Consider the following 57,390-nt stretch of genomic DNA (forward strand, 5'->3'; position numbering starts at 1 on the left):
TCGTCGCTCCACTCGGCTTCGACCACCGCGGTGGGCACGGCCAGGCCGATGCGCTGCGGGTGGCCGCTGTGAGTGGTGAGGGTGACGGCCACCTCGCCCTCGGCCTCCTCGACCCAGCGGACGAGGTCGGCCGGCGTCGGCTCGGCCGGTGCGGGGGCGGCCTGCCCGGGGGCGGACCGCTGCGCGGCCATCGCCTGGTCGATTCCCGCCGCCTCGAAGACACGGGGCAGCAGCGTGCGGAACTCGAGCTGGGCGAAGATCTCGCGCACGGCCTGCGCGTCGATCGGCTGCACCTCGAGCTGCTCGGGCGTGACCGGCAGCTCGACGTCGGTGAGCAGGCGGTTCAGGGTGCGGTTGCGGCGCACGTCGTCGATGTGCTCTCTGAGGTTGTTGCCCACGACGCCGGTCACCTTGTCGGCGTTCTCGAGCAGCGCCTCGAGCGAGCCGAACTGGTTCAGCCACTTGACGGCGGTCTTCTCCCCCACCTTCGGCACGCCGGGGAGGTTGTCGCTGGTCTCGCCGACCAGGGCGGCGATGTCGGGATACTGCTCCGGCTCCACGCCGTACCGCTCGCGCACGGCCGCCGCGTCGTAGCGCTTCAACTGCGAGACGCCCTGCACGTTCGGGTAGAGCAGCGTGACGCGGTCGTTGACGAGCTGAATGGTGTCGCGGTCGCCGGAGCAGACCAGCACGTCGTAGCCGGCCTCTGCACCCTGCGTCGCGAGAGTGGCGAGGATGTCGTCGGCCTCGAAGTCCTCCTTCGCCAGCACGTGGATGCTCATCGCCGCGAGGCAGTCCTTCAGGAGCGGGATCTGGCCCTGGAACTCCTTCGGCGTCTCCGAGCGGTTCGCCTTGTACTCCGTGTAGGCGCGCGTGCGGAACGACTGCCGCGACGTGTCGAAGGCGACCGCCATGTGCGTCGGCTTCTCGGCCTTGATGAGGTTGATCAGCATCGCGAGGAACCCGTAGATCCCGTTGGTGTGCTGCCCGTCCTTGGTGGAGAAGTTGTCGACCGGGAGGGCGTAGAACGCCCGGTAGGCCAGCGAGTGGCCGTCGACGACCAGAAGGGTAGGCTTCGAAGGATCCGTCACCGTCCCAGCCTAGCCAGCGGTGCCGACAGCGAATCCCGACGTCGAGAGCGACCTACGAGCGACCTATGAGCGACCAGCCCCCCGCCGACATGAACGGACTCGAGTGGGCGGCCCGTCGCGGCATGGGCACCCTCGCCGAGAAGATGGGCTTCCAGTGGGTGGAGTTCACCCTGGAGCGCTGCGTCGCCACCATGCCGGTCGAGGGGAACACCCAGCCGGTGGGGCTCCTGCACGGCGGTGCCTACGTCGTGCTGGGCGAATCGCTCGGCTCCATGGCGGCCAATCTGCACGCCGGCCCCGGGCGGCTCGCCGTGGGCGTGGACATCAACGCGACGCACACCCGGTCGGCGACGTCGGGCCTCGTGACGGGCGTGTGCACGCCGATCCACCTCGGGCGCAGCATGACGGTGCACGAGATCGTCTGTTCCGACGATCAGGGTCGCCGGTGCAGCACGATCCGCATCACGAACCTGATCAAGGACGCGCCCACGCGCTGACCGGATGCCGCGGCATCCGGTTCTCGAGAGGTGTCAGGCCTTCTTCGGAGCGAGCTGCTCGATGATCGCCTTGGCGACGTCCTGCATCGTGAGACGGCGGTCCATCGACGCCTTCTGGATCCAGCGGAAGGCCTCGGGCTCGCTCAGACCCATCTTCTCGTTGAGAAGGCCCTTGGCCCGATCGACGAGCTTGCGGGTCTCGAAGCGCTCGACCATGTCGGCGACCTCGGCCTCGAGCGTGATGATCTGCTCGTAGCGGGCCAGTGCGATCTCGATCGCGGGCAGGAGGTCATTCGGCGTGAAGGGCTTCACGACGTACGCCAGCGCGCCGGCCTCGCTCGCACGCTCCACGAGCTCCTTCTGGCTGAAGGCGGTGAGGAGCACGACGGGCGCGATGTGGTTCTTGCTGAGCTTCTCGGCCGCGGAGATGCCGTCGAGCTGAGGCATCTTGACGTCCATGATGACGAGGTCCGGGCGGAGCTCGGTGGCCAGCTGCACGGCGGTCTCGCCGTCACCGGCCTCCCCGACCACGTCGAAGCCGTTGTCGCGGAGGATCTCGACGATGTCGAGACGGATCAGCGATTCGTCCTCGGCCACCACCACGCGACGAGGGGCGGTGGAGGAGGATTCTGCCGTCGGCTGTTCGTCAGTCACGATTGAATCCTACGGCCACAGAGGCGCGACATCCCAACGGACCCTTCGGCGGTGCATCGCAGGGGCGGCGGAGCGGCGCAGCGGTACCCTCGACCGGTGACCGTGACGATCGTCGCCGAGCGGCCGTCCGGAGGCTGAACCCGGGGCGGCGCACGTCTCTGCGGTAGGGTCGTTCCGCGAGTGTGCGGGCCGGTGTGGCGGAATGGCAGACGCGACCGACTCAAAATCGGTTGTCCGTGAGGGCATGTGGGTTCGAGTCCCACCACCGGTACCACGCTGGCGGATGACCATCTTCTCCGCCCTGTCAATCCCTGCGGACGGTGTCCGGAGGCTCGATGAGACTGAGTGCTCATCGAGCGGAGGACGCGTTGGGCGCAGACAGGATCGACCGGGCGGCGAGCGAGCTGTTCGGGTGGGAATCGGTGCGGGACGGGCAGCGGCGCAGCGTCGAGGCGCTGCTGGAAGGCCGCGATGTCGTCGCGGTGATGCCGACCGGCGCCGGGAAGTCCGCGGTGTACCAGCTCGCCGGAGCGCTGCGCGACGGGCTGACGCTGGTCGTCTCGCCCCTCATCGCGCTGCAGACGGACCAGCTCGAGCAGCTGTCCGCGGCGCCGGCCGCCCCGCGGGGCGCGGCGGTCAACTCGTCGCTCGGCGCGCGGGCGATCGAGGATGCCTGGGCGCAGGCCGAGTCGGGCGGCATCAGGTTCCTCTTCCTCGCGCCCGAGCAGCTGGCGAAGGACGAGGTGCTCGACCGGCTCGCCGGCCTCGACGTGGGTCTGCTCGTCGTCGACGAGGCCCACTGCGTGGCCTCCTGGGGTCACGACTTCCGGCCCGACTACCTGCGGCTCGGCGACGCGCGCGAGCGGCTCGGCGGACCGCCGACCGTGGCGCTCACCGCGACGGCGGCCGAGCCGGTGCGCGAGGAGATCGTCCGGCGCCTGTCGCTCGAGGACCCGCTGCTCGTGGTGCAGGGCGTCGACCGCCCCCACATCGACCTCGAGGTGCGCCGGCACGCCGACGAGCCCGAGAAGCGGCAGCATCTGCTCGACCTCGTGGCGGTGCTCGACGGCTGCGGACTCGTCTACGCGGCCACGCGGCGCGATGCCGAGGAGTACGCCTCCGCGCTGGCCGAGCGCGGCATCCGCTCCCTCGCCTATCACGCCGGGCTTCCGGCGAAGGACCGTCGCACGGTGCAGGAGGCGTTCCACGTCGGTGACGTCGATGTGGTCGTCGCCACCAGCGCGTTCGGGATGGGCATCGACAAGCCCGACGTCCGCTTCGTCGTGCACGCCTCGGTCCCCGAGTCGCTCGACGCCTACTACCAGGAGGTCGGTCGCGCCGGACGCGACGGCGAGGCTGCGCGGGCCGTGCTGTTCTACCGCTCCGAAGACCTCGGCATCCGGAAGTACTTCACCTCCCGCACCGTCGACCAGGCCCGCCTGCGGGCCGCGTACAAGGCGGTCGTGGCCGCCGGTGCGCCGATCCGCGCCGCTGCGCTGGCCCTGGCGGTGCGGGTGTCGTCCCGAGCGATCACGGGGATCGTGAACCTCCTCGTCGAGGCGGGCGCGGTGCGCGTGACGCGGGCGGGCATCGAGGCGGTCGGCGCACTCACCACGCGTCAGGTCGTCGCGCGCTCCGTGGAGGCCTCCGATCGGCGGGAGCGCATCGAGGTGTCGCGGCTCGAGGTCATGCGCCGCTACGCCGAGACGCGGGACTGCCGGCGCCGCGTGCTGCTGTCGTATTTCGGTGACGAGCTCGACGAGCCCTGCGGGCGCTGCGACACGTGCCGGGCCGGCACCGCGTCGGTGCACGAGGAGGAGCTGGATGCCGCGACCGCCCCGTTCCCGTCGGGCTCGACGGTGCGCCACGCGGCGTGGGGCGAGGGCAGCGTCGTGGAGGTGGACCCCGACCGCCTGACCGTGTTCTTCCCGTCGGAGGGGTACAAGGTGCTCGCCCTGGACGTGGTGCAGGAGGGCGACCTGCTGCGACGAGTGGCGTGAGGACGGGCGACGGCCGCGTTCCCGGAGGAACGCGGCCGTCGCCGTCGCAGGGAGGCTGTGCCTACTGCTGCACCGCCTGGTAGATCGGCGCCTTGCCGTGCAGGGCGTCGCCGATCTTGTGGATGCGGATGTCGTTGGTCGAGCCGATGATTCCGGGAGGGGATCCGGAGATCACCACGACCTTGTCTCCGACCTTCGCCAGGTCGTTGGAGAGGAAGTAGTCGTCGACCTGGATGAACATGCGGTCGGTGTGCACGACGTGCTCCACCAGCGTCGACTTCACGCCCCAGGTCAGCGCCATGCGGCGGCGGATGGCCGGGTCGGGGGTGAACCCGATCATGGGGATGCGCGGCCGCAGGCGCGACATGCGACGCGCGGTGTCGCCCGACTCCGTGAAGATGCAGAGGAACTTGGCGTCGACGAAGTCGGCCACCTCGAGCGCGGCCAGCGTGATCGCGCCGCCCTGCGTGCGGGGCTTGGTGGTGAGGGGCTGGATGCGCTCCAGGCCGTGCTCCTCCGTCGAGTCCACGATGCGGGCCATGGTCTCGACCACGACGACCGGGTACTTGCCGACGCTGGTCTCGCCCGAGAGCATGACCGCGTCCGCGCCGTCGAGGACGGCGTTGGCGACGTCGCTGGTCTCGGCGCGGGTGGGCACCGGGTTCTCGATCATGGACTCGAGCATCTGTGTGGCGACGATGACGGGCTTGGCCATGCGGCGGCAGAGCTCCACGGCGCGCTTCTGCACGATGGGCACGGCCTCGAGGGGCAGCTCGACGCCGAGGTCGCCGCGGGCGACCATGATGCCGTCGAAGGCGTCGATGATCTGCTCGAGGTTGTCGACCGCCTGCGGCTTCTCGATCTTGGCGATGACCGGGACGTGACGCCCCTCCTCCGCCATGATGACGTGCACGCGCTGGACGTCTTTCGCGTCGCGCACGAACGACAGCGCGATGAGGTCCGCTCCGATGTTCAGGCCCCAGCGGAGGTCGTCCTCGTCCTTCTGGCTGAGCGCCGGGACGTTGACGGCCACGCCGGGGAGGTTGATGCCCTTGTTGTTGGACACCGGTCCGCCCACGATGACGCGGGTGGTGACGACCGTGCCGTCGGTCTCGACGACCTCCACGCGCACCTTGCCGTCGTCGATGAGGAGGAAGTCGCCGGGCTTCACGTCGTTCGGCAGGCCCTTGAAGGTCGTGCCGACGATCTCCTTCGTGCCGAGGATCTCCTCGGTGGTGATCTTGAAGATGTCGCCGGCGGCGAGGTCGTGCGGTCCGTTCTCGAACTTGCCGAGGCGGATCTTCGGACCCTGCAGGTCGACCAGGACGGCGACGGGGCGACCCGCGTCGTCGGCAGCCTTGCGGACGTTGGCGAAGTTGGCCTCGTGGACCGAGTAGTCGCCGTGGCTGAGGTTCAGGCGGGCGACGTCGACGCCGGCATCGATGATGGCTCGTACCTGGTCATATGACGAGGTGGCGGGCCCGAGCGTGGCGACGATCTTGGCGCGTCTCATCCGTATGTTCTCCGGGTTTCGGGAAGGGGGTGGGGGGGTGTCGATCGACGTGAGCCAGACTACGCGGGCAGCAGACCGATCGCGACATCGTGCGGACGCACGGGGGCGGGCAGGGCGGTCTCGCCCATGAGGTACTCGTCGACGCTCGCGGCGACCGCGCGGCCCTCGGCGATGGCCCATACGATGAGCGACTGTCCGCGGCCGGCGTCGCCGGCGACGAAGACGCCCGGCGACGAGGTCTGGTAGTCGTCCGCGCGGGCGATGTTGCCGCGGTCGGTGAACTGCGCCGACAGCTGCGCGGCGACCGACTCCTGCTCCGGGCCGGTGAAGCCCATCGCGATGAGGATCAGGTCGGCGGGGATCTCGCGCTCCGTGCCGCTGCGGGGCACGCGGCGGCCGTCGACGAACGCGGTCTCGGCCACGCGCAGCGCGCGGACCTCGCCGCCGTCGTTGCCGAGGAACTCGACGGTGGAGGCGAGGTAGGTGCGCTCCCCGCCCTCCTCGTGCGCGGACGCGACCTCGAACAGCGTCGGGGTCATCGGCCACGGCTGGTGCTCGGGGCGCTCCTCCGGCGGCTGCGTGCCGATGGCGAGGTTGGTGACGCTCAGCGCGCCCTGCCGGTGCGCGGTGCCGATGCAGTCCGCGCCGGTGTCGCCGCCGCCGATGACGACGACGTGCTTGCCCTCCGCGGTGATCTGGTTGGGCACGCGGTCGCCGGCGGTCGCCTTGTTCGACTCCGTCAGGTACTCCATGGCGAAGTGGATGCCCGCGAGGTCGCGCCCCGGGATGGGCAGTTCTCGCGGCACCGTGGCGCCCGTGGCCACCACGACGGCGTCGTAGCGGTTGCGCAGGTCGTCCCACGCGATGTCGACGCCGATCTCGACGCCCGCCCGGAAGCGGGTGCCCTCGTCGCGCATCTGCTTGAGCCGCAGCTCGAGCTGTCGCTTCTCCATCTTGAAGTCGGGGATGCCGTAGCGCATGAGGCCGCCGATGCGGTCGTCACGCTCGTAGACCGCGACCGTGTGGCCGGCGCGGGTCAGCTGCTGTGCGGCCGCGAGACCGGCGGGGCCCGACCCGACGACGGCGACCGTCTTGCCGGTCAGGCGCCCGGGGGGCTCCGCCTCGACCCAGCCGTTGGCGAAGGCCTCGTCGATGATCGAGACCTCGATCTGCTTGATCGTGACGGCGGGCTGGTTGATGCCGAGCACGCAGGAGCTCTCGCACGGCGCGGGGCACAGCCGCCCGGTGAACTCCGGGAAGTTGTTCGTCGCGTGCAGACGCTCGATGGCCGACCGGCCCTCGCCGCGCCACGTGAGGTCGTTCCACTCGGGGATGAGGTTCCCCAGCGGGCAGCCCTTGTGGCAGAACGGGATGCCGCAGTCCATGCAGCGCCCGGCCTGGCGGCGGATGACCGCGCCGTCGACGTTCTCGTACACCTCGCGCCAGTCCATGATGCGGACGGGAACGGGCCGACGGGGCGGGAGCTCGCGCTCCGTGGTCTTCAGGAAGCCTTTGGGATCAGCCACCGGTCACCTCCAGGATGCGGCTCCAGACGACGTCGCCGTCGGGGTCGAGCCCCTCGGCGAGCGCGGTCTGTCGGGTCTCCAGCACGGCCGCGTAGTCGCGCGGCAGCACTCGTGTGAACGACGCCAGCTGTGCGTCGAAGTCGCGGAGCAGCCCGGCGGCGAGCTCCGAGTCGGTCTCGGCGACGTGGCGCTCCAGCAGGTCGCGGAGGATCTCCGCGTCACCCGCGCCGAGCTCGCCGAGCACCAGTTCGCCGGCGGCGAGCGCCTCACGGTTCACCTTGGCGGGGTCGAGCCGGTACACGTAGGCGGTGCCGCCGGACATGCCGGCGCCGAGGTTGCGCCCGGTGTCGCCGAGGATGACCGCCAGGCCGCCCGTCATGTACTCGAGCGCGTGGTCGCCCACGCCCTCGACGACCGCGGTCGCGCCGGAGTTGCGGACGAAGAACCGCTCCCCCACGACGCCGCGCAGGAACATGGTGCCCTGCGTGGCACCGTAGCCGATGACGTTGCCCGCGATGACGTTCTGCGAGGCGTCGAAGGTGGCGGCACGCGGCGGGCGGACGACGATCTGACCGCCCGACAGGCCCTTGCCGACGTAGTCGTTCGAGTCGCCCTCGAGTCGCAGCGTGATGCCGGCGGGCATGAACGCGCCGAGCGACTGCCCGGCCGAGCCGGTGAGGTTGACCGTGATCGAGCCCGACGGCAGACCGTTCTGCCCGTGCGCCAGCGTCACGCGGTTGCCGAGCATGGTGCCCACGGCACGCTCGGTGTTGCGGATCGGCAGGTCGATGGTCACGGAGCCGCCGTGGTCGATGACGTGCTGCGCACGCTCGATGAGACCCACGTCGAAGTGCTCCTCCAGCTCGTGCAGCTGCCCGCGCAGATTGCGACGCGGGACGTCGTCGGCGAAGGCCGGGCCCTCGAGGATCGGACTCAGGTCGAGCCCGCTCGTCTTCCAGTGCTCCACGGCGCCGCCGATGTCGAGGAGCTCGTTGTGGCCGATCGCCTCGTCGAGGGAGCGGAAGCCGAGCGCGGCGAGGTACTCCCGCACCTCCTCGGCGATGTACTCCATGAAGGTCACGATGAACTCGGGCTTGCCGGTGAAGCGCTCGCGCAGCACGGGGTTCTGCGTCGCGACGCCCACCGGGCAGGTGTCGAGATGGCAGACGCGCATCATGATGCAGCCCGAGACGACGAGCGGTGCGGTGGCGAAGCCGAATTCCTCGGCGCCCAGCAGCGCGCCGATGATGACGTCGCGGCCCGTCTTGAGCTGGCCGTCGACCTGCACCACGACGCGGTCGCGCATGCCGTTGAGCATCAGGGTCTGCTGCGTCTCGGCCAGACCGAGCTCCCACGGCGTGCCCGCGTGCTTGAGCGAGTTCAGCGGGCTCGCGCCCGTTCCGCCGTCGTGGCCGGAGACGAGGATGACGTCGCTCAGCGCCTTCGCGACACCCGCCGCGACCGCGCCGATGCCCGACTGGCTCACCAGCTTGGTGTGCACGCGGGCCTTCGGGTTGGAGCGCTTGAGGTCGAAGATCAGCTGCTTGAGGTCTTCGATCGAGTAGATGTCGTGGTGCGGCGGGGGCGAGATCAGCCCGACGCCCGCGGTCGCGTGACGCGTGCGCGCCACCCACGGGTACACCTTGGTCGGTGGCAGCTGACCGCCCTCGCCGGGCTTGGCGCCCTGAGCGAGCTTGATCTGGATGTCGTCGGCCTGCGTGAGGTACAGGCTCGTGACGCCGAATCGGCCCGACGCGACCTGCTTGATCGCGCTGCGGCGCACCGGGTCGAGCAGGCGGTCGACGTCCTCGCCGCCCTCGCCGGTGTTCGACTTCGCGCCGATGGAGTTCATCGCCACGGCCAGCACCTCGTGGGCCTCCTGCGAGATGGAGCCGTAGCTCATCGCGCCGGTGGAGAAGCGCTTGACGATCGAGGCCACCGACTCGACCTCGTCGAGGGGCACCGGGTGGCGGCCGTCGGTGCGCAGGCGGAAGAGTCCGCGGAGGGTCTTCAGCTCGTTGGCCTGGTCGTCCACGAGCTTCGTGTACTCGCGGAAGATGTCGTAGCGGCGCGCGCGCGTGGAGTGCTGCAGCCGGAAGACGGTGTCGGGGTTGAAGAGGTGCGGCGATCCGTCGCGGCGCCATTGGTACTCGCCGCCGGTCCACAGTCGCTCGTGCGCCCTCGCCGCAGCATCCTCGGGATACGCGTACGCGTGGCGCGCGGCGTTCTCGGCGGCGATGACCTCGATGCCGACACCGCCGAGCTTGGACTCGGTGCCGGTGAAGTACGCGTCGATGAAGGCGTCGGACAGGCCCACGGCCTCGAACACCTGGGCGCCCGCGTACGAGGACACCGTGGAGATGCCCATCTTCGACATGATCTTCAGCACGCCCTTGCCGAGCGCGTAGATCAGGTTCTTGACGGCCTTCTCGGGGGTGATCCCGGTGATGTAACCGGCGCGCACGAGGTACTCGGCGGTCTCCATGGCCAGGTACGGGTTGACGGCGGAGGCGCCGTAGCCGATCAGCGTCGCGACGTGATGCACCTCGCGGACGTCGCCGGCCTCGACCACCAGACCGACCTTCATGCGGGTCTCGCGGCGGATGAGGTGGTGGTGCACGGCGGCCAGCATGAGCAGCGACGGGATGGGCGCGAGGTCCTTGTTGGAGTCGCGGTCGCTGAGCACGATGAACTCGGCGCCGTCCTCGATGGCCTGGTCGACCTCGTTGCACATCTGGGTGATGCGCTTCTGCATGCCCTTGTGGCCGGCTTCCACGCGGTAGAGGCCGCGGATGGTCACGGACGTGCGTCCGGGCAGCGCGGTGTCGATGTGCTGGATCTTGGCCAGCTCGTCGTTGTCGATCACCGGGAAGTCGAGCGTCACCGTGCGGGTGTGCTCCGGACCCCAGTCGAGCAGGTTGCGCTCCGGGCCGAGACCGAGCGCGAGCGAGGTGACGACCTCCTCGCGGATCGAGTCCAGGGGCGGGTTGGTGACCTGGGCGAACTGCTGGGTGAAGTAGTCGAACAGCAGGCGCGGGCGCTCGCTGAGCACCGCCACGGGCGTGTCGCTGCCCATCGCGCCGAGGGGCTCCGCGCCGTTCTGGCCCATCGGGGTCAGCAGCACGCGCACCTCCTCCTCGGTGTATCCGAAGGTGCGCTGACGGCGCGTGATGGAGGCGATGGGGTGCACGATGTGCTCGCGCTCGGGGAGGTCGGCGAGGCGCACGCGTCCCGTGTCGAGCCACTCCTGCCACGGATGCAGGTCGGCCAGCTGCTGCTTGATCTCGTCGTCTTCGATCAGGCGGCCCTGAGCGGTGTCGACGAGGAACATGCGGCCGGGGCGCAGGCGCCCGCGGCGCTTGATGCGCTCGGGGGCGATGTCGAGCACGCCGGTCTCGCTGCCGATGACGACGAGGCCGTCGGTGGTCTCGGTCCAGCGACCGGGGCGCAGCCCGTTGCGGTCGAGCGTCGCGCCGACCAGCGTGCCGTCCGTGAAGATGAGCGCTGCCGGGCCGTCCCAGGGCTCCATCTGCATGGAGTGGAACTCGTAGAACGCCCGCACCTTCGGGTCGATGTCGGGCTGCTTCTCGTAGGCCTCGGGCACCATCATCATCACCGCGTGCGGCAGGCTGCGGCCGGTGAGGGTGAGGAGCTCGAGCACCTCGTCGAACGACGCGGAGTCGCTGGCGCCGTCGGTGCAGATGGGCAGCAGCGGGCGGATGTCGCCGATGAGCTCGGACTCGAGCTGCGACTGCCGCGCGCGCATCCAGTTGCGGTTGCCGTTGACGGTGTTGATCTCGCCGTTGTGCGCGAGCATGCGCAGCGGCTGCGCGAGCGGCCACGACGGGAAGGTGTTGGTGGAGTAGCGCGAGTGCACGACGGCCAGCTCCGAGGCGAAGCGCTCGTCCTGCAGGTCGGGGTAGAACGGCTCGAGCTGCAGGGTCGTGACCATGCCCTTGTAGCCGAGGGTGCGCGAGGACAGCGAGACGAAGTAGGCGCCGAGCTCGGTGCGGCTGCGCTTGCGCAGGCGGAAGGTGCGGCGGTCCAGCTCGATGCCCGAGAGCGCGGGCGTCTGGTCGGTGGCCGGGCACGAGACGAACAGCTGCTCGAAGGCGGGGCGGGCGGCGTAGGCCAGCTTGCCGAGGTTGTCGGGCGCCGTGGGCACGTCGCGCCAGGCGAGGACCGTCAGACCCTCGGATGCTGCGATCCGCTCGATGCCGTCCTTCTGCGCGGCGCGCTCCTCGGCGTCGAGCGGCAGGAAGATCATGCCGGCGGCGTACTCGCCCACGGGGGGCAGCTCCGCCTCCACGACCGCGCGCAGGAACTCGTCGGGCATCTGCGTCAGGATGCCCGCGCCGTCGCCGGTGCCGGCGTCGGACCCGATGGCGCCGCGGTGCTCGAGGTTGCGCAGCGCGGTGAGCGCCAGGTCGATGATGTCGTGACCGGCCGTGCCGCGCAGCGTGGCGACCATCGCCAGGCCGCAGGCGTCCTTCTCGAAGGCGGGGTTGTACATCCCCTGCTTCGGCGGGAAGGCGTCGAAGCCGGCGGACGAGACGGGGAGACGGGGACTCGGTGCCATACCAGCCGTCCTCACATTCATGGTCAGGAGGGGACGACGTCGGCCCGGGGACTCGCGGAGGGAAGCGCTACTTCGTGGCGGCGGTGCTTGTGGCGGTGGCCTCACGGACTTCGGTCGTGGTTCCCTCGGAGACCGGGGGTGCGCTCACGTCGACGAAGTCTTCGGTGTCCTGCGATTGTACAGTCCCCTGCGGGGACCATTCGCGTCCGGGCACGTAGGGCGAGGGCTCGATGCCGGGGTGGCGCCGTCGCTGCACGAAGAAGATCGCCAGGCCGACGATGACGCCGACGATGGCGGCCCACACGTTCGTGCGCAGGCCGAAGTAGATCTCGCTGGGGTCGATGCGGATGGACTCCCACACGATGCGGCCCGCGCCGTACCAGACGAGGTACAGACCGAAGAGGCGTCCCCACTGCAGGCGGAAGCGGTGACCGGCCGCCAGGAGCATGCAGACGCCCATCGTGTTCCAGATGACCTCGTACAGGAACGTCGGGTGGAAGAGGGTGCCGGGGGCGAGGCCGACGGGCAGCGCGGGATTGCCCGGCGCGATCTCGAGGCCCCACGGCAGATCGGTCGGCAGGCCGTAGAGCTCCTGGTTGAACCAGTTGCCGAAGCGGCCGAAGGCCTGGGCGAGCAGGATGCCGGGGGCCAGGGCGTCGGCGAAGGTCCAGAACCGGATGCCGGTCCAGCGGCAGCCGAGCCACGCGCCGACGGCGCCGCCGAGCAGGGCGCCGAAGATGGCGATGCCGCCCTCCCAGATGGCCCACACCGAGCCGGGCTCGAACGGGTTCCACGGGTTCGAGCCCGCGCCGAAGTAGAACCCCGGGTGCGTGAGGACGTGGAAGATGCGCGCGCCGATGATGCCGAGCGGGACGGCCACCAGGGCGATGTCGATGACCACCCACGGCTCGGCGCCGCGCTTGGTGAGGCGGTGGTTCGTGAGCAGGACGGCGACGATGATCCCGGCGATGATGCACAGCGCGTAGTAGCGGATCGGGATCGGGCCGAGGAAGAACTCGTTGACCGGCGGGCTGGGGATGCTGGCGAGGACGCCGGAGGCCGCGTTCATCATGAGGGTGATCCTTGCTGGGAGTGCGGAGCGGGCTGTTGTGCGCCCGTGGAGGAGGTGGCGGCGGCCGCGTCGACGGTCTTGCCGGCGGTCAGGGCGCGCGCCGTCGCGGCGAGCTGCTCGAGCCCGCCGTCGCGGAGCGCCTTCACCAGGGCGGTGCCGACGATCGCGCCGTCGGCGTACTCGAGCACACCGGCGACCTGGTCGGCGCTGGAGATCCCGATGCCGACGCAGGCGTTCTCCGCGCCGCGCGCGCGGAGGCGGTCGACGAGGGTGCGGGCCGCAGCATCCAATTCGGCGCGCTCGCCCGTGATGCCCATCGTGGAGACGGTGTACACGAACCCGGTGGAGTTCTCCACGACGAGGTCGAGACGCTCGTCGCTGGAGGTGGGCGCGGCGAGGAAGATGCGGTCCAGGCCGGTGCGGCGGCTGGCGGCGATCCACTCGGCGGCCGATTCGGGCGTGATGTCGGGCGTGATGAGGCCCGCTCCCCCGGCGGCGAGCAGGTCGTCGGCGTAGCGGTCGACGCCGTACTGCAGCACCGGGTTCCAGTACGTCATCACGACGACCGGGATGTCGACGCGGGAGGTGATCTCGCGGATGGCGGGGAACATGTCGCGCAGCCGGAAGCCGCTCGCGAGCACCTGCTGGGTCGCCTCCTGGATGACCAGGCCGTCCATCACGGGGTCGGAGTACGGGGGCCCGAGCTCGAGCACGTCGGCGCCGTTCTCGGCGAGGGTCACGGCCGCCTCGATGCTCGTGGCGACGTCGGGGTAGCCGATGGGCAGGTAGGCGACGAAGGCCCCGCGCCCCTCCGCGCGGGCCGCGTCGATGGCCGCCGCGACGCGGGACGTCACAGCTCGGTCCCCTCGCCCTTGGCGGCGTCCTCGGCGGGCGGCGTGTCGACCGGGCTCTGCTGTGCGTCGTAGAGCTCGAAGTAGCGCGCGGCGGTGTCCATGTCCTTGTCGCCGCGACCGGACAGGCAGATCGCGATGATGGCGTCGGGTCCGAGCTCGCGGCCGATGCGCAGAGCGCCGGCGAGCGCGTGCGCGGTCTCGATCGCGGGGATGATGCCCTCGGTCTCGGACAGCAGGCGCAGGGCCTGCATCGCCTCGTCGTCGGTCGCGGGGATGTAGTCGGCGCGGCCGATGGAGGCGAGCCAGGAGTGCTCGGGTCCGACGCCGGGGTAGTCGAGACCGGCGGAGATCGAGTGCGACTCGATGGTCTGGCCGTCCTCGTCCTGCAGCACGTACGTCTTCGCGCCGTGTAGCACGCCGGGCCGGCCGCGCTCGATCGACGCGGCATGCCGCTCGGTGTCGACGCCGTCGCCGGCCGCCTCCACGCCGTAGAGCTTCACGCCCTCGTCGTCGAGGAACGCGTCGAACATGCCGATGGCGTTGGAGCCGCCGCCCACGCACGCGAACACCGCGTCGGGAAGCCGCCCGGCCTCTTCGAGCAGCTGCGCGCGGGCCTCCTCGCCGATGATCTTCTGGAAGTCGCGCACCATCGCGGGGAACGGGTGCGGACCCGCGGCCGTGCCGAAGATGTAGTTCGTGGTGTCGACGCTTGCGACCCAGTCGCGGTACGCCTCGTTGATCGCGTCCTTCAGGGTGCGGCTGCCGGTCGTGACCGGCACCACCTCGGCGCCCAGGAGGCGCATGCGCGCGACGTTGAGCGCCTGGCGCTCGGTGTCGACCTCGCCCATGTAGATGGTGCACTCGAAGCCGAAGAGGGCGGCCGCGGTGGCGGTGGCCACGCCGTGCTGGCCCGCGCCGGTCTCGGCGATGACCCGGGTCTTGCCGAGTCGCTGGGTCAGCAGCGCCTGGCCGAGCACGTTGTTGATCTTGTGCGAGCCGGTGTGGTTCAGGTCTTCGCGCTTGAGGAAGATGCGCCCGCCGCCGGCGTGGGCCGCGAAGCGCGGCACCTCGGTGATGGCGGACGGCCGGCCGGCGTAGCTGTGGAGGAGGTGCGCCAGCTCGGCCTGGAAGGCCGGGTCGATGATCGCCGCCTCGTAGACGGCGGTGAGCTCGTCGATGGCGGCGATGAGCGACTCGGGCATGAACCGCCCGCCGAACTCGCCGAAGAAGGGGCCTTTGGCCTCGCGCAGGAGGGTCATCTCGACTCCGATCGAAGGCTCGACGCCTCGGGGGAACGCTGTCCCAGGAAGCTCCGGAGCGTCGCCACGGGGTCGCCGGTGACCAGCGCCTCCCCGATGAGCACGACGTCGGCTCCGGCCGAGCGGTAGTGGGTGACGTCGGCGGGCGTGAGCACCGCCGACTCGGCGACCTTGACGACACCGGCGGGGATGCGCTCGGCGACGCGACCGAAGAGGTCGCGGTCGAGGTCGAACGTGGTGAGGTCGCGGGCGTTGACGCCGATCAGCCGGGCGCCGACGTCGACGGCCCGGTCGACCTCGTCGGCCGAGTGCGCCTCGACGAGCGCGGTCATGCCGAGCTGGCCGACGAGGCCGAACAGCTCGGCCAGCACGGGCTGGTCGAGGGCGGCGACGATGAGGAGCACGAGGTCGGCGCCGGACGCGCGGGCCTCCAGCACCTGGTACGACGTGGCGATGAAGTCCTTGCGCAGCACCGGCAGGGACACCGCCGCGCGCACGGCCTCGAGGTCGGCGAGGCTGCCCTTGAACTTGCGGCCCTCCGTGAGCACGGAGATGGCGGATGCGCCGCCCTCCTCGTACCGCAGCGCCTGGAGCGCGGGGTCGGGGATGTCGGCGAGGTCGCCGCGTGAGGGGCTCGCGCGCTTCACCTCGGCGATGATCTTCACGCGGTCGGCGGGAGCGAGGGCCGCCAGGGCGTCACGCGCGGACGGCTGCGCGAGCGCGGCTGCTTCGACCTCTGCGGTCGGGCGCGACGACGCCCGTGCCTCTGCGTCCTGCACCGCGCCGGCCGTGAGGTCGGCGAGCATGTCAGTGCTCTTTCGGAACGGTCTTGGAGCCCCCGGCGCCGTAGCCGGCGCGCTTCATGATCCAGCCGACGAGCAGACCCACGACGACGAGACCGGCGGAGGCCCAGACGACGGCCGGGATGTCCAGCACGAAGAACAGGGTGCCGATCGCGATGGCGACGAGCATGATGATCACGGCCGTCCAGGCGGCCGGGGAGTGTCCGTGGCCCGGGTCGGCGATGGAGTTGCTCATGGGTTTCCTCCGAGGGGGATCGTTGCCCGCGCGGCATGCCGCACGCCTGTTCAGTCTAGCGGTGTCATCCCGTCGGGTCCGTGCCGCGGGAGAGGTCGTCCCAGCTGTCCACGGCGTCCCGCGGCCGCGCCGGAGCGGACGCGGCATCCTCCGCCTCGTAGCGGCGTCCGCTCCCCCGCCACCGTCGCGCGGTGAGGAGGACGAACACCCCGACCACGAGCAGCAGCGCGGACAGCAGCACCGTCACGTACGGCCACGGAGAGGGGGCGATGGACTCCACGAGCTCCGCCACCGCGTCGGCGCCGGTGATGCCCGTGGCCGTGGTGACGGTCGAGGCGACCGCCGACGGCGGCAGCGTGAACGCGACCGGCACGGTCACGATCGCGAGCGCTGCGGCGATGAGCACCGTCAGCGCGCCGAAGACGTGCCGCAGCACCACCCCGACGATCGACAGCGCCCCGCCGAGCGCGAGCACCGCCAGGCACAGGGGCGCCAGCACCGGCACGGCTGCCGCGCCGGCCACGGGCAGCTGGTGCTCGGCCCCGTCGGCGAGGGTGACGGTGAGCCAGGTCTGCGTCGAGGAGATGACGCCCAGCGCGCCGACCAGCGCCGTGGCGACGACCGCGAGGAGCCGGGCGCGAGCGGTCACGGCTGCGGCCCCTCGACGGGCCGGAGGTCGTCGGCGTCGAAGCAGGTGCGGTCTCCGGTGTGGCACGCCGCGCCCACCTGGTCGACCTCGACGAGCACCGTGTCGCCGTCGCAGTCGAGGCGCGCGCCGCGCACCAGCTGGATGTGCCCGGACGTGTCGCCCTTGCGCCAGTACTCCTGGCGCGAGCGCGACCAGAAGGTCACGCGACCGCTGGTGAGGGTGCGACGGAGCGCCTCGGCGTCCATCCATCCGAGCATCAGCACCTCGCGCGTGTCCCACTGCTGGATGACGGCGGCGACGAGTCCGCGATCGTCGAAGGTGACGCGGGCGATGCGCTCGTCCACGGTGTCGCTCATGCGCGCACGTCCAGTCCGTCGGCGATCATGGCGGCCTTGACCTCGCCGATGGTGAGCTGGCCGGAATGGAAGACGGATGCCGCGAGCACGGCGTCCGCACCGGCCCGGATCGCGGGGGCGAAGTCCGTCGCGGCGCCCGCGCCGCCGGAGGCGATCACCGGTGCGTGCGAGATCTCGCGCATGAGGCCGACGAGCTCGAGGTCGAAGCCCTCCTTCGTGCCGTCGGCGTCGATGGAGTTGACCAGCAGCTCCCCCGCGCCGCGGTCGATGGCCTCCCGCGCCCAGGCGAGCGCGTCGAGGGTCGTCTCGGTGCGTCCGCCGTGCGTGGTGACGACGAAGCCTGAGGCGGTGGCGTCGGAGCGCGTGACGTCGAGCGACAGCACGAGCACCTGCGCGCCGAAGCGGTCGGCGATCTCGTCGATCAGCGCGGGGCGGGCGATCGCGGCGGAGTTCACACCGGCCTTGTCGGCGCCGACGGCCAGCAGCCGTGCGACGTCATCCGCCGTGCGCACGCCGCCGCCGACCGTGAGCGGGATGAAGACCTGCTCGGCGGTGCGCCGGACGACGTCGTACGTCGTGTCGCGCGCGTCGACCGTCGCGGTGACGTCGAGGAAGGTGAGCTCGTCGGCCCCCTGCTCGAAGTACAGGCGCGCGAGCTCGACGGGGTCGCCCATGTCGCGCAGATTCTGGAAGTTGACGCCCTTCACCACGCGACCGGCGGCGACGTCCAGACACGGGATGACGCGGCAGGCGAGGCTCATCGCTACAGCCTCGCGTTGTGGATCGCGGTGACCAGGATGGCCCGGGCGCCGAGCGCGTAGAGGGCGTCCATGACCTGGTTGACCTCGCCGCGGGCGACCATCACGCGCACGGCGACCCAGGCGGGGTCGCGCAGCGGCGAGATCGTGGGCGACTCGACGCCGCCGGCGATGGCGACCGCGGCGTCGACGAGGTCGGCGGGGAGGTCGTAGTCGACCATCACGTAGCGGCGCGCCACCATGATGCCGCGGAGGCGGCGGAGCAGCGTCTCGGCGCCCTCGGCGGGCGACGGGCCGGTGATGAGGACGGCCTCGGACTGCAGGATCACGGGACCGAAGATCTCCAGGCCCGCCTGGCGCAGGGTGGTGCCGGTGGAGACCACGTCGGCCACGGCGTCGGCCACGCCGAGCTGCACGGCCGATTCGACGGCGCCGTCCAGCGGCACGAGGTCGACCGCGACGCCGTGCGCGTCGAGGAAGGCGTCGACGAGCCCCGGGTAGGAGGTCGCCACGCGCACGCCGTCGAGGTCGGCGAGCTCGGAGAAGCGGCCGGGGCGGCCGGCGAAGCGGAACGTCGAGCCGCCGAAGCCGAGCGCCTCGATCTCCTGTGCCCCCGGCATCCGCGCGTCCTTCAGCAGGTCGCGTCCGGTGATGCCGACGTCCAGGGCGCCCGAGCCGACGTAGGTGGCGATGTCCTTGGGGCGCAGGTAGAAGAACTCGACCTCGTTGACCGGGTCGATGACGTGCAGGTCTTTCGGGTCGCGACGGCCGACGTAGCCGGCTTCGGCGAGCATCTCGGTCGCGGTCTCGGCGAGCGAGCCCTTGTTGGGCACGGCGATACGCAGCATGGGAGGGGCTTTCAGGGTCGTGGGCCGGGCGGTGGAGGCGCGCTCACAGATGTCGGTAGACATCCTCCAGCGACAGCCCCTTCGCGAGCATGAGCACCTGCAGGTGGTAGAGCAGCTGGGAGATCTCCTCCGCTGCGGCCTCATCGGGCTCGTACTCCGCGGCCATCCACACCTCGGCGGCCTCCTCGACGATCTTCTTGCCGATGGCGTGCACGCCGGCGTCGAGCTCGGCGATGGTCTTCGACCCCTCGGGTCGCTCGGCCGCCTTCGCGGTGAGCTCGGCGAACAGGGAGTCGAACGTCTTCACCCTGCCAGGGTACCGGGCATCGCCGTGCTCACGGTGACGGGCGGGTCAGCGGTGGGCGTGGGAGTGACGGTGCGCGAGGGCCCGCAGGGTGGCGATGGCCTCGTCGGGGTCGTCGGCGCCGAAGACGGCGGATCCTGCGACGAACGTGTCGGCGCCCGCCCGCGCGGCGTGCTCCAGCGTGGAGGCGCTCACTCCCCCGTCGACCTGCAGCCACACGCTGCTGCCGCGCCGGCGGGCCTCGGCCGACAGGGCTGAGATCTTCGGGACGGTGTCGTGGCGGAAGGACTGCCCGCCGAAGCCCGGCTCGACGGTCATGATGAGGATCTGGTCGAACTCGTTGAGCACCTCGAAGAGCGACTCGACGGGGGTGTCGGGCTTGATCGCGACACCCGCGCGCGCTCCGATCGACCGGAGGCGACGGGCGAGAGAGACCGGCTCGGTCGACGCTTCGAGATGGAAGGTGACGGATGCCGCGCCGAGCTCGGCGTAGCCGGGCGCCCAGCGCTCGGGGTCCTCGATCATCAGGTGCACGTCCAGCGGCACCGGGCTCGTGGCCTGGATGCGCTCGACCATCTGCGGACCGAACGTGAGGTTCGGCACGAAATGGTTGTCCATGACGTCGACGTGCACGAAGTCCGCGGAGGCGATGCGCGCCAGCTCGGCCTGCATGTTCACGAAGTCCGCCGCGAGGATGCTGGGATTGATGCGCATGTCGCTGGCGCCGGCCGCGTCGGAGGGGGTCACGGCTCCATTATGGTCGCGGCCGTCTCAGCGCCGGCGCAGGAGGGTGATCGACATCGCGTCGGTGCCGTGGCGATGCGGCCACAGCTGCGCGCGGCCCGAGGGGGCTGCGGTCTCCCCCGGCGCCCGGACGGGCTCCGGCAGGTCGATGTCGCGCTCGGCGACGCGGCGGAGCACCTCGCGGGTGTCGAGCTCCTCGAGCTGGTCGCCGAACGAGCGGCGCACCTCGGCGACCACGCCGGCCGTCTCGGCGAGGTGCGGCGAGCACGTCACGTACGCCACGATGCCGCCCGGCCGCAGGGCGACGACGGCGGACTCGAGCAGCTCCCGCTGCAGCTGCGTCAGCTCCGGCACGTCGGCGGGCGACTTGCGCCACCGCGCCTCCGGGCGGCGCCGCAGCGCTCCCAGACCTGTGCAGGGGGCGTCCACGAGGATGCGGTCGTAGCGGCCGGGGTTCTCCGACGCCAGCGCGCGACCGTCCTCCTCCCACACGTCCACCTCGGCGGGCACGCCGGCGATCGACCGGCGCACCAGTCCGGCGCGGGTCGGGGAGATCTCGTTGGCGTCGAGGTGCGCGCCGCCGGCGAGGGCCTCCGCGGCGAGGATCGCCGTCTTGCCGCCGGGGCCGGCGCACAGGTCGAGCCAGCGCTCGCCGTCGCGCACCGGCACGGCGCGGCTGAGGGCGAGGGCGGCGAGCTGGGAGCCCTCGTCCTGCACCCTCACGCGGCCCTGGGAGGCGACGATCGCGCCCTCCGGGTCGCCGCCGCCGAGCCGGAACCCGATGGGCGAGAACGGCGTCCGGCGGGCATCGGCCGGCGCCTCGGCGAGACCCGGTAGGGCCGCCATCGTCACGCTCGGCGACGCGTTGTCCGACTCCAGGAGAGCGGACAGCTCGTCGGCGCGACCCTCGGCTGCCAGCGCGCGACGGAAGGCGCGCACCACCCACACCGGGTGCGACGTCGTCAGTCCGAGGCGCTCGTCGTCCGAGCGCGCCTGCTGCTCGACGCGCGCCATCCACTCCTCCGGTGTGTCGCGGGACACGCGGCGGAGCACGGCGTTGACGAATCCGGCCGCGCCCCGGCCCGCGGCATCCCGAGCGAGCTGCACCGACTCGTTGACCGCCGCGTGCGAGGCGACGCGGGTCGAGAGCAGCTGATGCACGCCGAGGCGCAGGGCGTCGCGCACCGGCGGATCGATGTCGGCGGCGGCGCGGTCGGCGGCGACGGTGATGATCGCGTCGTAGGTGCCCTGGCGGCGCAGCGTGCCGTACGTCAGCTCCGTCGCGAGACCCGCGTCGGCGGTGTTCAGACCGGCGCGCTCGATCGCGCGCGGGAGCAGCAGGTTGGCGTATGCATCGGACTCGTGCACCGCACGCAGGGTCTCGTACGCGACGATGCGCGCCGGCTGCACGGCGCTCACGCGTCCGCCTCCAGCGATTCGGCGCGCTGGCCCCGCCACCAGTCCGCGGCCGACATCGTGCCCCGGCCGGCCGGCTGCACGGTCTCGAGCACCAGCGGATCGGTTCCGGTGCCGACGAGCACGTCGCCCCCCGGTGCGGCGAAGCGCCCGGGCGGGAGCACCTCCGCGACCTGCTGGCGTCGTGCCCGGTGCACCTTGAGGCGGGCGCCGTCGAGGATCGTCCACGCACCCGGCTCGGGGGTCACCCCGTGGATCCGCGCGAGCACGGCCTCGGCGTCGTCGGTCCAGGGGATGCGGCCGTCCTCCAGCACCAGCTTCGGCGCGAGACTCGGCTCGCCGCGCTGCGGCACGGCGGTGGCGGTGCCCGCCGCGATCGCGTCGACGACCTCCTCCAGCAGCGTCGCGCCGGACACGGACAGCGCGGCGAGGAGGTCGCCGGCCGTGGTGCCGTCGGCGATCGGATGCTGCAGCTCCCCGTACACGTCGCCCGCGTCCAGTTCGGGCACGAGCTGGAACACGCTCGCGCCGGTCACGCGGTCGCCGGCGATGAGCGCGCGCTGCACGGGTGCGGCGCCGCGCCAGGCCGGGAGCAGCGAGAAGTGCAGGTTGATCCAGCCGTGGTCGGGGGCTGACAGCAGCGGCTCGCGGACCAGCCCGCCGTAGGCGACGATGACGCCGAGCTCAGGCTCCAGGGCGGCGATCGCGGCGGTGGCCGCGGCATCCAGTCGGTCGGCCTTGATGACGGGCAGACCCAGCTCCTCCGCGGCCTGCGCGACCGGTGACGGGGTCAGGACGCGCTTGCGGCCGAGCGGCGCGTCGCCGCGTGTGACCACGCCGACCACCTCGTGCGCGGAGGCGGCGAGGGCACGCAGGGAGGGGACGGCTGCGTCGGGGGTGCCGGCGAAGACGAGGCGCATGACGGGGTTCCTCACAGGTCGAGGTCGGGCACGTCGACCCGGACTCTGAGTGTATTGCGGGGTCCGGGCGGGCGCCCTTTCACCGGGCGGCGCGAGCGGAGGGCCTCCGCGACGACGGAGGCGCGCAGGCTCGCGGTGACGGCGCCGCCGTGGGCGTAGTCGAAGCGGACGAAGGCGCGGGACGCGGGGCCGTCGGTCTCGGCGGGTCCCGTGAGCGGGCCGAGCACCGCCTCGTCGTCGAGGGCGGGCACGTCGCCGCGCAGCGTGGCGAGCGCGGTGTCGACCGCGGCGACCGTGCCCTCGACGGCGGCGACCCGCATCGACGGCGGCATCCGCAGCGGTGCGCGGTCGGCGAGCTCCGCACGGGCGTAGGCGGGCTGCGTCCAGGTCGCGAGGGCCCGGGCCACGCCGCCGGTGACGCCGACGAGGTGCACGGGCGCACCGGGCGCCGCGAGGGCGGCCGCGTTGGACCACCAGCGCAGGCACGCCTCGCCGATGCGCAGATCGTCGGCCATCAGCATCCGGTCGCCGTCCAGCAGCACCACGGCGCGGTAGCCGCCGACCGCGAGCGGCTCGGCGCCGCGCGTGGCGACGACCAGCGCCGGGCGCGCGTCGACCTGCGTGACCGGGTGCTGTCCGTCGGCGACGATGACCCGCACGCCGGGGAAGGCGCGGCCCAGCTCGTCGGCGGTGCGCTCGCTGCCGGAGGACGCCATGCGCACGCGCGTGGACTCGCAGTGGATGCAGTGCCACCCGACGGCGGCCCGACCGCACCAGCCGCACTCGGGGACCGCTCCCGGCCGCGTGGCGTGCAGCGGCCCGGCGCAGTGCAGGCAGCGCGCCGGCTTGCGGCACTCCGCGCAGACCAGCACCGGGGCGTAGCCGGGGCGCGACACCTGCACGAGCACGGGGCCGAGGGCGAGCGCCTCGCGGGCGGAGGCGAAGGCGGCGGAGGGCACACGGGCGGAGCGGGCCTCCCCCTCGCGCGTGGCGCTGAGCACGACCCGAGGCGACTCCCGTCGGGCGGAGGTCACCTCGTGCACCCAGCCGAGCCCGACCAGCCGCTCGACGTCGGCGGAGCGGGTGTGACCGGCGAACAGCAGCGCGCAGTCGTCGAGCTCCTGCCGGATGAGCGCGGCGTCGCGCGCGTGCACTCCGGGGCTGAGCGGCTCGGCGAGCAGCGCGTCGCCGTCATCCCACAGCGCGATGAGCCCGACCCGCGCGACGGGCGCGTAGACGGCCGAGCGGTTGCCGACGACGATGCAGGGCGCCGCGGCGAGGGTGCGCAGGAACGAGGCGTAGCGCTCCGGACCGCTGCGGCGCGCGTCGACGGCCACCGCGGCATCCGTCAGCCCGTGCGCGTCGATCACGTGCTGCACCTGCGCCTGATCGCGGTGGTCGGGCACGACGATGATGGCGCTGCGGCCGTCGGCGAGCGTCCGGGCGGCGGCCGCGACGAGCAGGTGCGCCCAGGCCCCGACCTCGACGGGTTCGTCGCCCTCGATCGCGCGACGCGAGGCCGGCTCGGTGTGCGGGGGCGCGTCGACCGCCACCCGCTCGCTCGCGGCGAGGGCCGAGGCGAGCCGCGGGTAGACGCCGAGCACCTCGTCGGCCCACGCCTGCGTGTCGGGCTGGATGACCGGGACAGCGGGCGGCGACGCCGCCGTCCACGTCTTCTCGGCGCGCACCATGCGCTTGGGGATGGCGAGGCGGAGGATGTCGGATGCCCCACCCGCCGCCCGATCGGCCGCGCGGCGTGCGAGGCGGTAGAGGTCGGGCGTCAGCACGGGCATCGGCGAGACGACGGTGTCGAGCTCCGACAGCGGCCGGTCGCTCGGCTCCTCGTCGGCCAGCTCGACGATGAAGCCGTCGACCGTGCGCCCGGCCGATCGCAGCGGGACCTTCACGCGGACGCCGGGCGCGGCATCCGCGTGCCACTGCGCGGGCACCGCGTAGTCGAACAGCCGGTCGAGCTGCGGCAGCGGGGAGTCCAGGAGCACGCGGGCGACCCGGCGGCGGCTTCCGGGGGGCGGCGCGGGGGTGTGCGGCGCTGCGGTAAGCGGGGTTGCAGCCGGCGCAGGGGCCGACGGCGCCGCGGCGTGCGGCGCTGCGGCCGCCGGGGTTGCAGCCGGCGCGGGGTCGGTCGCCGGGATGTCGGGGATCCGCCCGCCGTCCGTCGGCTCCGGCGGTGGGGTCACAGGCCGGCGGCGGCGCGCAGCTCGTCGACGCGGTCGAGTCGCTCCCAGGTGAACTCTTCGAGCTCGCGGCCGAAGTGCCCGTACGCCGCGGTCTTCGCGTAGATCGGGCGCAGCAGGTCGAGGCTGTCGATGATGGCCTTCGGGCGCAGGTCGAAGACGTCGCGGATCGCGGCGGTGATGACCTCGTCCGACACGGTGCCGGTGCCGAACGTCTCGACGTAGATGCCGACGGGCTTGGCCTTGCCGATCGCGTAGGCGACCTGCACCTCGATCCGGTCGGCGAGGCCGGCGGCGACGGCGTTCTTCGCGACCCAGCGCATGGCGTACGCGGCGGAGCGGTCGACCTTCGACGGGTCCTTGCCGCTGAACGCACCGCCGCCGTGACGCGCCGCGCCGCCGTAGGTGTCGATGATGATCTTGCGGCCGGTCAGGCCGGCGTCGCCCTTGGGCCCGCCGATGACGAAGGGTCCGGCGGGGTTGATGTAGAACTCGACGTCGCCGTGCGCGAGCCCGGTGGCTTCGAGGACGGGTTCGATGACCTCGGCACGCACGGCCGCGCGGAGGGCCTTCTGCGAGATGTCGGGCTGATGCTGGGTCGAGAGCACGACGGACTCGACGGTGCGCGGGATGGCGCCCTCGTACCCGAGGGTCACCTGCGTCTTGCCGTCGGGCCGCAGGAACGGCAGCTCGCCGCTGCGACGCACCTCCGCGAGGCGCTCGGCCATCCGGTGCGCGGTCCACGCGGCCATCGGCATGAGCTGCGGCGTCTCGGTGGTGGCGTAGCCGAACATGATGCCCTGGTCGCCGGCGCCCTGCTCGTCGCGGGGGTCGACCGAGCCGCCCTCGCGCCGCTCGAATGCGCGGTCGACGCCGGCGGCGATGTCGGAGGACTGCGCGCCGATCGATACGCTCACGCCGCACGAGTCGCCGTCGAAGCCGGTGTCGCTGGAGGTGTAGCCGATGCGGTTCACCACCGAGCGGACGATCGCCGGGATCTCGACGTACGCCGAGGTGGAGACCTCCCCCGCGACGTGCACGAGGCCGGTGGTGACGAGGGTCTCGACCGCGACGCGTCCGTCGGGATCCTCGGTCAGGATCGCATCGAGGATGCTGTCGGAGATCTGGTCGCAGATCTTGTCGGGATGCCCCTCGGTGACGGATTCAGAGGTGAACAGACGCAGCTCGGTCATCGGGTCTCCAGGTCGGAACGGGGGTGGGCACGAGTATGCCCCGGACAGCCGACAGCCGTCCGGGGCATCAGGACGGACCGAAACGGTCCGTCACAAAAGGGGTCGACTCACTCGGCGCTGCGCAGGCGCAGCTTGTCCTCGTGGATCTCGTGCATCGCGATGGTGAGGGGCTTGTCCTCGACGGTGGAGTCGACGAGCGGGCCCACGTTGTCGAAGAGGTTTCCCTCGTGCAGGTCGGAGTAGTAGTCGTTGATCTGACGCGCGCGCTTCGATGCGTAGATCACGAGCTGGTACTTGGAGTCGACCTTGTCGAGCAGGCTGTCGATGGGCGGGTCGATGATGCCCTGATTCGTTCCGGCCATGGGAACCTCCTGGTTCGGTGTCGATGAGCGCGCCGCGCGAGGCGCAGGCACGCAATTTCCCTATTCTAGCGCGTCCTCGTTGTGAGCTTCGCCTGGCGCGGGATGCGGTCATCGCCCCCGGTTCCCGCATCACGCGTCACCTGACACGTGCCGGGCACGCGTCAGCCCGCGAGCGACACGACCTCGGACGCGGCGCGGGCCACGTCGTCGTTCACCACGCGGTAGTCGAACTCCCCCTGGGCGGCGAGCTCCACCTTCGCGGTGCGCAGGCGCCGGGCGCGCTCCTCGGCATCCTCGGTCCCCCGTCCGACGAGGCGGTGGACGAGCTCGTCCCAGCTCGGCGGGAGGAGGAACACGAGGGTCGCGCTCGGCTCGGCCGCCAGCACCTGGCGGGCGCCCTGCAGGTCGATCTCCAGCAGCACCGTGCGTCCCTCGGCGAGCGCGGCGTCGATCGGACCCCGCGGTGTGCCGTAGCGGAACCGGTTGTGCACCGTGGCGTGCTCGAGCAGCTCGCCGTCGGCCACCATGCGGTCGAACTCGGCGTCGTCGACGAAGTAGTAGTGCTCGCCGTCGACCTCGCCGGGGCGTGCCGCGCGCGTCGTCGCCGACACCGACAGCAGGATCTCGGGGTGGTGCTCGCGGATGTGCGCGGCCACCGTCCCCTTGCCGACGGCCGTGGGACCGGCCAGCACCACGAGGTTGCTGCGGCCCTCGCGGGGGGCGGGCTGCGGCATCCTCTCGTCGAGGAAGTGCCGCAGGGCGTCGCGCTGACGGATGCCGAGGCCGCCGAGGCGCTTGACCGGCGAGATGCCCAGCTGGGCGAGGATGCGGTCGCGCTTGCCCTCGCCGATCGCGGGGATCGCGGTGAGGAACTCCGTGACGCGCATCGCTCCGGCGGGCGACTCCGGATGCTCGAGCGCCCGGTGCAGCAGCTCCTGCGGGGCGATGACGCGCATCGTGACGTCGCGCTTGAGTGCGGCGCGCTCCCGGCGGGCCGCGACGGCACGACGGGATGCCGCGGCACGGTCGACCTCGGGAGGCCGGGTGCTTGTGGCCGGTCGGGGCGTCTCGTCGTCAACCACGCAGGGCCTCCCGGTACAGCTCGGCGCGCTCCTGGATGCGTGCGGCGATCCGGTCGGGACCGACGGCGAGGATGCTGCGGCTCTCGTTGGCGACGACGCCCGAGGCGACGTACCCGAACAGGCGCTTCAGATCGCGCGGCTCGGCGCCCTGCGCCCCGAACCCCGGGGCGAGCACGGGCGTCCCGGCCAGCACGACGTCGCTCAGACCGTAGGAGCGGCGATCGACCGTGGCGCCGACGACCAGGCCGATCGAGCCCAGTGCCCCCGGCAGTCCGACGTTGTGCGAGCCGACGTCGCGCGCGACGCGCTCGGCGACCGACTCGCCGTCGCCCTCCGCCTCGGAGACGGTGGCGGACTGCAGGACTGATGCCTCGGGGTTGCTCGTCGCGGTGAGCACGAACGCGCCCTTCCGGTACCGGAGCGCCGCGGTCAGCGCTCCGTGCAGGGAGTCGGGGCCGAGGTAGGGCGAGAGCGTGACGGCGTCGGCCTCGAGCGGTGCGCCGGGCATGAGCCAGGCGGCCGTGTAGCCCTCCATCGTCGTGCCGATGTCGCCCCGCTTCGCGTCGGCGATCACGAGGAGTCCGGCCTCGCGGGCGGCCGTCTGGACGTCTTCGAGCGCCGCGAATCCGGCAGAGCCCCAGCGCTCGAAGAACGCAACCTGCGGCTTGACGATCCCGACCCGGCCGGCGGCGGCCTCGACCACGCGCAGCCCGAACTCCCGCACGCCGGCGGCCGAGGCATCCAGTCTCCAGGAGTCCAGCAGGCCCTGATGCGGGTCGATCCCGACGCAGAGCGGGCCGTGCTCGTCGAGCGCGGCGCTCAGGCGCTGTCCGAATGTCGTCATCCGCGCTCCGCCCGGTCCTGCGCGTACTCCTGGAGGCTGCGGACCGTGAAACCGTCGTGCATCGCGTCCATCGCGCTCACGGCCGCGCCGAGCACCGCCATCGTGGTGAACAGCGCCTTGTCGCCCGCCACGGCCGCCGCGCGGATCTCATAGCCGTCCGCGCGCGCCGAGCCGCCCGACGGGGTGTTCACGACGATGTCGATCTCACCCGCGTTGATCAGGTCGACGATGTTGCGCTCCCCGCTGTCCTGCGTCTCGCTGTACTTGCTGACCACCGTCACGTCGATGCCGTTGCGGCTGAGGATCTCCGCCGTGCCCTCGGTCGCGACCAGGGTGAACCCGAGCTGCTGCAGGCGGTGGGCGGGCAGGATGACGGCGCGCTTGTCGCTGTCGGCGACCGAGATGAACACGGTGCCCGACAGCGGCATGCCGCCGTACGCGGCCGACTGGCTCTTGGCGAACGCCGTCGGGAAGTCGCGGTCGATGCCCATGACCTCGCCGGTGGAGCGCATCTCCGGGCCGAGGACGGAGTCGACCGTGACGCCCTCGCGGGTGCGGAAGCGCTTGAAGGGCAGCACGGCCTCCTTGACGGCGACGGGTGCGCCCAGCGGCACGCGCGAGCCGTCGCGCTCGGGCAGCAGACCCTCGGCGATGAGCTCGGCGATGCGCGTGCCGGTCATGATGCGACTGGCGGCCTTGGCGAGCGGGATGCCCAGCGCCTTCGAGACGAAGGGCACGGTGCGGCTCGCGCGGGGGTTCGCCTCGATGACGTAGAGCACGCCGGCGCTGATGGCGAACTGCACGTTGAGGAGTCCGCGCACGCCCACGCCCGCGGCGATGAGCTCGGTGGCCGCGCGCACGCGGTCGATGTCGCTGCGTCCGAGGCTCACGGGCGGCAGGGTGCAGCTGGAGTCGCCGGAGTGGATGCCGGCCTCCTCGAGGTGCTCCATGACGCCGCCGATGTACAGCTGATCGCCGTCGTACAGCGCGTCGACGTCGATCTCGATCGCGTCGTCGAGGAAGCGGTCGACCAGGAGCGGCAGGCCGGGGCCGATGATCGCCTGGTCGGCGATGCGCACGAAATAGTCGCGCAGCGCCTCGGTCGAGTAGACGATCTCCATGCCGCGGCCGCCGAGCACGAAGCTCGGGCGCACGAGCACCGGGTACCCGATCTCGTCGGCCACCGCGACGGCGCCGTCCACATCGATCGCCGTGCCGTTGCGCGGGGCGACGAGTCCGGCGGTGTCGAGCAGGCGCGAGAACAGCTCGCGCTCCTCGGCGAGGTCGATGGCGGCGGGGCTGGTGCCGAGGATGCGGTAGCCCGCCTCCTCGATGCCCTTGGCGAGTCCGAGCGGCGTCTGGCCGCCGAGCTGGCAGATCACGCCGAGGATCTCCCCCGACTGCGACTCGGCGTGGAGCACCTCCAGCACGTCCTCCATGGTGAGCGGCTCGAAGTACAGCCGGTCGCTGGTGTCGTAGTCGGTCGAGACGGTCTCGGGGTTGCAGTTGACCATGACGGTCTCGTAGCCGGCATCCGACAGCGCGAACGAGGCGTGCACGCAGGAGTAGTCGAACTCGACGCCCTGGCCGATGCGGTTGGGGCCGGAGCCGATGATGACGACCTTCGAGCGGTCGGAGGGCGTCACCTCGGTCTCGAAGTCGTAGCTCGAGTAGTGGTACGGCGTGAGCGCGGGGAACTCCCCCGCGCACGTGTCGACCGTCTTGTAGACGGGGCGGAGCCGCATAGCCGCACGGATGCCGCGGACCTCGGTCTCGGGGATGCCCCGCAGCTGCCCGATCTGCACGTCGCTGAAGCCGTGCTCCTTGGCCAGCAAGAGCGTGTCGGCATCGAGCTCGTCGGCGGCGCGGACGGCGTCGGCGACCTCGTTGATGAGGACGATCTGGTCGATGAACCAGGGATCGATCTTCGTGGCCTCGAACGCCTGCTCCGGGGTGGCGCCGAAACGGAGGGCCTGCTGAAGCACCACGATGCGGCCGTCGGTCGGCACCGCGGCGACGCGCAGCAGCTCGTCGGCCGAGCGGTCCTCGTCGCCCCAGTGGAAGCTCGAGCCGCGCTTCTCGAGCGAGCGCAATGCCTTCTGCAGGGCGGTGGAGTAGTTGCGGCCGATGGCCATCGCCTCGCCGACCGACTTCATGGTGGTCGTGAGGGTCGTGTCGGCGGCCGGGAACTTCTCGAAGTTGAAGCGCGGCACCTTGACCACGACGTAGTCGAGCGTCGGCTCGAAACTCGCCGGGGTCACGCCCGTGATGTCGTTCGGGATCTCGTCGAGGCGGTAGCCGATGGCGAGCTTGGCGGCGATCTTCGCGATCGGGAAGCCGGTGGCCTTGGAGGCCAGCGCGGAGGACCGCGAGACGCGCGGGTTCATCTCGATGACGATGATGCGGCCGGTGGCGGGGTCGACGGCGAACTGGATGTTGCAGCCGCCGGTGTCCACGCCCACGGCGCGGATGATGTCGATGCCGATGTCGCGCAGCTTCTGGTACTCGCGGTCGGTCAGCGTGAGCGCCGGGGCGACGGTGATCGAGTCGCCGGTGTGCACGCCGACGGGGTCGACGTTCTCGATGGAGCAGACCACGACGGTGTTGTCGGCCGTGTCGCGCATGAGCTCGAGCTCGTACTCCTTCCACCCGAGGATGGACTCCTCGAGCAGCACCTCGTGCGTCGGCGAGTCGTGCAGGCCGGCGCCGCCGATGCGGCGGAGGTCGTCCTCGTCGTAGGCGAAGCCCGATCCGAGGCCGCCCATCGTGAACGAGGGGCGGACGACGAGGGGGTAGCCCAGCTTCTCGGCGCCCTCGATCAGCTCGGTCATGGAGTGGCAGATGACGGATGCCGCGACATCCGCCCCCGCGTCCAGCACGAGCTGCTTGAAGATCTGCCGGTCCTCGCCGCGGTTGATCGCCTCGAAATCGGCGCCGATGAGCTCGACGTCGTACTTCTCGAGGATCCCGTTCTTGTGGAGGTCGATCGCCGCGTTGAGCGCGGTCTGACCGCCCAGCGTCGGCAGGATCGCGTCGGGCTTCTCCTTGGCGATGATCGTCTCGATCACCTGCCAGTTGATGGGCTCGATGTAGGTCGCGTCGGCGAAGTCGGGGTCGGTCATGATCGTCGCCGGGTTCGAGTTGACGAGGATGACGCGCACGCCCTCCTCGCGCAGCACGCGGCACGCCTGGGTGCCGGAGTAGTCGAACTCGCAGGCCTGTCCGATGACGATCGGGCCGGAGCCGATGACCAGGACGGAGTGGATGTCGTCGCGCTTCGGCATTACTTCTTCTCCTCCAGGGTGGTCACGACGAGGTCGCGGAAGCGGTCGAAGAGGTAGTTGGCGTCATGGGGACCGGCCGCCGCCTCGGGGTGGTACTGCACCGAGAACGCCGGGATGTCCAGGGCGCGGAGACCCTCGACGACCTGGTCGTTGAGGCCGACGTGGCTGACCTCGACGGCGCCGTAGCCGTGGGGGCTCTGGAAGCTGCCCTCCAGGGGCGCCTCGACGGCGAAGCCGTGGTTATGGGCGGTGATCTCCACGCGACCGGTGGTCTTGTCCAGCACCGGCTGGTTGATGCCGCGGTGGCCGAAGGGCAGCTTGTAGGTGCCGAGGCCGAGGGCGCGTCCGAGCAGCTGGTTGCCGAAGCAGATCCCGAAGAAGGGCAGGCGGTCATCGAGCACGGCGCGCAGCAGCTCCACGTGATCGCCGGATGCCGCGGGGTCGCCCGGTCCGTTGGAGTAGAACACCGCGACGGGGTCGATCGCGCGGATGTCGTCGATCGTGACGTCCTGCGGGAGCACGTGCACGTCGAAGCCGCGGGCGGCGAGGTTGTCGATCGTCGCCTGCTTGACGCCCAGGTCGAGCACGGCGAGGTTGCCGATCCGCTCCGCCGTCGCCGGCGTCACCTGCACGGAGTCCACCGACACTTCGGCCGACAGGTTCTGCCCGGCCATCTGCGGCGCGTCGCGCACGATGCGCAGCTGCTCGTCGACGGGGAGGGCCGCGGCATCCCCCGAGAAGATCCCGCCCCGCATGCTGCCGGCGGAGCGGATGTGGCGCGTGATCGAGCGGGTGTCGATGCCGCTGATCCCGACGATGCCGTCGGTGACGAGGGCGTCGTCGAGCGACTGCTCCGCGCGCCAGTTCGACACGACGCGCGCGGGGTCGCGCACGATGTAGCCGGCCACCCAGATGCGGCGCGACTCGACGTCCTCGCCGTTCATGCCGGTGTTGCCGATGTGCGGGGCGGTCTGCAGCACGATCTGCCCGGCGTAGGACGGGTCGGTCAGGGTCTCCTGGTAGCCGGTCATGCCGGTGGAGAAGACCACCTCCCCGAGGGTCGTGCCGCGGGCGCCGTAGGCGCGTCCGAGGTGGCGGGTGCCGTCTTCGAGGACGAGGACGGCAGGGTCTTTCGTGATCAGGGCGGTCATGCGTCGCTTCCTGTGGGAGTCGAGGGAACCAGGGGGCGCACCGCGTCGACGATCGCGCGGGCGGAGTCGTTCTGGGGGCGGAAGTAGGTGTCGACGATGCGGTCGTCGTCGATGAGCCAGGACAGGCGGGCCAGGCCGTCGCGCTCGACCACGCGGTCGATCGCCACCGTGCTCTGGCCGACGCCGGTGAGGCGGTGGGCGGGGAGGAAGATCCGCGGCGAACCGGTGAGGTCGAGGGCGACGCCGGCGTCGGTCACGGTCAGATCGGCCTTCGAGCGGAAGCCGAGGCGGCGGATTGCGAGACGCTCGAGCGGGTCGTCGTGGACGGTCGTGGCCACGTACAGCCCGGCGAACTGCGCGAGCACCTGCGCGCCCGCGGGCGCCTCGCCGACGGGAGCGGTCAGGCCCGCGTCGCGTCGGGTGCGGCGCCGCCACGCCCAGGCGAGGACGCCCAGGATGGCGAGCGCGAACAGGATGGTGACGATCAAGGCGCCTTCGCGGCTCATGCGGACACCTCCGCGGCATCCTTCAGCACGCCGTCGGCGACCGTCGCGCGACCGCGGTGGATCGTCCAGCGCACCTCGCCGGGCAGCTCGCGACCCAGGTACGGCGAGTTCCGGCTTCTGCCGTGCAGGTCGTCGGCCGAGAAGGTGCGCACCGGGGCCGGGTCGTACAGCGTGACCGAAGCGGGCTGACCGGCCTCGAGCGGCGTGCCGTGGCCCTGGAGCCGTCCGATGCGGGCGGGCGTCCGCGACAGGACGCGCGCGACATCCGCCCACTGCAGCAGTCCGGTATCGACCATCGCGAGCTGCACGACGCGCAGGGCGCTCTCGAGCCCGACCATGCCGTTGGCGGCCGCCAGCCACTCGCACGCCTTCGCCTCGGCGGGGTGCGGGGCGTGGTCGGTGGCGACGATGTCGATCGTCCCGTCGGCGAGGCCCTCGCGCACCGCGAGCACGTCCTCCTCGCGCCGCAGCGGCGGGTTGACCTTGTAGCGCGCGTCGTAGCCGCGCGCCAGCTCGTCGGTGAGCAGCAGGTGGTGGGGCGTCACCTCGGCGGTGACGTTCACGCCGCGCTTCTTGGCCCAGCGGACGATGTCGACCGAGCCGGCGGTGGACAGGTGGCACACGTGCAGGCGCGAGCCGACGTGCTGCGCGAGGAGCACGTCGCGGGCGATGATCGACTCCTCGGCGACGGCGGGCCAGCCGGCGAGGCCGAGCTCGGCCGAGACGGCGCCCTCGTTGAGCTGAGCCCCCTCGGTGAGTCGCGGGTCCTGCGCGTGCTGGGCGACGACGCCGTCGAACGCCTTCACGTACTCCAGGGCGCGGCGCATGATCAGCGGGTCGAACACGCAGAACCCGTCGTCGCTGAACACCCGCACGCGGGCCCGCGACGACGCCATGGCGCCGAGCTCGGCGAGGCGCTCGCCCTTCTGGCCGACGGTGACGGCGCCGATGGGCTGCACGGTGACGTACCCGGCGGCCTCGCCGAGGGCGAGCTCCTGCTCGACCACGCCGGCGGTGTCGGCCACGGGCGAGGTGTTCGGCATCGCGAAGACGGCGGTGAAGCCGCCCGCCGCGGCGGCGCGGGATCCCGTGAGGATCGTCTCGGACGCCTCGTAGCCGGGTTCGCGGAGGTGCGTGTGCAGATCGACCAGACCGGGGAGCGCGACGAGGCCGTCGGCGTCGACGACCGTGGCGCCCGCGCGGCTGAGGCCGGAGCCCACCTCGGCGATCCGGCCGCCGTCGATGACGATGTCGGCCGCGTCGCCGCCCTCGAGGCGCGCGCCGCGGAGGAGGAGGACCGGGGACTCGGAAGCGGGGCTCATCGTGCGTCGTCCTTCGTCTCGCGGTGGTCGTCGCCGGTCCGCTCCCCCGCCAGAAGCAGGTAGAGCACGGCCATGCGCACCGAGACGCCGTTGGCGACCTGCTCGAGCACGGTCGATCGCGGGGAATCGGCGGCGTCGGCGGAGATCTCCAGCCCTCGGTTCATGGGTCCGGGGTGCATCACCATGCTACCGGGCGCGAGGGCCGCCAACCGTTCGGCGTCGAGACCCCAGCGCCGGGAATACTCCCGTTCAGTGGGGAAATACGCCGCGCTCATGCGCTCCAGCTGGATGCGGAGCACCATGAGCGCGTCCGGCTCGTGCGCGATGGCCTCGTCGAGGTCGTAGCGGATCGTCACCGGCCAGCCCGAGACGTCCTGCGGAACCAGCGTCGGCGGTGAGACGAGGGTGACGGATGCGCCCAGCGTCGTCAGCAGCCAGACGTTCGAGCGCGCGACGCGGGAGTGCAGCACATCGCCGACGATGGTGACGCGCAATCCGTCGAGGCCGCGGCCGCGGCTGTCGCCGCCGAACCGGCGCTTGCGGATCGTGAACGCGTCCAGCAGCGCCTGCGTCGGATGCTCGTGCGTGCCGTCGCCCGCGTTGACCACGCCCGCCGTGATCCACCCGCTGCTCGCCAGCGTCCGCGGGGCGCCCGAGGCCCCGTGGCGGATCACGACAGCATCCGCGCCCATGGCCTGAAGGGTCTGCGCGGTGTCCTGCAGCGATTCTCCCTTCGAGACGCTCGACCCCTTCGCCGAGAAGTTGATGACGTCGGCGCTCAGCCTTTTGGCCGCGGCCTCGAACGAGATGCGGGTGCGCGTGGAGTCCTCGAAGAAGAGGTTCACGACGGTCTTGCCGCGAAGGGTCGGGAGCTTCTTGATCTCGCGCTGCTGCGTGTCGGCCATGTCCTCGGCGACGTCGAGGATGCGGATCGCGTCGGCACGCGTGAGGGACGCGGTGTCCAGGAGGTTCCTCATGACTCGATCGTCACCTCCTCGGCGCCGTCGACTTCGGCGACGCGGACGTTGACCCGCTCGTCGCGGGAGCTCGGGAGGTTCTTGCCCACGAAGTCGGGACGGATCGGCAGCTCGCGGTGTCCGCGGTCGACGAGGATCGCGAGGCGCACCGCCGCCGGGCGGCCGATGTCCTGCAGGGCATCGAGGGCGGAGCGGATGCTGCGGCCCGAGAACAGCACATCGTCCACCAGCACGACGGTTCGCCCGTCGATGCCGCCCGGCGGGATCTGGGTCGGCCGCGGTGTGCGGGTGGGCTGTCGATGCAGGTCGTCGCGGTACATCGTCACGTCCAGCGCCCCGGTGGGCACGGGCGTGCCGGAGAACTGCGACAGCAGAGCCCCGATCCGTTCGGCCAGCGTGACGCCGCGCGTGGGGATGCCCAGGATGACGAGGCCGTCGGGGCCGCGGTTGGACTCGAGGATCTCGTGCGAGATCCGAGTCAGGGCCCGGGTGATGTCGGCGCCGGTCATGACGACGCGGGCGGCCCCGACATCGGGGACCGCAGAGGGCGTGCTCATCCGCCGCTCCCTTCTCCGCCTCACGGGACGGTGTTAAAGGTTGCTGTGGTGCTCGGTCCAGCCTACCGGAGCCGGAGGCCGCGGCATCCGCGTCGCCTCGGACGGATGCTGCGGCGACGCTGATGCGCGGATCAGGCGGCGGGTGCCTCGAGCGGCTCGTCGGCGCGCGCCGATTCGACGCGGCTGGAGCGCATCGGGTGACCGGTGGTGGTCAGGCAGCGGCCGGTCGCGAGGTCCCACTTCCAGTCGTGGAGGCTGCACGTGAGCACGCCGTCCTCGATCTTCCCGGTCTTGGTGAGGTCGGCGCGCAGGTGCGGGCAGCGGCGCTGGATGACCCAGTCCTCCAGCTGCACGTCCTCGGTCTGGTCGGACTGCTCGGCGTACCAGTTCTCGACGTACTCGATGCGGTCGCGCGAGAGGCACTTGAGGAAGGTCGTGAGGAACTCGTTGAACTTGCCGCTGCGACCGACCTCGAACTGCATCGACAGGAAGATCGAGTTCGACCAGTCGATCTCGTGGTCGCGGATGTTCGTCGAGACCAGATCGGCGGGGATGGTGTACCAGTAGATGCACTCCTCCCCCTCGAACGCCCGCACCTTGGCCTTCGGGAAGTCCACGACCATGTCGAGCTCGCCGATACGGAAGCGCACCGCGCCGCCGACGCCGTTGCGGATGGTGCGCGCGCGGCGCAGCAGCGGCTCCCACCACTCCTTGATCGCCGCGAGCATCTCCTCTGGCGCCAGCACGTCGGCGCGCGAGGCCTCCTCGGCGGCGATGGCGTCCTGACGGCTGTCGCGCTGCTCGGCCAGGTAGGTCCACTTGTCGCCGAAGACGTGCTCGATCTCGGCGTCGGTGTAGAGCGTCTGGGTGACCGTGACGTCCTGGTGGTCGACGTCGACCTGGGTCCCGGGGAGGAACAGGTAGCCCTTCTGATCGGGGCGCTGCTCGGCCATGTGCGCGAGGAACTCGCGCTGGTCGGTGAAGATCGAGTCGTTCTCGAGGCCCGTGCCGTTGTAGCGGAAGAGCTCCTCGCGCAGGAACATCGGCGGCCCCGCCATCGGGAACACGTGCTCCGCGTCGACCTTCTCGATGTAGTACATCGCACGCTTGTTCTGGGCCTCGCGCTTGAGGCGGGCGAAGTTCTGCTTCGAGTCCTGCGGCAGGTCGTAGACCATCGGCCACCAGATCGCGCCCGACACCTGCGTGAAGTACGCATCGGGCTTCGAGAACGCCATCAGCGCCTCGAGGTCGAGCGGGTGCGAGTCGTTCTGGTTCAGCACGCTGGCCGTGCCGTCGTCCACGCTCAGCGAGGAGTCGCCGATGGGTCCGTCGCTGGGCGCGCGCAGGGGCGTCACCATAAGTGTCAGATCGCCGAACTCCAGGGGCACGCCGGCCTGCGTGGCGATGATGTTCTCATAGCCGAGCGCCCGCAGGTCGGACTCGAGGTCGTCGGTCGGGTACTCCGGCAGCAGCACCCGAATGTCCTTGCGGACGTACCGCTCCAGCAGTGCCGGATCGAAGTGGTCGCGGTGCCGGTGGGAGATGTAGAGGAAGTCGGCGGCGCCGAAGCGCTCCCAGTCGAGCGCGCGGTTGTCGGGGAACGGGAACCACGATCCGAAGAAGCTCGGACCGATGACGGGGTCGCAGAGGATGCTGCCGCCGGTCGTCTCGATGAACATCCCGGCATGGCCGAGCCCTGTGATCCGCATGCGTTCTCCTTCCCGATCGAGTCTACGCGCCGCGTCTGCGGCGGCCCTGAGCCGCACCCGTGCGGGCGGGGGTCGCTGGGCTCAGGGACCGCCCATCCAGTGGTCGATGCGGTGGGTGTCGGGCGCGAACCCGTGCTGCGTGCCGTAGAGCACGGCCTGCGTCCGGCTGCCGGCGCCGATCTTGCGGTAGACGGAGCGGATGTAGGACTTGACGGTGTTGGGGCTCAGGTAGGTGAGCGTGGCGACCTCGGCGTTGCTCTTCCCCTGGGTGATGAGGGCGAGGATCTCCGACTCGCGGTCGGTGATGCCCTCGCGCTTCCCGGGCCAGTCCAGCCCCGGAGCGCTCGGCGCCCGCCGCTCCTGGGGGGTGAAGACGACATCCCCCGCATGCACCGCCTCGATCGCCTCGACGAGCTCGCGGGCGCTGAGGGTCTTGGAGAGGTAGCCGTGCACGCCGAGATCCCGGGCCGTCTCCACGAGCTGCGGCGCGAAGTTCCAGGTGTAGACGACCACGCGTCGCGCGCGCGGGTTCTTCACCAGCGCGGCGATCTCGACGTGGTCGGACTCGGGCTGCGCGAACGAGTCGTAGAGCACGACGTCGACCTCGTCGCTCATCTCCGCATTGGCGTCGATCTCCGCCACGATGACGCGGTCCCGGTACTCGTCGAACATGTGGGCGAGGCCCTTGAGCACCACGTCGTAATCGTCGACCAGACATACGGTGATGGGGCGCTCGTTTGCGGGCATGATTCAGCTTTACACCCCCAGGGGTGTGACGCCACACCCGCAGGGGTGGTTGTCTGGGGTCACTGCCCGTCGCAGCGCCCATCATCGGGCACCCCCATCCGGCGGGCGCACACCATAGGAGGACACCATGCTCGGTCTCATCATCAGTCTCATCGTCGTCGGTCTGATCGCCGGCTTCATCGCTCGTGCTGTCATCCCCGGCAAGCAGAGCATGAGCATCCTCATGACGATCGTCCTGGGGATCGTCGGCTCGTTCGTCGGCGGATTCCTCGGCTTCCTGATCTTCCAGCGCGACGCCGCCGAGGGCTTCTTCCAGCCCGCCGGCATCGTCGGCTCCATCATCGGCGCGATCGTCGTCCTCGGCATCTACGTGGCCGTGAACCGTCGTCGCGGAGTCGGACGCTCCTGATCACCTGCTGACGGGCGGGGTCATGCCCCGCCCGCGACAGCGGGACGGAAAGACGAAGGGCCGGCGGGGCATCCACCCCTCCGGCCCTTCGTCGTGCCGCTTCTAGGAGCGGGCCACGCGTGCGAGCACGCCGTGCACGAACGATCCGGAGTCGTCGGTGCTGAACTCCTTGGCGAGCTCGACGGCCTCGTCGATCGCGACGCCGGCGGGCACCTCGTCGTTGTAGAGCAGCTCCCACACGCCGATGCGCAGCAGGGCGCGGTCGACGGCGGGCATGCGCGCGAGCGACCAGTCCTTCGCGAACGTGGTGATCTGCTCGTCGATGGCGTCGCGGTTGTCGATGACGCCGTCGACGATCTCACGCGCGTACAGCCAGGAGGCCTCGCGGGCGGGCTCGCTGGCGGCGCGCTTGGCCTCGGCGGCCAGGATCGTCCGGGGCTCGTCGCCGCGGACGTCGGCCTGGAACAGGATGTCGAGCGCGCGTTTGCGCGCCTTCGTGCGGGCGCTCATCGGGGGCGCGTCAGTTGACGCGGCCGAGGTAGTCGCCCGTGCGGGTGTCGACCTTCACGCGGGTGCCCGTCTCGAGGAACAGCGGCACCTGGATCTCGTAGCCGGTCTCGACCGTCGCGGGCTTCGTGCCCGCCGACGAGCGGTCGCCCTGCAGTCCGGGCTCGGTGTAGGTGATCTCCAGGACGACGGATGCCGGGAGCTCGACGTACAGCGGGTTGTCGTTGTTCAGCGCGATCTGCACCTGCTGGTTCTCGAGCATGAAGTTCTTCGCGTCGCCGACGACGGCCGCGGGGACCTGGAGCTGGTCGTAGTCCGCGACGTCCATGAAGACGAACGAGTCGCCGTCGTTGTAGAGGTAGGTGAAGTCGCGGCGGTCGACGTTCTCGATGTCGATCTTCGCTCCGGCGTTGTACGTGCGGTCGACGACCTTGCCGGACACGACGTTCTTCAGCTTGGTGCGCACGAAGGCGCCGCCCTTGCCGGGCTTGACGTGCTGGAACTCGATGACGTTCCAGAGCTGACCGTCGATGCTGAGGACGACGCCGTTCTTGATGTCTGCGGTCGATGCCATGGGGGTGGGAAATCCGTTCGTGAGGGTTCGCCCGGTGAGGGCCGACCCTTCATCCTAAACGCGGCGGCGTGTTCAGCCGTCGGCGCGACCGGTGATGACCTGCAGCAGGCGCCTCGTGGCGGTCGCGTAGCCGGCGACGCCCTCGCCGATGACGTGCACCATGGCGACATCGGCGACGTAGGAGAAGTGCCGGAACTCCTCGCGCGCGCGCACGTCGGAGATGTGCACCTCGGCGACGGGCAGGGCGACGCCGCTGAGCGCGTCGCGCAGCACGACCGAGGTGTGGGTGAGCCCGCCGGGGTTGATCACGATGCCGGCGCAGTCGGTGCGGGCGCCGTGGATGGCGTCGATGAGCACGCCCTCGTGGTTGCTCTGCACGGCCCGCACGTCGAAGCCGGCCTCCGCCGCGGTGGCGCGGGTCAGCGACTCGACATCGGCGAGCGTCTGCGTGCCGTAGACCTCGGGCTCGCGGGTGCCGAGCAGGTTGAGGTTCGGCCCGTTGACGAGCAGGAGCCGACGCGGCGCGGTCACGCGCTCACCTGCGCCTCGTGCACGGTGTCGAGGATGCGGTCGGCCCGCGCGTAGATGTTCATCGTGTCGCCGCGGAGGAAGCCCACGAGGGTGATGCCCTGCTCCCCCGCCAGCTCGACGGCGAGCGACGACGGCGCCGACACGGCCGCCAGGAGCGGGATGCCGGCCATCGCCGCCTTCTGGACGAGTTCGAAGCTCGCGCGACCCGACACCTGAAGGGCGACGCCGCGCAGCGGCAGGCGGTCGTGCTGAGCCGCCCATCCGACGACCTTGTCGACGGCGTTGTGGCGCCCCACGTCCTCGCGCAGCACGAGCAGCTCGCCGGTGAGCATGTCGAAGAGCGCCGCGGCGTGGAGGCCGCCGGTCTTGTCGAAGACGGCCTGCTCGGCTCTGAGCCGGTCGGGGTAGGCGGCCAGCGCGGCGGCCTCGACCTGCACGTCGTCGGTGCTCGCGTCGTGCACCGACACGGTGCGCACCGCCTCGATCGAGGCCTTGCCGCACACGCCGCACGAGCTCGTCGTGTAGAAGTTGCGGGCGACCTCGGGGGCCGGCGGGGCGACGCCCGGGGCGAGCGTGACGTCGAGCACGTTGTAGGTGTTCTCCGCCCCGCCGGTGCCGGGACCGCCGCAGTGGATGGCGCCGAGAAGGTCGCCGCCCGCGGAGATGACGCCCTCCGACACGAGGAAGCCCGCCGCGAGCTCGACGTCGTGGCCGGGGGTGCGCATGGTGACGGCGAGGGGTGTGCCGGCGACACGGATCTCCAGGGGCTCCTCGACAGCGAGGGTGTCGGCGCGGCGGATGCTGCCCCCGCCCACGCGGAGCTTCACGATGGGTGCTCTCGCGGTGATGCGTCCCATCAGCGGATCCGGTCGGCGGTCGTCGGCATGCGACGAGCCTAGAGCCACCCCGCGCGCCTGTCGCCGCCCCCGCCGCGAGCAGCGCGGTTCACCTGTCGCGCGATGCGGCTGGGCGGCGTGCGTTCCCGTGTGGGGCGTCAGGTGGATCGGAGCCGGGTGCCGGTGGTTCGTTCACCTGACGCAAGGTGCGGCTGGGCGGCGTGCGTTCCCGCGTGCGGCGTCAGGTGGATCGGAGCCGGATGCCGGTGGTTCGTTCTCCTGACGCGAGGTGCGGGTGGGCGGCGCGCGTTCCTGTGTGGGGTGTCAGGTGGATCGGAGCCGGATGCCGGTGGTCGTTCACCCGTCGCGAGGTGCGGCTGGCGGCGGGCGTTCCCGCAGATCACGTCAGCTGAATGGCGCCGAGGCCGCACCCGCCCCTGCGAGGCGTGTCAGGCTGAGCGGATGACCCAGGGGCTCGGCGATCACACGGCGATCATCCTCGCCGGCGGCGCCGCGCGACGGCTCGGCGGGGTCGCGAAGCCGCTGCTCGAGGTGCGCGGACGCTCGCTGCTGCAGCGGGCCGTGGATGCCGCCCGCGGTGCCGGATGCGCCGACGTCGTGGTGGTCGGACCGCCCGCCTCCGGCGTCTCCGGTGTCCGCACCGTGCGGGAGGACCCCGCCTTCGGCGGGCCGGTCGCCGCCATCGCCGCGGCCCTGCCCGCGGTCGCGACGGACTGGGTGCTGGTGCTCGCCGCCGATCTCCCCCGCTCCGCCGACGCGGTCGCGCTGCTCGTCGGCGCCACGACCACCGCCGCCGACGGCACCGCCGCCGACGCGACCGCCACCGCCGGAACCACCGCCGACGGCACCGCCGCCGACGCGACCGCCACCGCCGGAACCACAGCCGACGCGACCGCCACCGCCGGAACCACCGCCGACGCGACCGCTGTCGACGGCGCATGCCTCGTCGACGCGGAGGGCCGCCGGCAGCCGCTGCTGGCCCGCTATCGCACGGCGGCTCTGCGCGCACGGCTGAGCGGCCTCGGAGACCCGACGGGCGCGTCGGTGAGGCAGCTCCTGCAGGGCCTCCGCATCACCGAGATCCGCGACGCCGCGGGCATGTCGCGCGATGTCGACACGTGGGAGGATGTCTGGATCGCGCGCCTGGCGCGCGATGACCGCGAAGGAGTCACCATGGCCGCCGCAGACGCTCCGCTTCCTCCCGAGGCTCTGGATGCCTGGACCGCCGCCCTCGCGGATCGCTTCGGTCTGGCGCCGGAGGACATCCCGATCGCGCTCGTGCTCGATCTCGCGCGGGACGTCGCGCACGGCGTCGCGCGCCCGGCCGCGCCCCTGAGTGCCTTCGTGGCCGGTTTCGTCGCGGGCCGCGCGGGCGGTACGCAGGCGGACGTCGAGGAGACCGTTGCCGCGGTCGTCGAACTGGCGCGCGGCTGGCGCGTCGACTGAACGAGCGTCGCCGGCCGGGCCGGCGGATCAGCGCCGCTTCTGCAGGCGGATGATCACCGACTTCGACGTGGGCGTGTTGCTCTCCGCCGCCGTCGAGTCCAGCGGCACCAGCACGTTCGTCTCCGGGTAGTACGCCGCCGCGTTGCCGCGGGGGGTGTCGTACGAGACGATGCGGAACTCCGTGGCCCAGCGCTCCTCGACACGGCCGTCCGGCGTCCGCCACTCCGAGACGAGGTCGACGACCTCCTCGTCGGCGAAGCCGAGCGCCTCGAGGTCGCACGCGTTGACGAACACCACGCGGCGGCCGCCGAACACCCCGCGGTAGCGGTCGTCCTTGCCGTAGATCGTGGTGTTGTACTGATCGTGCGAGCGCAGCGTCTGCAGCAGCAGCCGCCCCTCCGGGATCACGGGGTACTCCAGCGCGTTCCGCGTGAAGTGCGCGAGGCCGTCCGGGGTCGCGAACGACAGGTCGTCGCGGGGACCGTTGGGCAGCACGAACGTGCGCCCCTTGGCCACGCGGGCCTCGAAGTCCTCGAAGCCCGGCACGACCCGGGAGATGTGCGAGCGGATGAGCGTGTAGTCGCTCTCCAGCGCCTTCCAGTCCGCCCGCGGCACGGCGATCGAGTCGGGGCGGTCGCCGAAGACAAGGCCGCACAGCCGGGCGATGATCGCCGGCTCCGACATCATGTCCTCGCTCGGCGGGGCGAGACGGCCCCGTGACGCGTGGACGGCGCTCATCGAGTCCTCGACCGTCACCCGCTGGTCGACGCCGCGCCGCACATCACGGTCGGTGCGCCCGAGCGTCGGCAGGATGACGGCGCGGCGTCCGGTGACCGTGTGCGATCGGTTCAGCTTGGTCGAGACCTGCACGGTGAGGTCGACGTTGCGCACCGCGGCCTCGACGACCTCGGTGTCGGGCGTCGCACTGACGAAATTGCCGCCCATGGCCATGAAGACCCGGGTGCGCCCGTCGCGCATCGCGCGGATCGCCTCGACGACGTCGTAGCCGTGCTCCCGCGGCGCGAGGAAGTCGAACTCGCGGTCGAGGCTCTCCAGGAACCCCTCCTGCGGCTTCTCGTAGATTCCCATCGTGCGGTCGCCCTGGACGTTGGAGTGACCGCGCACCGGGCAGACCCCGGCGCCGGTCTTGCCGAGGTTGCCCTGGAGGAGAAGCACGTTCACGACGTCGCGGAGGGTGGGGACGGAATGCGGATGCTGCGTCAGCCCCATGGCCCAGCACACGATCGTCGCCTCAGACGTGCGGACGCGCTCGCCGACGCGACGGAGGTCGGCCTCCGACTGCCCGGTCGCGGCCTCCAGCTCCGACCACTCCACGGCGTCGAGCTGCGCGAGGTAGTCGTCGAGCCCGCTGGTGTGCCGGGCGATGAAGTCGTGGTCGAACACCGCGCCGTCGGCGCGCTCGCGCTCGAGCAGATGCTTGCCGATGGCCTGGAACAGCGCCTGATCTCCGCCGAGGCGGATCTGCACGAAGTCGTCGGCGATGCGGGTGCCCCCGAGGATGACGCCGCGGGGGGTCTGCGGGTTCTCGAATCGGATGAGCCCGGCCTCCGGCAGCGGGTTCACCGCGACGATGGTGGCGCCGTTCGCCTTCGCCTTCTCCAGCGCGCTGAGCATGCGCGGATGGTTCGTGCCGGGATTCTGACCCGCCACGATGATCAGCTCCGCCTGGTGCACGTCTTCGATGGAGACGGTGCCCTTGCCGATGCCGAGCGTCTCGACGAGCGCCGTGCCGCTGGACTCGTGGCACATGTTCGAGCAGTCGGGCAGGTTGTTCGTGCCGAGCCCGCGCACGAGCAGCTGGTAGAGGAACGCCGCCTCGTTGGAGGTGCGGCCGGACGTGTAGAACGTGGCCTCATCGGGGTCGTCGAGCGCTTTCAGCGCGTCGGCCACCGTCGTGAGCGCCTCGTCCCAGCTCGCCTCGCGGTAGTGCGTGGCGCCCTCGTCGAGGATCATCGGGCGCGTGAGCCGGCCCTGCTGACCCAGCCACCAGTCGTCGTGGCCGCCGAGCTCGGCCACGGAGTGCTGGGCGAAGAACGCCGCATCCACGCGGCGCACGGTCGCCTCCTCGGCCACCGCCTTCGCGCCGTTCTCGCAGAACTCCGCGATGTGGCGCTTGTCCTCCTCCGGCCACGCACAGCCGGGACAGTCGAAGCCGTCCTTCTGGTTGATGCGCGAGAGCGTGCGCACCGTGCGGGCGGCGCCCATCTGCGCCTCGGAGATCTGCAGCGCGTGCAGCACCGCCGGCACCCCCACCGCGACCTTCTTGGGGTGCGAGACGCGGACGTCCCGCTCGTCGATGTCCGTGCTCGGAGGCTTCCTCACCATGGTCCGATGCTAGGCGACCTCCGCGACGCGGGGGCGGAGCGGCGAGCCCGTCATCGGGAGGACGTCACGCGCCGACCTCCTGATAGGCGGCGAAGAGGAGCGACTCGTCGGGGGCCTGCAGCACCGTCGGACGCGCGATGTCGTCGAGCACGATGAAGCGCAGCATCCCGCCGCGGCTCTTCTTGTCGCGCTGCATCGTCGCCAGCAGCTGCGGCCAGGCGCCCGCGCGGTAGGAGGTGGGAAGCCCGAGTGTGTCGAGGATGTCGCGGTGACGCTGCGCCGCGGCATCCGGCAGCCGGCCCGCAAGTCGCGACAGCTCGGCGGCGAAGACCATCCCCACGGAGATGGCGGCGCCGTGCCGCCACCGGTAGCGCTCGGCGTGCTCGATCGCGTGACCGAGGGTGTGGCCGTAGTTGAGCACTTCGCGCAGGTTCGCCTCGCGCAGGTCCTCTCCGACGACACGCGCCTTCATGTCGATCGCCAGCTCGATGCAGCGGCGGAATGCGGCGCTCTGCGGGTCGGTGGCGGCGACGTGGTCGGCCTCGATGAGGTCGAGGATCTCCGGATGCCAGATGAGACCCGCCTTCACCACCTCGGCGAAGCCGGCGACGGTCTCGTTGCGCGAGAGGCTCTCGAGCAGGTCGAGGTCGCAGACCACCGCGCGCGGCGGCCAGAAGGCGCCGACCAGGTTTTTGCCCTCCGCGGTGTTGACCCCCGTCTTGCCGCCGACGGCCGCGTCGACCATGCCGAGCACGGTGGTCGGCACCTGCACGAGCGCGACGCCGCGCAGCCAGGTGGCGGCGACGAAGCCCGCGAGATCGGTGACCGCGCCGCCGCCGAAGCCGACGACGACGTCCGTCCGCGTGAAGTCGGCCTGGCCGAGCACCTGCCAGCAGAAGGCCGCGACCTCGATGCGCTTGCCCTGCTCCGCGTCGGGGATCTCGGCCAGCAGCACCTCGCGGTCGGCGCGCAGGATCTCGCGCAGCGACTCGGCCTGGGCCGACAGCGTCGGCGGGTGCACGATGAGCACCTTGCGCGCCTCCGGCGGCAGCATGGCGCCGACGCCCGCGAGCAGTCCGCGTCCGACGGTGACGTCGTACGGCGCTTCCCCGGCGACGGAGATCGTGGTGGTGTCATCGCTCATGCGGGGTGTCCTGTCCTGGAGGGGCGGGGGTGCGGGGGTCGCGGGCCCATGCCACGATGGCGTCGGCCACCTGCTGCAGCGGGCCGTGCGAGGTGTCGAAGGTCACGTCGGCGACGGCCTCGTAGACGGGCCGCCGCGCGCGCAGGATCTCGGTCCAGCGGGTCATGGGATCGGTCGGCGCGCTGGGCAGCCCGGGCTCGGCCGCAGGGCCGCGCAGCAGCGGGCGGGCGCTGTCGCGCACGCGACCGGCCACCACGCGCGGCTCCACCGTCAGCAGCACCACCCGGTGGTCGGCGAGCGCGGCGCGGCTGCCCTCGTGCAGCACCGCTCCCCCGCCGAGCGCGACGACGCCGCCCTGGGCGAGACCGGCGAGCACCGCATCCTTCTCCCACTCGCGGAACTGCGGCTCACCGTGCTCGGCGAAGATCGTCTCGATCGGTCCGTGGTCGCGGATCACCGCGATGTCGGAGTCGTAGAACGGCACCTGCAGGGCCTTGGCCACACGCCGGCCGATGCTCGTCTTGCCGGCGCCCATGGGGCCGATCAGCACCAGCGCGGGGTGCGTGCCGCTCATGCGCCCGCGAGGGCGGGATCGCTCGCGGCGGCGGTCTGGAGCGTGGCGGGAATGGCGTCGAGGTAGCCGCGCAGGTTGCGTCGGGTCTCGCCGACGCTGTCGCCGCCGAACTTCTCGAGCACGACCTCCGCCAGCACGATCGCGACCATGGCCTCCGCCACGACACCGGCGGCGGGCACGGCGCAGACGTCGGAGCGCTGGTGGTGCGCGGCGGCCGTCTCGCCCGTGGCGACGTCGATGGTGCGCAGGGCGTGCGGCACGGTGGCGATCGGCTTCATGCCCGCCCGCACGCGCAGCACGGTGCCCGTGGACATGCCGCCCTCGGTGCCGCCGGCGCGGTCGGTCGAGCGGGTGATGCCGTCGTCGGTGGCGAAGAGCTCGTCGTGGGCCTGCGAGCCGCGGCGCGTGGTCGTGAGGAAGCCGTCGCCGACTTCGACGCCCTTGATGGCCTGGATGCTCATGATCGCCTGCGCGAGCTTCGCGTCGAGGCGGCGGTCCCAGTGCACGTGCGAGCCGAGCCCCGGCGGGAGACCGTAGGCGAGCACCTCGACGATGCCACCGAGGGTGTCGCCGTCCTTGCGGGCGTCGTCGACCTCGGCGACCATGCGCGCGGAGGTCGCGGCGTCGAAGCAGCGCAGCGGATCGGCGTCGAGCGCGTCGACGTCGTCGGGGGACGGGAGCCGCGCGTCATCGGGCACCCGCACCGGTCCGATGGACAGCGTGTGGCTGACCAGGCGGATGCCGAGCTCTCCGAGGAACGCGCGGGCGACGGCGCCGAGGGCGACGCGGGCCGCCGTCTCACGGGCGCTTGCGCGCTCGAGGATCGGCCGGGCCTCGTCGAAGTCGTACTTCTGCATGCCGACCAGATCGGCGTGACCGGGGCGGGGGCGGGTGAGGGCCGCACCGCGCCCGCGCGAGCGGTCGGTGAGATCGATGGGCTCGGGGCTCATCACCTCGATCCACTTGGGCCACTCGGTGTTGCCGATGCGCAGTGCGATGGGGCTGCCGAGGCTGAGGCCGTGGACGACGCCGCTGGACAGCGACAGCTCGTCCTCCTCGAACTTCATGCGGGAGCCGCGGCCGTAGCCGAGCTTGCGTCGAGCGAGGTCGGCACGGATCGCCGTCAGGGTGATGGGCACACCCGAGGGCAGGCCCTCCATGATGGCGACGAGTTCGGGGCCGTGCGATTCGCCGGCCGTGAGCACGCGGAGCATCCCCCTAGTCTCCCACGGCCGCGCGGCGCATGACGGCGAGCACGTCCGCCTCGTCGGGCAGCGGCTCGTCGGTGCGCCCGGTCGAGAACACCCGCATCTGCAGGACGGCCTGATGCAGCAGCATCCCGAGTCCAGGCACGGCGCGTCCGCCCCCCTCCTGCCACACCGTCGCCAGGGCGGTGGGCCACGTGCCGTACACCACGTCGAGCAGCAGACCCCCCGACGTCGCGAGGGTCCGTGCCGCGGCATCCGGCATCGCGGCGTCGCCCGGGAGCGTCGCGACGGTGAGCGGGACGGCGACCGCCTCGGCCTGCGGGAGCGGCGCGGCGGTGACCCCGACACCCAGCTCCTCCCCCAGCGTCATCAGCGCTGCGGCGGCCTCGGGGCGGCGCGCGACCACCTCGACGCGCTCGGCGCCGAGCTCCGCGAGCGCGACGAGGGCCGAGGTGGCCGTCGCCCCCGCGCCGATGATGCGGGCGCTCTCCACGGCGGTCATGCCCTCATCGGCCAGGGCGCCGACGATGCCGCCGACATCGGTGTTGAACCCGTGGGGACCGCCGGGCGTCAGCAGGAGGGTGTTCACGGCGGCAGTGAGCTCGGCGCGGCGGTCACGGGTGGCCGCGGCGGCGAAGGCGACGGACTTCAGGGGGTACGTGAGCGACAGCCCGCGCCAGGCGTCGTCGAGAGAGGCCAGGGCCTCGTCGAATCCGGATGCCGCGACCTGCCGCCGTCCGTACGTCCACCGCCACCCCAGCCGGGCGTAAGCCGCGGCGTGGAGCTGAGGTGAGCGGCTGTGGGCGATCGGTTCGCCCCAGACCGCCAGCCGGTCGCCGGCGGTCAGCACCCCGAGTCCGGGTGATCGGCGCACCACGCCTGCCACTGCTTCACGGCGGCGTTGTGGTCGGTGAGATTCGTGGTGAACACCGTCTCGCCCGTATCGAGATCGACCGTCACGAAGTACAGCCACGGGCCGTCGACGGGGTGCATCGCGGCGTCGATGGCGAGATCGCCGGGGTTGGCGATCGGGCCGACCGGCAGACCGGCGTTCACGTACGTGTTCCACGGGTTCGGGTCCGCGAGGGCCTCGGCCGAGCTGCTCACGGTGCCGTCGTGGTTCTCGCCGTACCCGTACTGGGCCGTCGAGTCCATCTGCAGCAGTCCGAAGGTCTCCCTGTTGGAGGGGTCGAGACGGTTCTCGATGACCCGCGAGACCTTGTAGAAGTCCTGCTCGAACCGCGCCTCGCGCTGGATGATAGACGCGACCGTGAGCACGCGCTCGCGGTCCTCCACCGGCACGCCGGCCTTGTCGAGCGACTCGATCGTGCGGTCGACGAGGCGCGTGATGACCTCGGAGGCCGTGACCCCCGGGTTGAACTCGTACGTGGCGGGGAACAGCCAGCCTTCGAGGCTGGACGCGGTGACGCCGTACGCCGACGGGTCGGCCACGGCGGCCTGCAGGTCGGCGAGCGGGATGCCGATGCCGTCGGCGAGGATCGGCAGCGACTGCGCGACCGTGAGGCCTTCGCGCAGCTGCGCGCCGTTCTCCATCTTGCTCGCCGGATTCAGCAGCGCCGCCAGCGCGGCCTCGGACGTCATCTGCTTCTGCAGCTTGAAGACGCCCGGGATGAACGGTGGGTTCTGCGAGGTGTCGATGAGGTAGTCGTAGAACGCGGTCGGCGTCTTGGTGACGCCGGCGTCGAAGAGGTGCTGCGAGATCGGCAGGCCGGTGTCGCCCTGCGCGATGGTGATGATCGCGTCTCCTTCGGCAGCACCCGCGTCGAACTCCTGCGACTCCTCCCACCCCATGAAGGCGCGGATCTTGTCCTGGTAGGTGTTCCAGACGTACGCGCCGCCGGCAGCGACGCCGCCGACGAGCAGCACGACGATCGCCAAGGCGATCCAGCCGCCGATGCGCCGCTTGCGCCGGTTGGGCGGCGGGGGCGGGGCGCCGAGCTCGTCTGTCGTGCGCGCCCCGGTGAAGAGGTCGTCCAGGGTCGCCGTCGCCGCGGTGGCGTGGGCGTCGGCCGTCCGCGAGCGCTCGGGAGCGGTGGCCACGGAGGACGGACGCGCACCGGCCGCCGCGGCGCCGACGGTCTCCGGCGCGCGGGGTGCGCCCACCGGGCGCGCCTGCTCGACGCGGTCGTACGGCGCCGGGCGGGGCGGCGTCTCGTCGGCGGGAGCGGCCGCAGCACGGGCGGCGCGTCGCGAGACCGGCGGCGCCGCGGCATCCGCTCGCTTCTCTCCGCGAGGCTCCGGAGCGCCGTTCGAGGACGCGTCGGCCGACGGGCGATCGGCAGCGCCGGCGGCTGCGGAGCCGGCCCGGGGATCAGGGAGCTTGCCGAACAGATCCGCGAACGGATCGTCGAACGGCGAGGGCGAATCGGGCATGTCAGGCGGACTCCTGGGCCGGGGGGACGGGGGTTCCGGGTGGTCGGCCGCTGCTCTTCTCGACGTCGAGAGCCTGCTGCAGCAGGACGACCGCCGCGACCTGATCGACAATGCTACGAGAGTTTCGCTGGGATCTGCCCGCATCTCTCAGCGCCGCATGCGCAGACACGGTGCTCAGGCGCTCGTCGACGAGGCGGACGGGCACGACGGATGCCGCGGCCACCGCGGCCGCGAAGTCCCGCGCGTCCTGCGTGGAGGCGGTGTCCTCGCCCCGCATGTTCAGCGGCAGTCCGACCAGGATCTCCGTCGCCGCGTACTCGTCCGCGAGGGCCGTGATCCGCGCCACGGCGGCCTTCGCGCGCGGCACCGTCTCGACGGGGACGGCGAGCAGGCCGTCGGGGTCGCTGCGCGCGACCCCGACGCGGGCCTTCCCCACGTCCACACCGATGCGTACGCCGCGGCGGAAGTCCGTCACCGGGTCGCCGACTCCAGCGCGCTGCGGATGGCCGTGAGCGCGGCGGGCAGCTGCGAGGCGTCCGCTCCCCCGCCCTGCGCGACGTCGTCGCGGCCGCCGCCGCCGCCGCCGAGCACGCCGGCGGCGAGCTTCGCGAGCGCTCCGGCCTTCGCGCCGGCGGCACGGCCGGGCTCGTTGGTGGCGACGATGACGACGGGTCGGTCGTTCACGACGGCGCCGAGGGCGACGGCACCGGGCGCCGTGCCGAGGCGGTCCCGCACCTGGAGCGCCAGGGTGCGGACGTCGTCTCCCGAGCCCGCGGCCCCGATCGACTCGGCGACGAGACTGATGCCCCCGGCATCCGCCGCCTTCTGCGCGAGGGCGGGCGCGCGGTCGGCCATCGCCCTGGCCTCGAAGGCCGCGATCTTCTTCTCGGCGGCCTTGAGGTTGGCGGAGAGCTCCGCGATGCGCGTGGCCAGCTGGTCGCGGGGCGTCTTGAGCGTCGACGTGAGCTGCGAGACGATGGCGCGCTCGGCCGCCAGGTCGCGGAAGGCGTCGAGTCCGACGAGGGCTTCGACGCGCCGGTTGGAGGCGCCGACCGACGACTCGCCGACGAGGTTCACGAGTCCGATCTCCGAGCTGCGTGACACATGCGTGCCACCGCAGAGCTCGCGCGACCACGGACCGCCGATGTCCACCATCCGCACGGTGGTGCCGTACTTCTCGCCGAACAGGGCCATCGCGCCGGCCGCCTTCGCCTCGTCGAGCGACATGACGCGCGTGGTCACCTCGAGGTTGTCGCGCACCGCATTGTTGGCGATCTCCTCGATCTCCGAGCGCGTCTCGGGCGACAGGGCCGAGCTCCAGTTGAAGTCGAAGCGCATGTAGCCGGCGCGGTTGAGCGAGCCGGTCTGGGTCGCGCTGCGGCCCAGCGTGTCGCGGATGGCGGCGTGCACGAGGTGCGTGGCCGAGTGGGCCTGCTGCGCGGAGTGGCGGTTGACCGCGTCGACGACCGACGCCGCGGGCTGCCCCACGCCGACCTCGCCGATGGAGACCTCGACCGTGTGGCTGATGAGCCCGGGCACGGGGCGCTGCACGTCGAGCACCTCGAGCTCGAAGCCCGGACCGACGATGACGCCCTTGTCGGCGACCTGACCGCCGGATTCCGCGTACAGCGACGTCTCGGCGAGGATGACCTCGGCGATCTGGCCCTGCACCGCGCGGTCGACGGAGCGTCCGTCCACCAGGATCCCCAACACGCTCGACTCGGTCTCCAGGTCGGTGTAGCCGGTGAAGACCGTCTCGCCCTGCGCGCGCACCTCGCGGTACACGCTCTGGTCGGCGATGGCGCCCTTGCGCGCCCGTGCGTCGGCCTTGGCGCGGGTCCTCTGCTCGAGCATGAGCGAGTCGAAGGCGTCGCGATCGACCGTGAGACCCGCCTCCTCGGCGATCTCGAGCGTGAGGTCGATGGGGAAGCCGTACGTGTCGTGGAGGAGGAAGGCCTCCGACCCCGACAGGGCGGTGCCCCCGGCATCCTTCGTCTGCACGACGGACTGGTCCAGGATGCTGGAGCCCGCCGCCAGCGTGCGGAGGAACGTCTGCTCCTCGGCGACGGCGTACGCCGACAGGCGCGCATACTCGGTCTCGACCTCGGGGTAGGCGGCCTTCATCGCGTCGCGCGACGCCGCGAACAGCTCGGGGAAGCTCGCGCCCTCCACGCCCAGGAGGCGCATCGAGCGGATGGCGCGGCGCATGATGCGGCGCAGGATGTAGCCCCGGCCCTCGTTCGAGGGCGTGACGCCGTCCGAGAGCAGCATGAGCGAGGACCGCACGTGGTCGGCGATGATGCGCAGCCGCACGTCGTCCTCGTGGTCGGCGCCGTAGGTCTTGCCCGACAGGGTCGCCGCCACGTCGAGCACCGGACGCACCTGGTCGGTCTCGTACATGTTCTGCACGCCCTGCTTGATGAAGGCGATGCGCTCGAGCCCCATGCCCGTGTCGATGTTGCGGTTGGGCAGCTCTCCGACGATGTCGAAGTCGTACTTCGAGGTCACGTTGGTGATCTCGTACTGCATGAACACGAGGTTCCAGATCTCGACGTAGCGGTCGTCATCGGTGGCCGGTCCGCCGTCGACGCCGTATTCCGGTCCCTGGTCGTAGAAGATCTCCGAGCAGGGGCCGGCAGGCCCCGGCAGTCCGGTGCTCCAGTAGTTCGTGTCCTTGTCCAGACGCTGGATGCGGTCCTCGGGGAGGCCCGCGATGTCGCGCCACAGTCCGTACGCCTCGTCGTCGTCCTTGTAGACGGTGACCCACAGGTCCTTCGGGTCGAATCCGAGGCCGCCGTCGGACTCGGGGCCGGTGAGCAGCTCCCACGCGTAGCGGATGGCGTCGGCCTTGAAGTAGTCGCCGAACGACCAGTTGCCCAGCATCTGGAAGAAGGTGCCGTGCCGCGGGGTCTTGCCGACCTCTTCGATGTCGTTGGTGCGGATGCACTTCTGCACGTCGGCCGCGCGGGGGTAGGGCGGCGGGACGACGCCGCTCAGATACGGGATGAACGGCACCATGCCGGCGACGGTGAACAGCAGCGCCGGGTCGTCGGCGACGAGCGAGGCCGACGGCACGATGGTGTGCCCCCGCTTCTCGAAGAAGTCCAGGAAGCGGGAGGCGATCTCGGCGGTCTGCATGTCGTCCTTGTCAGGGCAGGGGTCAGACCTCGGTCGCCCGAGGTCTGCGTGCGGAGGGGGTCAGTTCTTGTCGGAGCCGGCGGCGTCGTGCGCCTCGTCGGCCGCCTGCTTCACGTGCTCGATGGCCTCGCGGGTGGCGTCGTGCGTCCCCTCGCCGGCGACCTTGACGGTCTCGTGGGCGTCGGATGCCGCGTCCTGAGCCTTGTCGGCGGCGTCGGCGGCCTTGTCGGCGACGTCGGATGCCACGTCCTTGGCCTTGTCGGTGGCGTCTTCCGCCTTGTCGGCGACGTCGGATGCGACATCCTGAGCCGTGTCGGCGGCATCGGAGGCCACGTCCTGGGCCTTGTCGGACACGTCGGACGCGACATCCTTCGCCTTGTCGGACACGTCGGACGCGACATCCTTCGCCTTGTCGACGACGTCGGACGCGACCTCCTTGACGGAGCCCACGGCGTCGGCTGCTGCGCCGCGCACCCCGCCGACGATCTCGGAGAAGCGGGACTCCTGCTCGCGGTAGGCGTCGCCCACGGCGTCGGTGAACTCGCTGATGCGCGAGTCGACCTCGGCGAGGAGCTCATGCCCCCGCGGGTCCTTGTTGACCAGGTGAGCGGCGACGAAGCCGCCGCCGATGCCGAGCAGGAACCAGAGCAGACTCTTCACAGTCATCACTTCCTAAGCGTGGGGGCCGCGGTCGCGGTGTCCCCATCGTAGGCGGAAACGACGAAGGACGCCGGGTGACCGGCGTCCTTCGCGTGCGCTGCCGGCCGAGTCGGCGGGCAGCGGGTGAGTGAGCTGTGCTCATCCGGACGCGGGCGCTGACGCGCCCACGGCCGGCCGCGACGCTAGCGCGCCGCGTAGTACTCGACGACGAGCTGCACGTCACAGGTGACGGGCACTTCGGCGCGCTTGGGGCGACGCACGAGACGCGCCTGCAGCTTGTCGAGCTCGACCTCGATGTAGCCCGGGACGGGGGGCAGAACGTCGGCGTGGCCGCCGGCGGCTGCGACCTGGAAGGGCTCGGTGCCCTCGGACTTGGCCTTGACGTGGATGAGCTGTCCGGGCTTGACGCGGAAGGACGGGCGGTCCACGAGCTGGCCGTCGACCAGGATGTGGCGGTGCACGACCATCTGGCGCGCCTGCGCGGTGGTGCGGGCGAAGCCGGAGCGGACGACGAGCGCGTCCAGACGCATCTCGAGCAGCTCGACCAGGTTCTCACCGGTCAGGCCGTCCTTGCGGCGGGCCTCGTTGAACGTGTTGCGCATCTGCTTCTCGCGGATGCCGTACTGCTCGCGCAGACGCTGCTTCTCGCGGAGACGGACGGCGTAGTCGCTGTCCTGCTTGCGCTTGGTGCGACCGTGCTCGCCGGGAGCGTAGGGACGCTTCTCGAGGTAGCGGGCGGCCTTGGGGGTCAGCGCGATGCCGAGTGCGCGTGACAGGCGGACCTTGCGGCGGTCCTGGGACTTCGTAGCCACGAAGTTCTCCTTCCGATGACGTGGCCGCGACTGTCGCGGCTCACGGACGTATCCGCTTCTCCTCGCCCTGCTCGGACTGCACGCCGGGGCACGCCGAAAGGTGGATCAAGAGGAGAGGGGATGCCCGAAAACAGCGTTTCGAGCCGGTTCAGCCTACCAGAGCCCGGTCCGTGCGCCGATTCGTGACTGTCGCCCCTCCGTCGAGCGAGCGCAGCGAGTCGACACGCCCTCACTGCCCGTCGAGGATCCGCCGGATCTTCTCGAGTCGGGCCTGCACGTCACGCTCCGCGCCGTGGTTCGTCGGCTCGTAGTAGCGGCGCCCGCGCAGCTCGTCGGGGAGGTGCTGCTGCGCGACGATGCCGATGTCGCTGTCGTGCGGGTAGCGGTAGCCCTTGCCGTGCCCGAGGCGCTTGGCCCCCGGATAGTGCGCGTCGCGGAGCGGTGCCGGCACCCGGCCGAATCCGCCGGCGCGCACGTCGGCGATCGCCTGATTGATGGCGTTGTAGGCGGCGTTGGACTTCGCGGTCGTCGCAAGATAGGCGGTCGCCTCGGCGAGGGGGATGCGTCCCTCGGGCATGCCGATGAAGGCGACCGCGTCGGCGGCGGCGACGGCGATCTGCAGGGCCTGCGGGTCGGCGAGCCCGATGTCCTCCGCGGCCGAGATGACCAGCCGCCGCGCGATGAACCGGGGGTCCTCCCCCGCCTCCACCATGCGCGCGAGGTAGTGCATCGCCGCGTCCACGTCCGATCCGCGGATCGACTTGATGAAGGCGCTGATGACGTCGTAGTGCTCGTCGCCCTGGCGGTCGTAGCGCAGCAGGGCGCGGTCGACGGCCTGGGCGATGTGCTCGGCCGTGACCACGGGCGGCTCGTCGGACCCCTCCGCCGGCGCGGCCATCGACGAAGCGGCTTCGAGTGCGGTGAGCGCACGACGGGCGTCGCCCGACGCCAGCCGGACGACCGCCGTCCGCGCCTCGTCGTCGAGCACGACAGCGCCGGCGAGACCTCGCGGGTCGCTGACCGCACGGTCGACGAGGGCGCCGAGGTCGTCGTCGCTGAGCGCGCGCAGCGTCAGGAGGAGGGAGCGCGACAGCAGCGGCGAGATCACGGAGAACGAGGGGTTCTCCGTGGTGGCGGCGATGAGGATGACCCACCCGTTCTCGACGCCGGGGAGCAGCGCGTCCTGCTGCGCCTTCGTGAAGCGGTGGATCTCGTCGAGGAAGAGGATCGTCGACTGCCCGTACAGGTCGCGTTGGTTGAGCGCCTCCTGCATCACCTCGCGAACGTCTTTCACGCCTGCGGTGACCGCCGACAGCTCGACGAAACGCCGTCCGGACGAGCGGGCGATCGCCTGCGCGAGCGTCGTCTTGCCGGTGCCGGGAGGACCCCACAGGATGACCGAGACAGCGGATGCCGCGGCATCCGCATTCGCCAGAGCCACGAGCGGAGACCCGGGTCGCAACAGGTGCGACTGGCCGGCGACCTCGTCGAGGGAGGTCGGCCTCATCCGCACGGCCAGGGGCGTCTGGCCCTGGAACAGCGCGGAGGTCGGAGTCACCCGTCCAGGCTAGTCGCGGCATCCGACGCCCGGTCGTGTCGGAGCGCCCGCGACCCTCCTCCCCGGTTTTGGCTCGCCGCCGCGCCGCGCCGTAGGATCGTCGGCGTCCGGAGGATCCGCGACCGAGAGGGGCCGGCGTGACCACCAGCGGGGGCAGGGAGCGCGGCACGCGCGCCGAGCGCGAACGAGCGCGGCTCTACACGGCGCGGTTGTCCTTCCACGACGGGCTGATCCGCCGCCGCCGGCGCGATAACCTCCTCTTCGGCATCATCGGCGGCCTCGTGATACTCGGCATCGCCGGCTTGCAGACCGCGTACTACGTGTCAGGCCCCGGTGTGCCGCCTCCGGTGGAGTCGCCCGCGCCCTCCGCCACGGTGCCTGCCGAAGACGCGCCCGCGCCGACCGAGCCCGTGCCGACCGACGCACCCGTCCCGACCGAGGTGCCCGACCCGGCCGCCACGCCCACCACCGCGCCCTGACCGCGGGATTCCCGGCGGCGCGGACCCACCGGTAGGCTCGATCGCGTCCATCCCCCACAGGCGGCGCGAGCCGCATTGAGGTGCCTCCCGTGACTGCCGCTGCAGAGTCCACTCCCGTTCAGCCCGAGACCCCGGAGGGCGCCGTGGCGCCCGTCGAGGAGTCCGCGACCCCCGTGGACGAGTCGTCCCCGGCCGACACCGCCGGCGAGGGCGCCGACGTGTCCGTCGACGACGCGCCCTCCGTCGAGGAGCCGTCCGTCGAGGAGGCGTCCCCCGTCGACGGATCGCCCGCCGCCGAAGAGGCTCCCGCTCCGGAGACCGCCCCGACGGTGGCGGAGCCGTCCGCGGCCGACTCCGTCGCGAGCGTCATCGCCGAGGCGCCCGACGTCGAGGTGCCCGCCGATGCGGAGGCGCCGTCGACGGTCGAGACGGCCGCCGACGAGACCGAGCCCGCGGTGACCGGCGACGCCGAGGTCACTGGAGAGGACCCCGACATCGAGGTCTCCTCGTCCGCCGAGGCCCCGGCTGCAGCATCCGCCTCTGTTCCCGCTGATGACGCTCCCGCTGATGACGCTGCCGCTGACGCCGCGCCGGCAGACGAGGCTCCGGCTGACGCCGCCCCGACCGACGAGGCTCCCCCCGCCCCCGCGCCCGCAGCCACTCCGGCGCCGCGGCCGAGCCCGTCGCCGCGCCCGGCTCCGCGCCCCCCGCTCCCCCGCGCTCCGCAGCCGACGGCGCCCGCCGCC

General features: G+C 71.7%; 52 protein-coding genes and 1 tRNA gene (2 of these 53 cut by a window edge). 7 read left to right on the forward strand and 46 right to left on the reverse strand.

The genetic code is table 11. From position 1 onward, the window contains the following. Positions 1-1,091, reverse strand: the beginning of a protein-coding gene (gene polA, locus CVS47_RS06640; protein ID WP_127095398.1) for a DNA polymerase I. 1,549 nt of this gene lie to the left of the window's left edge; the window shows 1,091 of its 2,640 coding nt (coding positions 1-1,091); it begins with the start codon at positions 1,089-1,091; its stop codon lies beyond the left edge, outside the window. A 65-nt stretch (positions 1,092-1,156) separates the two neighbouring features. Between polA and CVS47_RS06645 the strand changes: the two genes are divergently transcribed. Further along, positions 1,157-1,588 (forward strand): hotdog fold thioesterase, encoded by a 432-nt coding sequence (locus tag CVS47_RS06645; RefSeq protein ID WP_127095399.1) that lies wholly within the window; start codon positions 1,157-1,159, stop codon positions 1,586-1,588. Positions 1,589-1,621: 33 nt separating this feature from the next. Here CVS47_RS06645 and CVS47_RS06650 read toward each other — a convergent pair whose 3' ends face one another. Then, positions 1,622-2,242: an ANTAR domain-containing response regulator gene (locus CVS47_RS06650; protein ID WP_127095400.1), complete on the reverse strand. Its 621-nt coding sequence runs from the start codon at positions 2,240-2,242 to the stop codon at positions 1,622-1,624. Positions 2,243-2,430: 188 nt separating this feature from the next. Between CVS47_RS06650 and CVS47_RS06655 the strand changes: the two genes are divergently transcribed. Beyond that, positions 2,431-2,516: transfer RNA gene (locus CVS47_RS06655), tRNA-Leu, on the forward strand. A 94-nt stretch (positions 2,517-2,610) separates the two neighbouring features. Next, the gene (locus tag CVS47_RS06660; RefSeq protein ID WP_241240300.1) at positions 2,611-4,242 is read left to right on the forward strand and encodes a RecQ family ATP-dependent DNA helicase; all 1,632 of its coding nucleotides are present in this window, start codon (positions 2,611-2,613) and stop codon (positions 4,240-4,242) included. A gap of 61 nt (positions 4,243-4,303) precedes the next feature. On the opposite strand, the gene pyk is transcribed toward CVS47_RS06660, so the two are convergent. The 29 genes from pyk to CVS47_RS06805 form a co-directional block, all read right to left on the reverse strand. Beyond that, positions 4,304-5,755 (reverse strand): pyruvate kinase, encoded by a 1,452-nt coding sequence (pyk, locus tag CVS47_RS06665; RefSeq protein ID WP_127095402.1) that lies wholly within the window; start codon positions 5,753-5,755, stop codon positions 4,304-4,306. A 59-nt stretch (positions 5,756-5,814) separates the two neighbouring features. Continuing rightward, on the reverse strand, positions 5,815-7,281 hold the full coding sequence (locus CVS47_RS06670) for a glutamate synthase subunit beta (protein ID WP_127095403.1): 1,467 nt from the start codon (positions 7,279-7,281) through the stop codon (positions 5,815-5,817). Continuing rightward, the gene (gltB, locus tag CVS47_RS06675) at positions 7,274-11,860 is read right to left on the reverse strand and encodes a glutamate synthase large subunit (protein WP_127095404.1); all 4,587 of its coding nucleotides are present in this window, start codon (positions 11,858-11,860) and stop codon (positions 7,274-7,276) included. The genes CVS47_RS06670 and gltB overlap by 8 nt, the downstream gene beginning before the upstream one ends. A gap of 67 nt (positions 11,861-11,927) precedes the next feature. After that, the gene (gene lgt, locus CVS47_RS06680) at positions 11,928-12,932 is read right to left on the reverse strand and encodes a prolipoprotein diacylglyceryl transferase (protein ID WP_127095405.1); all 1,005 of its coding nucleotides are present in this window, start codon (positions 12,930-12,932) and stop codon (positions 11,928-11,930) included. Further along, complete coding sequence (gene trpA / locus CVS47_RS06685) at positions 12,929-13,786, reverse strand: tryptophan synthase subunit alpha (protein WP_127095406.1); 858 nt, start codon at positions 13,784-13,786, stop codon at positions 12,929-12,931. Before trpA ends, lgt begins: the two co-directional genes overlap by 4 nt. Then, complete coding sequence (trpB, locus tag CVS47_RS06690) at positions 13,783-15,045, reverse strand: tryptophan synthase subunit beta (RefSeq protein WP_127095407.1); 1,263 nt, start codon at positions 15,043-15,045, stop codon at positions 13,783-13,785. The genes trpA and trpB overlap by 4 nt, the downstream gene beginning before the upstream one ends. Then, entirely contained in the window at positions 15,042-15,851 is an 810-nt protein-coding gene (gene trpC, locus CVS47_RS06695) for an indole-3-glycerol phosphate synthase TrpC (RefSeq protein WP_127095408.1), read from the reverse strand. The genes trpB and trpC overlap by 4 nt, the downstream gene beginning before the upstream one ends. A gap of 1 nt (position 15,852) precedes the next feature. Continuing rightward, complete coding sequence (locus CVS47_RS06700) at positions 15,853-16,083, reverse strand: DUF6704 family protein (protein WP_127095409.1); 231 nt, start codon at positions 16,081-16,083, stop codon at positions 15,853-15,855. A gap of 64 nt (positions 16,084-16,147) precedes the next feature. Beyond that, complete coding sequence (locus CVS47_RS06705) at positions 16,148-16,732, reverse strand: Trp biosynthesis-associated membrane protein (protein ID WP_127095410.1); 585 nt, start codon at positions 16,730-16,732, stop codon at positions 16,148-16,150. Further along, positions 16,729-17,088, reverse strand: a complete 360-nt coding sequence (hisI, locus tag CVS47_RS06710; RefSeq protein WP_127095411.1) for a phosphoribosyl-AMP cyclohydrolase — start codon at positions 17,086-17,088, stop codon at positions 16,729-16,731. The genes CVS47_RS06705 and hisI overlap by 4 nt, the downstream gene beginning before the upstream one ends. Next, positions 17,085-17,849, reverse strand: coding sequence for an imidazole glycerol phosphate synthase subunit HisF (gene hisF / locus CVS47_RS06715; RefSeq protein WP_127095412.1), 765 nt, complete (start codon positions 17,847-17,849; stop codon positions 17,085-17,087). Before hisF ends, hisI begins: the two co-directional genes overlap by 4 nt. Before the next feature lie 2 nt (positions 17,850-17,851). Then, positions 17,852-18,694, reverse strand: coding sequence for an ATP phosphoribosyltransferase (hisG, locus tag CVS47_RS06720; RefSeq protein WP_127095413.1), 843 nt, complete (start codon positions 18,692-18,694; stop codon positions 17,852-17,854). A 43-nt stretch (positions 18,695-18,737) separates the two neighbouring features. Beyond that, positions 18,738-19,001, reverse strand: coding sequence for a phosphoribosyl-ATP diphosphatase (locus tag CVS47_RS06725; RefSeq protein ID WP_127095414.1), 264 nt, complete (start codon positions 18,999-19,001; stop codon positions 18,738-18,740). A 45-nt stretch (positions 19,002-19,046) separates the two neighbouring features. After that, complete coding sequence (gene rpe, locus CVS47_RS06730) at positions 19,047-19,712, reverse strand: ribulose-phosphate 3-epimerase (protein WP_127097228.1); 666 nt, start codon at positions 19,710-19,712, stop codon at positions 19,047-19,049. Between the two features lie 57 nt (positions 19,713-19,769). Continuing rightward, positions 19,770-21,152, reverse strand: coding sequence for an RsmB/NOP family class I SAM-dependent RNA methyltransferase (locus CVS47_RS06735; RefSeq protein ID WP_127097229.1), 1,383 nt, complete (start codon positions 21,150-21,152; stop codon positions 19,770-19,772). Positions 21,153-21,157: 5 nt separating this feature from the next. After that, positions 21,158-22,078 carry a methionyl-tRNA formyltransferase gene (gene fmt / locus CVS47_RS06740; RefSeq protein ID WP_127095415.1) on the reverse strand — a complete coding sequence of 307 codons (921 nt, stop codon included), beginning with the start codon at positions 22,076-22,078 and terminating at the stop codon, positions 21,158-21,160. An 11-nt stretch (positions 22,079-22,089) separates the two neighbouring features. After that, positions 22,090-24,078: a primosomal protein N' family DNA-binding protein gene (locus CVS47_RS06745; protein ID WP_127095416.1), complete on the reverse strand. Its 1,989-nt coding sequence runs from the start codon at positions 24,076-24,078 to the stop codon at positions 22,090-22,092. A gap of 194 nt (positions 24,079-24,272) precedes the next feature. Then, entirely contained in the window at positions 24,273-25,466 is a 1,194-nt protein-coding gene (metK, locus tag CVS47_RS06750) for a methionine adenosyltransferase (RefSeq protein ID WP_127095417.1), read from the reverse strand. Positions 25,467-25,573: 107 nt separating this feature from the next. Beyond that, a complete protein-coding gene (rpoZ, locus tag CVS47_RS06755; protein ID WP_127095418.1) occupies positions 25,574-25,828 on the reverse strand; it encodes a DNA-directed RNA polymerase subunit omega in 255 nt (84 codons plus the stop codon). 161 nt (positions 25,829-25,989) lie between these two features. After that, positions 25,990-26,910: a guanylate kinase gene (gmk, locus tag CVS47_RS06760; RefSeq protein ID WP_127095419.1), complete on the reverse strand. Its 921-nt coding sequence runs from the start codon at positions 26,908-26,910 to the stop codon at positions 25,990-25,992. After that, positions 26,903-27,754 (reverse strand): orotidine-5'-phosphate decarboxylase, encoded by an 852-nt coding sequence (pyrF, locus tag CVS47_RS06765; RefSeq protein ID WP_127095420.1) that lies wholly within the window; start codon positions 27,752-27,754, stop codon positions 26,903-26,905. Before pyrF ends, gmk begins: the two co-directional genes overlap by 8 nt. Then, positions 27,751-31,038, reverse strand: coding sequence for a carbamoyl-phosphate synthase large subunit (gene carB / locus CVS47_RS06770; RefSeq protein ID WP_127095421.1), 3,288 nt, complete (start codon positions 31,036-31,038; stop codon positions 27,751-27,753). Before carB ends, pyrF begins: the two co-directional genes overlap by 4 nt. Continuing rightward, on the reverse strand, positions 31,038-32,189 hold the full coding sequence (gene carA / locus CVS47_RS06775; protein ID WP_127095422.1) for a glutamine-hydrolyzing carbamoyl-phosphate synthase small subunit: 1,152 nt from the start codon (positions 32,187-32,189) through the stop codon (positions 31,038-31,040). The genes carB and carA overlap by 1 nt, the downstream gene beginning before the upstream one ends. Further along, a complete protein-coding gene (locus CVS47_RS06780; protein ID WP_127095423.1) occupies positions 32,186-32,695 on the reverse strand; it encodes a PH-like domain-containing protein in 510 nt (169 codons plus the stop codon). The genes carA and CVS47_RS06780 overlap by 4 nt, the downstream gene beginning before the upstream one ends. Then, entirely contained in the window at positions 32,692-34,017 is a 1,326-nt protein-coding gene (locus CVS47_RS06785; RefSeq protein ID WP_127095424.1) for a dihydroorotase, read from the reverse strand. Before CVS47_RS06785 ends, CVS47_RS06780 begins: the two co-directional genes overlap by 4 nt. Further along, a complete protein-coding gene (locus CVS47_RS06790; protein ID WP_127095425.1) occupies positions 34,014-34,994 on the reverse strand; it encodes an aspartate carbamoyltransferase catalytic subunit in 981 nt (326 codons plus the stop codon). Before CVS47_RS06790 ends, CVS47_RS06785 begins: the two co-directional genes overlap by 4 nt. Further along, positions 34,991-35,551, reverse strand: coding sequence for a bifunctional pyr operon transcriptional regulator/uracil phosphoribosyltransferase PyrR (gene pyrR, locus CVS47_RS06795; protein WP_127095426.1), 561 nt, complete (start codon positions 35,549-35,551; stop codon positions 34,991-34,993). The genes CVS47_RS06790 and pyrR overlap by 4 nt, the downstream gene beginning before the upstream one ends. A gap of 131 nt (positions 35,552-35,682) precedes the next feature. Beyond that, positions 35,683-37,260, reverse strand: coding sequence for a Rieske 2Fe-2S domain-containing protein (locus tag CVS47_RS06800; protein ID WP_127095427.1), 1,578 nt, complete (start codon positions 37,258-37,260; stop codon positions 35,683-35,685). An 81-nt stretch (positions 37,261-37,341) separates the two neighbouring features. Continuing rightward, positions 37,342-38,007, reverse strand: a complete 666-nt coding sequence (locus CVS47_RS06805; protein ID WP_127095428.1) for a response regulator transcription factor — start codon at positions 38,005-38,007, stop codon at positions 37,342-37,344. Between the two features lie 127 nt (positions 38,008-38,134). On the opposite strand from CVS47_RS06805, the gene CVS47_RS06810 reads away from it, so the two are divergent. After that, on the forward strand, positions 38,135-38,416 hold the full coding sequence (locus CVS47_RS06810) for a GlsB/YeaQ/YmgE family stress response membrane protein (protein WP_127095429.1): 282 nt from the start codon (positions 38,135-38,137) through the stop codon (positions 38,414-38,416). Positions 38,417-38,518: 102 nt separating this feature from the next. On the opposite strand, the gene nusB is transcribed toward CVS47_RS06810, so the two are convergent. The 4 genes from nusB to fdhD form a co-directional block, all read right to left on the reverse strand. Further along, complete coding sequence (gene nusB / locus CVS47_RS06815; protein WP_127095430.1) at positions 38,519-38,926, reverse strand: transcription antitermination factor NusB; 408 nt, start codon at positions 38,924-38,926, stop codon at positions 38,519-38,521. 10 nt (positions 38,927-38,936) lie between these two features. Further along, the gene (gene efp / locus CVS47_RS06820; RefSeq protein ID WP_127095431.1) at positions 38,937-39,497 is read right to left on the reverse strand and encodes an elongation factor P; all 561 of its coding nucleotides are present in this window, start codon (positions 39,495-39,497) and stop codon (positions 38,937-38,939) included. 72 nt (positions 39,498-39,569) lie between these two features. Next, the gene (locus CVS47_RS06825; RefSeq protein ID WP_127095432.1) at positions 39,570-40,028 is read right to left on the reverse strand and encodes a type II 3-dehydroquinate dehydratase; all 459 of its coding nucleotides are present in this window, start codon (positions 40,026-40,028) and stop codon (positions 39,570-39,572) included. Beyond that, on the reverse strand, positions 40,025-40,885 hold the full coding sequence (fdhD, locus tag CVS47_RS06830; protein WP_127095433.1) for a formate dehydrogenase accessory sulfurtransferase FdhD: 861 nt from the start codon (positions 40,883-40,885) through the stop codon (positions 40,025-40,027). Before fdhD ends, CVS47_RS06825 begins: the two co-directional genes overlap by 4 nt. A 441-nt stretch (positions 40,886-41,326) precedes the next feature. Here fdhD and CVS47_RS06835 point away from each other — a divergent pair, with 441 nt between their 5' ends. Then, complete coding sequence (locus CVS47_RS06835) at positions 41,327-42,331, forward strand: NTP transferase domain-containing protein (protein ID WP_164734612.1); 1,005 nt, start codon at positions 41,327-41,329, stop codon at positions 42,329-42,331. Between the two features lie 27 nt (positions 42,332-42,358). Here the strand turns inward: CVS47_RS06835 and CVS47_RS06840 are convergent, their stop codons facing one another. From CVS47_RS06840 to CVS47_RS06890, 11 genes are all read right to left on the reverse strand, one after another. Further along, complete coding sequence (locus CVS47_RS06840; RefSeq protein ID WP_127095435.1) at positions 42,359-44,677, reverse strand: FdhF/YdeP family oxidoreductase; 2,319 nt, start codon at positions 44,675-44,677, stop codon at positions 42,359-42,361. Positions 44,678-44,741: 64 nt separating this feature from the next. Next, positions 44,742-45,821, reverse strand: coding sequence for a 3-dehydroquinate synthase (gene aroB / locus CVS47_RS06845; protein ID WP_127095436.1), 1,080 nt, complete (start codon positions 45,819-45,821; stop codon positions 44,742-44,744). Beyond that, positions 45,811-46,395, reverse strand: coding sequence for a shikimate kinase (locus tag CVS47_RS06850; protein WP_127095437.1), 585 nt, complete (start codon positions 46,393-46,395; stop codon positions 45,811-45,813). The genes aroB and CVS47_RS06850 overlap by 11 nt, the downstream gene beginning before the upstream one ends. Beyond that, entirely contained in the window at positions 46,392-47,609 is a 1,218-nt protein-coding gene (aroC, locus tag CVS47_RS06855) for a chorismate synthase (protein WP_127095438.1), read from the reverse strand. Before aroC ends, CVS47_RS06850 begins: the two co-directional genes overlap by 4 nt. A gap of 4 nt (positions 47,610-47,613) precedes the next feature. Continuing rightward, the gene (locus CVS47_RS06860; RefSeq protein ID WP_127095439.1) at positions 47,614-48,480 is read right to left on the reverse strand and encodes a shikimate dehydrogenase family protein; all 867 of its coding nucleotides are present in this window, start codon (positions 48,478-48,480) and stop codon (positions 47,614-47,616) included. Then, positions 48,447-49,997, reverse strand: a complete 1,551-nt coding sequence (gene mltG / locus CVS47_RS06865; RefSeq protein WP_127095440.1) for an endolytic transglycosylase MltG — start codon at positions 49,995-49,997, stop codon at positions 48,447-48,449. The genes CVS47_RS06860 and mltG overlap by 34 nt, the downstream gene beginning before the upstream one ends. Before the next feature lies 1 nt (position 49,998). Beyond that, entirely contained in the window at positions 49,999-50,472 is a 474-nt protein-coding gene (gene ruvX / locus CVS47_RS06870) for a Holliday junction resolvase RuvX (RefSeq protein WP_127095441.1), read from the reverse strand. Beyond that, positions 50,469-53,135, reverse strand: a complete 2,667-nt coding sequence (alaS, locus tag CVS47_RS06875) for an alanine--tRNA ligase (RefSeq protein WP_127095442.1) — start codon at positions 53,133-53,135, stop codon at positions 50,469-50,471. Before alaS ends, ruvX begins: the two co-directional genes overlap by 4 nt. Positions 53,136-53,195: 60 nt before the next feature. Beyond that, the gene (locus tag CVS47_RS16915) at positions 53,196-53,801 is read right to left on the reverse strand and encodes a hypothetical protein (protein ID WP_241240302.1); all 606 of its coding nucleotides are present in this window, start codon (positions 53,799-53,801) and stop codon (positions 53,196-53,198) included. Between the two features lie 176 nt (positions 53,802-53,977). Next, positions 53,978-54,607, reverse strand: a complete 630-nt coding sequence (gene rpsD / locus CVS47_RS06885; RefSeq protein ID WP_127095443.1) for a 30S ribosomal protein S4 — start codon at positions 54,605-54,607, stop codon at positions 53,978-53,980. A gap of 229 nt (positions 54,608-54,836) precedes the next feature. Beyond that, positions 54,837-56,165, reverse strand: coding sequence for a replication-associated recombination protein A (locus tag CVS47_RS06890; protein ID WP_127095444.1), 1,329 nt, complete (start codon positions 56,163-56,165; stop codon positions 54,837-54,839). A gap of 137 nt (positions 56,166-56,302) precedes the next feature. On the opposite strand from CVS47_RS06890, the gene CVS47_RS06895 reads away from it, so the two are divergent. Continuing rightward, complete coding sequence (locus CVS47_RS06895; protein WP_127095445.1) at positions 56,303-56,644, forward strand: dioxygenase; 342 nt, start codon at positions 56,303-56,305, stop codon at positions 56,642-56,644. Positions 56,645-56,733: 89 nt separating this feature from the next. Next, positions 56,734-57,390, forward strand: partial view of a DUF349 domain-containing protein gene (locus tag CVS47_RS17035; protein WP_338142383.1) — the start only. The gene runs 1,242 nt beyond the window's last position; 657 of the gene's 1,899 nt are visible here — the first part of the coding sequence; its start codon is at positions 56,734-56,736; its stop codon lies beyond the right edge, outside the window.

It is taken from the genome of Microbacterium lemovicicum (genome assembly GCF_003991875.1).
Classification (GTDB): Bacteria; Actinomycetota; Actinomycetes; order Actinomycetales; family Microbacteriaceae; genus Microbacterium; species Microbacterium lemovicicum.

Bases quoted from the DNA above. Each gene is read 5' to 3' on its own strand.
- CVS47_RS06645 (WP_127095399.1), top strand. From the start codon at position 1,157: ATGAGCGACCAGCCCCCCGCCGACATGAACGGACTCGAGTGGGCGGCC.
- pyk (WP_127095402.1), bottom strand. From the start codon at position 5,755: ATGAGACGCGCCAAGATCGTCGCCACGCTCGGGCCCGCCACCTCGTCA.
- gltB (WP_127095404.1), bottom strand. From the start codon at position 11,860: ATGGCACCGAGTCCCCGTCTCCCCGTCTCGTCCGCCGGCTTCGACGCC.
- lgt (WP_127095405.1), bottom strand. From the start codon at position 12,932: ATGATGAACGCGGCCTCCGGCGTCCTCGCCAGCATCCCCAGCCCGCCG.
- trpB (WP_127095407.1), bottom strand. From the start codon at position 15,045: ATGACCCTCCTGCGCGAGGCCAAAGGCCCCTTCTTCGGCGAGTTCGGC.
- trpC (WP_127095408.1), bottom strand. From the start codon at position 15,851: ATGCTCGCCGACCTCACGGCCGGCGCGGTGCAGGACGCAGAGGCACGG.
- CVS47_RS06700 (WP_127095409.1), bottom strand. From the start codon at position 16,083: ATGAGCAACTCCATCGCCGACCCGGGCCACGGACACTCCCCGGCCGCC.
- hisI (WP_127095411.1), bottom strand. From the start codon at position 17,088: ATGAGCGACACCGTGGACGAGCGCATCGCCCGCGTCACCTTCGACGAT.
- hisF (WP_127095412.1), bottom strand. From the start codon at position 17,849: ATGAGCCTCGCCTGCCGCGTCATCCCGTGTCTGGACGTCGCCGCCGGT.
- hisG (WP_127095413.1), bottom strand. From the start codon at position 18,694: ATGCTGCGTATCGCCGTGCCCAACAAGGGCTCGCTCGCCGAGACCGCG.
- rpe (WP_127097228.1), bottom strand. From the start codon at position 19,712: ATGCGCATCAATCCCAGCATCCTCGCGGCGGACTTCGTGAACATGCAG.
- fmt (WP_127095415.1), bottom strand. From the start codon at position 22,078: ATGCGCCTCGTCTTCGCCGGCACCCCCGACGCAGCCGTCCCCTCCCTG.
- metK (WP_127095417.1), bottom strand. From the start codon at position 25,466: ATGACCGAGCTGCGTCTGTTCACCTCTGAATCCGTCACCGAGGGGCAT.
- rpoZ (WP_127095418.1), bottom strand. From the start codon at position 25,828: ATGGCCGGAACGAATCAGGGCATCATCGACCCGCCCATCGACAGCCTG.
- pyrF (WP_127095420.1), bottom strand. From the start codon at position 27,754: ATGACGACATTCGGACAGCGCCTGAGCGCCGCGCTCGACGAGCACGGC.
- carB (WP_127095421.1), bottom strand. From the start codon at position 31,038: ATGCCGAAGCGCGACGACATCCACTCCGTCCTGGTCATCGGCTCCGGC.
- carA (WP_127095422.1), bottom strand. From the start codon at position 32,189: ATGACCGCCCTGATCACGAAAGACCCTGCCGTCCTCGTCCTCGAAGAC.
- CVS47_RS06780 (WP_127095423.1), bottom strand. From the start codon at position 32,695: ATGAGCCGCGAAGGCGCCTTGATCGTCACCATCCTGTTCGCGCTCGCC.
- CVS47_RS06785 (WP_127095424.1), bottom strand. From the start codon at position 34,017: ATGAGCCCCGCTTCCGAGTCCCCGGTCCTCCTCCTCCGCGGCGCGCGC.
- CVS47_RS06790 (WP_127095425.1), bottom strand. From the start codon at position 34,994: ATGAGGAACCTCCTGGACACCGCGTCCCTCACGCGTGCCGACGCGATC.
- pyrR (WP_127095426.1), bottom strand. From the start codon at position 35,551: ATGAGCACGCCCTCTGCGGTCCCCGATGTCGGGGCCGCCCGCGTCGTC.
- CVS47_RS06800 (WP_127095427.1), bottom strand. From the start codon at position 37,260: ATGCGGATCACAGGGCTCGGCCATGCCGGGATGTTCATCGAGACGACC.
- CVS47_RS06805 (WP_127095428.1), bottom strand. From the start codon at position 38,007: ATGCCCGCAAACGAGCGCCCCATCACCGTATGTCTGGTCGACGATTAC.
- CVS47_RS06810 (WP_127095429.1), top strand. From the start codon at position 38,135: ATGCTCGGTCTCATCATCAGTCTCATCGTCGTCGGTCTGATCGCCGGC.
- nusB (WP_127095430.1), bottom strand. From the start codon at position 38,926: ATGAGCGCCCGCACGAAGGCGCGCAAACGCGCGCTCGACATCCTGTTC.
- efp (WP_127095431.1), bottom strand. From the start codon at position 39,497: ATGGCATCGACCGCAGACATCAAGAACGGCGTCGTCCTCAGCATCGAC.
- fdhD (WP_127095433.1), bottom strand. From the start codon at position 40,885: ATGGGACGCATCACCGCGAGAGCACCCATCGTGAAGCTCCGCGTGGGC.
- CVS47_RS06835 (WP_164734612.1), top strand. From the start codon at position 41,327: ATGACCCAGGGGCTCGGCGATCACACGGCGATCATCCTCGCCGGCGGC.
- CVS47_RS06840 (WP_127095435.1), bottom strand. From the start codon at position 44,677: ATGGTGAGGAAGCCTCCGAGCACGGACATCGACGAGCGGGACGTCCGC.
- aroB (WP_127095436.1), bottom strand. From the start codon at position 45,821: ATGAGCGATGACACCACCACGATCTCCGTCGCCGGGGAAGCGCCGTAC.
- CVS47_RS06850 (WP_127095437.1), bottom strand. From the start codon at position 46,395: ATGAGCGGCACGCACCCCGCGCTGGTGCTGATCGGCCCCATGGGCGCC.
- aroC (WP_127095438.1), bottom strand. From the start codon at position 47,609: ATGCTCCGCGTGCTCACGGCCGGCGAATCGCACGGCCCCGAACTCGTC.
- mltG (WP_127095440.1), bottom strand. From the start codon at position 49,997: ATGCCCGATTCGCCCTCGCCGTTCGACGATCCGTTCGCGGATCTGTTC.
- alaS (WP_127095442.1), bottom strand. From the start codon at position 53,135: ATGCAGACCGCCGAGATCGCCTCCCGCTTCCTGGACTTCTTCGAGAAG.
- CVS47_RS16915 (WP_241240302.1), bottom strand. From the start codon at position 53,801: ATGACTGTGAAGAGTCTGCTCTGGTTCCTGCTCGGCATCGGCGGCGGC.